The organism is Streptomyces sp. DT2A-34 (assembly GCF_030499515.1).
GTDB lineage: Bacteria > Actinomycetota > Actinomycetes > Streptomycetales > Streptomycetaceae > Streptomyces.
In genome coordinates this window covers 5949110-6005636 of record NZ_JASTWJ010000001.1, presented here as the reverse complement: position 1 = coordinate 6005636, position 56527 = coordinate 5949110, and the positions used below count along the sequence as shown (strand labels likewise).

General features: G+C 68.7%; 53 protein-coding genes, 1 tRNA gene and 1 riboswitch (2 of these 55 cut by a window edge). Of the genes, 15 read left to right on the top strand and 39 right to left on the bottom strand.

Annotation, left to right across the window (positions count from 1 at the left end; translation table 11 throughout):
- Window positions 1–107, bottom strand: partial view of a hypothetical protein gene (locus QQM39_RS26975; protein ID WP_302000133.1) — the start only. 220 nt of this gene lie to the left of the window's left edge; only the first 107 of its 327 coding nucleotides appear in the window; the start codon lies at window positions 105–107; its stop codon lies beyond the left edge, outside the window.
- A 673-nt stretch (window positions 108–780) separates the two neighbouring features.
- On the opposite strand from QQM39_RS26975, the gene QQM39_RS26970 reads away from it, so the two are divergent.
- A complete protein-coding gene (locus QQM39_RS26970) occupies window positions 781–1611 on the top strand; it encodes a helix-turn-helix transcriptional regulator (protein WP_302003736.1) in 831 nt (276 codons plus the stop codon).
- Window positions 1608–1817: a DUF397 domain-containing protein gene (locus QQM39_RS26965; protein ID WP_302000132.1), complete on the top strand. Its 210-nt coding sequence runs from the start codon at window positions 1608–1610 to the stop codon at window positions 1815–1817. The genes QQM39_RS26970 and QQM39_RS26965 overlap by 4 nt, the downstream gene beginning before the upstream one ends.
- Window positions 1818–1914: 97 nt before the next feature.
- On the opposite strand, the gene QQM39_RS26960 is transcribed toward QQM39_RS26965, so the two are convergent.
- Both QQM39_RS26960 and QQM39_RS26955 read right to left on the bottom strand, forming a co-directional pair.
- Entirely contained in the window at window positions 1915–2049 is a 135-nt protein-coding gene (locus tag QQM39_RS26960; RefSeq protein ID WP_302000131.1) for a hypothetical protein, read from the bottom strand.
- Window positions 2050–2066: 17 nt separating this feature from the next.
- A complete protein-coding gene (locus QQM39_RS26955; RefSeq protein ID WP_302000130.1) occupies window positions 2067–3461 on the bottom strand; it encodes a cystathionine beta-synthase in 1395 nt (464 codons plus the stop codon).
- A gap of 159 nt (window positions 3462–3620) precedes the next feature.
- On the opposite strand from QQM39_RS26955, the gene QQM39_RS26950 reads away from it, so the two are divergent.
- The 3 genes from QQM39_RS26950 (at window position 3621) to QQM39_RS26940 (ending at window position 7273) form a co-directional block, all read left to right on the top strand.
- Window positions 3621–4646 (top strand): SGNH/GDSL hydrolase family protein, encoded by a 1026-nt coding sequence (locus QQM39_RS26950; RefSeq protein WP_302000129.1) that lies wholly within the window; start codon window positions 3621–3623, stop codon window positions 4644–4646.
- 316 nt (window positions 4647–4962) lie between these two features.
- Window positions 4963–6183 carry an acetyl-CoA C-acetyltransferase gene (locus tag QQM39_RS26945; RefSeq protein WP_302000128.1) on the top strand — a complete coding sequence of 407 codons (1221 nt, stop codon included), beginning with the start codon at window positions 4963–4965 and terminating at the stop codon, window positions 6181–6183.
- A 307-nt stretch (window positions 6184–6490) separates the two neighbouring features.
- On the top strand, window positions 6491–7273 hold the full coding sequence (locus tag QQM39_RS26940; protein ID WP_302003735.1) for a hypothetical protein: 783 nt from the start codon (window positions 6491–6493) through the stop codon (window positions 7271–7273).
- Window positions 7274–7275: 2 nt separating this feature from the next.
- Here the strand turns inward: QQM39_RS26940 and QQM39_RS26935 are convergent, their stop codons facing one another.
- Entirely contained in the window at window positions 7276–7569 is a 294-nt protein-coding gene (locus tag QQM39_RS26935) for a hypothetical protein (RefSeq protein ID WP_302000127.1), read from the bottom strand.
- Between the two features lie 122 nt (window positions 7570–7691).
- Between QQM39_RS26935 and QQM39_RS26930 the strand changes: the two genes are divergently transcribed.
- A complete protein-coding gene (locus QQM39_RS26930) occupies window positions 7692–7922 on the top strand; it encodes a DUF4287 domain-containing protein (protein WP_030049879.1) in 231 nt (76 codons plus the stop codon).
- A 72-nt stretch (window positions 7923–7994) separates the two neighbouring features.
- Here QQM39_RS26930 and QQM39_RS26925 read toward each other — a convergent pair whose 3' ends face one another.
- The 3 genes from QQM39_RS26925 to QQM39_RS26915 form a co-directional block, all read right to left on the bottom strand.
- On the bottom strand, window positions 7995–8906 hold the full coding sequence (locus QQM39_RS26925; RefSeq protein ID WP_302000126.1) for a Bax inhibitor-1/YccA family protein: 912 nt from the start codon (window positions 8904–8906) through the stop codon (window positions 7995–7997).
- Window positions 8907–9121: 215 nt separating this feature from the next.
- Window positions 9122–10297: a 4-hydroxybenzoate 3-monooxygenase gene (locus QQM39_RS26920; protein WP_302000125.1), complete on the bottom strand. Its 1176-nt coding sequence runs from the start codon at window positions 10295–10297 to the stop codon at window positions 9122–9124.
- 115 nt (window positions 10298–10412) lie between these two features.
- A tRNA-Leu gene (locus QQM39_RS26915) sits at window positions 10413–10496 on the bottom strand.
- 393 nt (window positions 10497–10889) lie between these two features.
- On the opposite strand from QQM39_RS26915, the gene QQM39_RS26910 reads away from it, so the two are divergent.
- Together QQM39_RS26910 and QQM39_RS26905 are read left to right on the top strand one after the other, a co-directional pair.
- Window positions 10890–11690 carry an ABC transporter ATP-binding protein gene (locus tag QQM39_RS26910; protein WP_302000124.1) on the top strand — a complete coding sequence of 267 codons (801 nt, stop codon included), beginning with the start codon at window positions 10890–10892 and terminating at the stop codon, window positions 11688–11690.
- Window positions 11690–14224: an ABC transporter permease gene (locus tag QQM39_RS26905; RefSeq protein WP_302000123.1), complete on the top strand. Its 2535-nt coding sequence runs from the start codon at window positions 11690–11692 to the stop codon at window positions 14222–14224. The genes QQM39_RS26910 and QQM39_RS26905 overlap by 1 nt, the downstream gene beginning before the upstream one ends.
- Before the next feature lie 52 nt (window positions 14225–14276).
- Here QQM39_RS26905 and QQM39_RS26900 read toward each other — a convergent pair whose 3' ends face one another.
- Together QQM39_RS26900 and QQM39_RS26895 are read right to left on the bottom strand one after the other, a co-directional pair.
- Complete coding sequence (locus QQM39_RS26900) at window positions 14277–15575, bottom strand: class I SAM-dependent methyltransferase (protein WP_302000122.1); 1299 nt, start codon at window positions 15573–15575, stop codon at window positions 14277–14279.
- 185 nt (window positions 15576–15760) lie between these two features.
- Window positions 15761–17149 (bottom strand): NAD(P)/FAD-dependent oxidoreductase, encoded by a 1389-nt coding sequence (locus QQM39_RS26895; RefSeq protein ID WP_302000121.1) that lies wholly within the window; start codon window positions 17147–17149, stop codon window positions 15761–15763.
- A gap of 548 nt (window positions 17150–17697) precedes the next feature.
- Between QQM39_RS26895 and QQM39_RS26890 the strand changes: the two genes are divergently transcribed.
- The gene (locus QQM39_RS26890; RefSeq protein ID WP_302000120.1) at window positions 17698–17943 is read left to right on the top strand and encodes a hypothetical protein; all 246 of its coding nucleotides are present in this window, start codon (window positions 17698–17700) and stop codon (window positions 17941–17943) included.
- An 81-nt stretch (window positions 17944–18024) separates the two neighbouring features.
- Here the strand turns inward: QQM39_RS26890 and QQM39_RS26885 are convergent, their stop codons facing one another.
- The 18 genes from QQM39_RS26885 to QQM39_RS26800 form a co-directional block, all read right to left on the bottom strand.
- Entirely contained in the window at window positions 18025–18996 is a 972-nt protein-coding gene (locus QQM39_RS26885) for a Ppx/GppA phosphatase family protein (RefSeq protein ID WP_302000119.1), read from the bottom strand.
- 165 nt (window positions 18997–19161) lie between these two features.
- Window positions 19162–19680, bottom strand: coding sequence for a DUF501 domain-containing protein (locus QQM39_RS26880; protein WP_302000118.1), 519 nt, complete (start codon window positions 19678–19680; stop codon window positions 19162–19164).
- Between the two features lie 28 nt (window positions 19681–19708).
- A complete protein-coding gene (locus QQM39_RS26875; RefSeq protein ID WP_302000117.1) occupies window positions 19709–20185 on the bottom strand; it encodes a septum formation initiator family protein in 477 nt (158 codons plus the stop codon).
- Window positions 20186–20278: 93 nt separating this feature from the next.
- Window positions 20279–21559, bottom strand: coding sequence for a phosphopyruvate hydratase (eno, locus tag QQM39_RS26870; protein ID WP_302000116.1), 1281 nt, complete (start codon window positions 21557–21559; stop codon window positions 20279–20281).
- Between the two features lie 316 nt (window positions 21560–21875).
- Window positions 21876–22571, bottom strand: coding sequence for a transglycosylase family protein (locus tag QQM39_RS26865; RefSeq protein WP_302000115.1), 696 nt, complete (start codon window positions 22569–22571; stop codon window positions 21876–21878).
- A gap of 4 nt (window positions 22572–22575) precedes the next feature.
- Window positions 22576–22775: riboswitch (cyclic di-AMP (ydaO/yuaA leader) on the bottom strand.
- Window positions 22776–22980: 205 nt separating this feature from the next.
- Window positions 22981–24012, bottom strand: a complete 1032-nt coding sequence (locus QQM39_RS26860; protein WP_302000114.1) for a transglycosylase family protein — start codon at window positions 24010–24012, stop codon at window positions 22981–22983.
- A 167-nt stretch (window positions 24013–24179) separates the two neighbouring features.
- A complete protein-coding gene (locus tag QQM39_RS26855; protein ID WP_302000113.1) occupies window positions 24180–25460 on the bottom strand; it encodes a cytochrome P450 in 1281 nt (426 codons plus the stop codon).
- The gene (locus QQM39_RS26850; RefSeq protein WP_302000112.1) at window positions 25457–25987 is read right to left on the bottom strand and encodes a tetratricopeptide repeat protein; all 531 of its coding nucleotides are present in this window, start codon (window positions 25985–25987) and stop codon (window positions 25457–25459) included. The genes QQM39_RS26855 and QQM39_RS26850 overlap by 4 nt, the downstream gene beginning before the upstream one ends.
- Window positions 25903–27576 (bottom strand): hypothetical protein, encoded by a 1674-nt coding sequence (locus QQM39_RS26845; protein WP_302000111.1) that lies wholly within the window; start codon window positions 27574–27576, stop codon window positions 25903–25905. Before QQM39_RS26845 ends, QQM39_RS26850 begins: the two co-directional genes overlap by 85 nt.
- A 194-nt stretch (window positions 27577–27770) precedes the next feature.
- The gene (locus tag QQM39_RS26840; RefSeq protein WP_302000110.1) at window positions 27771–28748 is read right to left on the bottom strand and encodes a nucleoside triphosphate pyrophosphohydrolase; all 978 of its coding nucleotides are present in this window, start codon (window positions 28746–28748) and stop codon (window positions 27771–27773) included.
- A 141-nt stretch (window positions 28749–28889) separates the two neighbouring features.
- On the bottom strand, window positions 28890–29534 hold the full coding sequence (locus QQM39_RS26835) for a SurA N-terminal domain-containing protein (RefSeq protein WP_302000109.1): 645 nt from the start codon (window positions 29532–29534) through the stop codon (window positions 28890–28892).
- 424 nt (window positions 29535–29958) lie between these two features.
- Window positions 29959–30150 carry a hypothetical protein gene (locus QQM39_RS26830; protein ID WP_302000108.1) on the bottom strand — a complete coding sequence of 64 codons (192 nt, stop codon included), beginning with the start codon at window positions 30148–30150 and terminating at the stop codon, window positions 29959–29961.
- A gap of 523 nt (window positions 30151–30673) precedes the next feature.
- Window positions 30674–31243, bottom strand: coding sequence for a hypothetical protein (locus QQM39_RS26825; RefSeq protein WP_302000107.1), 570 nt, complete (start codon window positions 31241–31243; stop codon window positions 30674–30676).
- 137 nt (window positions 31244–31380) lie between these two features.
- Window positions 31381–31878, bottom strand: a complete 498-nt coding sequence (locus QQM39_RS26820) for a DUF4265 domain-containing protein (RefSeq protein WP_302000106.1) — start codon at window positions 31876–31878, stop codon at window positions 31381–31383.
- Window positions 31879–32402: 524 nt separating this feature from the next.
- Window positions 32403–32954, bottom strand: coding sequence for a hypothetical protein (locus QQM39_RS26815; protein ID WP_302000105.1), 552 nt, complete (start codon window positions 32952–32954; stop codon window positions 32403–32405).
- Between the two features lie 120 nt (window positions 32955–33074).
- Entirely contained in the window at window positions 33075–35345 is a 2271-nt protein-coding gene (locus QQM39_RS26810; RefSeq protein WP_302000104.1) for an RHS repeat-associated core domain-containing protein, read from the bottom strand.
- Window positions 35346–35407: 62 nt separating this feature from the next.
- Complete coding sequence (locus tag QQM39_RS26805) at window positions 35408–36205, bottom strand: ATP-binding protein (protein WP_302000103.1); 798 nt, start codon at window positions 36203–36205, stop codon at window positions 35408–35410.
- Window positions 36202–36417, bottom strand: a complete 216-nt coding sequence (locus QQM39_RS26800) for a hypothetical protein (protein WP_302000102.1) — start codon at window positions 36415–36417, stop codon at window positions 36202–36204. The genes QQM39_RS26805 and QQM39_RS26800 overlap by 4 nt, the downstream gene beginning before the upstream one ends.
- A 333-nt stretch (window positions 36418–36750) precedes the next feature.
- Between QQM39_RS26800 and QQM39_RS26795 the strand changes: the two genes are divergently transcribed.
- Window positions 36751–37623: a helix-turn-helix transcriptional regulator gene (locus QQM39_RS26795; RefSeq protein WP_302000101.1), complete on the top strand. Its 873-nt coding sequence runs from the start codon at window positions 36751–36753 to the stop codon at window positions 37621–37623.
- Window positions 37620–37847 carry a DUF397 domain-containing protein gene (locus QQM39_RS26790; RefSeq protein ID WP_302000100.1) on the top strand — a complete coding sequence of 76 codons (228 nt, stop codon included), beginning with the start codon at window positions 37620–37622 and terminating at the stop codon, window positions 37845–37847. The genes QQM39_RS26795 and QQM39_RS26790 overlap by 4 nt, the downstream gene beginning before the upstream one ends.
- Before the next feature lie 49 nt (window positions 37848–37896).
- Here QQM39_RS26790 and QQM39_RS26785 read toward each other — a convergent pair whose 3' ends face one another.
- From QQM39_RS26785 to QQM39_RS26745, 9 genes are all read right to left on the bottom strand, one after another.
- A complete protein-coding gene (locus tag QQM39_RS26785; protein WP_302000099.1) occupies window positions 37897–38670 on the bottom strand; it encodes a tetratricopeptide repeat protein in 774 nt (257 codons plus the stop codon).
- Between the two features lie 41 nt (window positions 38671–38711).
- Entirely contained in the window at window positions 38712–39035 is a 324-nt protein-coding gene (locus tag QQM39_RS26780; RefSeq protein WP_302000098.1) for a hypothetical protein, read from the bottom strand.
- A gap of 33 nt (window positions 39036–39068) precedes the next feature.
- Window positions 39069–39290 (bottom strand): hypothetical protein, encoded by a 222-nt coding sequence (locus QQM39_RS26775; RefSeq protein WP_302000097.1) that lies wholly within the window; start codon window positions 39288–39290, stop codon window positions 39069–39071.
- A gap of 231 nt (window positions 39291–39521) precedes the next feature.
- Window positions 39522–40055 carry an SMI1/KNR4 family protein gene (locus QQM39_RS26770; RefSeq protein ID WP_302000096.1) on the bottom strand — a complete coding sequence of 178 codons (534 nt, stop codon included), beginning with the start codon at window positions 40053–40055 and terminating at the stop codon, window positions 39522–39524.
- An 81-nt stretch (window positions 40056–40136) separates the two neighbouring features.
- Window positions 40137–41744, bottom strand: coding sequence for a DNRLRE domain-containing protein (locus tag QQM39_RS26765; protein WP_302000095.1), 1608 nt, complete (start codon window positions 41742–41744; stop codon window positions 40137–40139).
- Window positions 41745–41976: 232 nt separating this feature from the next.
- Window positions 41977–42615, bottom strand: a complete 639-nt coding sequence (locus tag QQM39_RS26760) for a BMP family ABC transporter substrate-binding protein (RefSeq protein ID WP_302000094.1) — start codon at window positions 42613–42615, stop codon at window positions 41977–41979.
- A complete protein-coding gene (locus tag QQM39_RS26755; RefSeq protein ID WP_302000093.1) occupies window positions 42612–42956 on the bottom strand; it encodes a hypothetical protein in 345 nt (114 codons plus the stop codon). The genes QQM39_RS26760 and QQM39_RS26755 overlap by 4 nt, the downstream gene beginning before the upstream one ends.
- Window positions 42957–43089: 133 nt before the next feature.
- Window positions 43090–43833: a GNAT family N-acetyltransferase gene (locus QQM39_RS26750; RefSeq protein ID WP_302000092.1), complete on the bottom strand. Its 744-nt coding sequence runs from the start codon at window positions 43831–43833 to the stop codon at window positions 43090–43092.
- Between the two features lie 135 nt (window positions 43834–43968).
- Window positions 43969–44736, bottom strand: a complete 768-nt coding sequence (locus QQM39_RS26745; protein ID WP_302003734.1) for an HNH endonuclease family protein — start codon at window positions 44734–44736, stop codon at window positions 43969–43971.
- Between the two features lie 192 nt (window positions 44737–44928).
- Between QQM39_RS26745 and QQM39_RS26740 the strand changes: the two genes are divergently transcribed.
- Together QQM39_RS26740 and QQM39_RS26735 are read left to right on the top strand one after the other, a co-directional pair.
- Window positions 44929–45129 (top strand): Rv0909 family putative TA system antitoxin, encoded by a 201-nt coding sequence (locus QQM39_RS26740; RefSeq protein ID WP_302000091.1) that lies wholly within the window; start codon window positions 44929–44931, stop codon window positions 45127–45129.
- Window positions 45130–45290: 161 nt separating this feature from the next.
- The gene (locus QQM39_RS26735) at window positions 45291–45686 is read left to right on the top strand and encodes an SgcJ/EcaC family oxidoreductase (protein ID WP_302000090.1); all 396 of its coding nucleotides are present in this window, start codon (window positions 45291–45293) and stop codon (window positions 45684–45686) included.
- A 9-nt stretch (window positions 45687–45695) separates the two neighbouring features.
- Here the strand turns inward: QQM39_RS26735 and mfd are convergent, their stop codons facing one another.
- The gene (mfd, locus tag QQM39_RS26730) at window positions 45696–49226 is read right to left on the bottom strand and encodes a transcription-repair coupling factor (RefSeq protein WP_302000089.1); all 3531 of its coding nucleotides are present in this window, start codon (window positions 49224–49226) and stop codon (window positions 45696–45698) included.
- A gap of 548 nt (window positions 49227–49774) precedes the next feature.
- Between mfd and QQM39_RS26725 the strand changes: the two genes are divergently transcribed.
- Window positions 49775–51247: a DUF2079 domain-containing protein gene (locus QQM39_RS26725; RefSeq protein WP_302000088.1), complete on the top strand. Its 1473-nt coding sequence runs from the start codon at window positions 49775–49777 to the stop codon at window positions 51245–51247.
- A 131-nt stretch (window positions 51248–51378) separates the two neighbouring features.
- Here the strand turns inward: QQM39_RS26725 and QQM39_RS26720 are convergent, their stop codons facing one another.
- Together QQM39_RS26720 and QQM39_RS26715 are read right to left on the bottom strand one after the other, a co-directional pair.
- Complete coding sequence (locus QQM39_RS26720; protein ID WP_302000087.1) at window positions 51379–53976, bottom strand: ABC transporter permease; 2598 nt, start codon at window positions 53974–53976, stop codon at window positions 51379–51381.
- The gene (locus QQM39_RS26715) at window positions 53973–54761 is read right to left on the bottom strand and encodes an ABC transporter ATP-binding protein (protein WP_302000086.1); all 789 of its coding nucleotides are present in this window, start codon (window positions 54759–54761) and stop codon (window positions 53973–53975) included. Before QQM39_RS26715 ends, QQM39_RS26720 begins: the two co-directional genes overlap by 4 nt.
- Before the next feature lie 422 nt (window positions 54762–55183).
- On the opposite strand from QQM39_RS26715, the gene QQM39_RS26710 reads away from it, so the two are divergent.
- Window positions 55184–56527: the 5' portion of an MFS transporter gene (locus QQM39_RS26710; protein WP_302000085.1), read on the top strand. 207 nt of this gene lie beyond the right edge of the window; the window shows 1344 of its 1551 coding nt (coding positions 1–1344); its start codon is at window positions 55184–55186; its stop codon lies off the right edge, out of view.

Here is a 56527-nt window from a genome sequence, read left to right as displayed (position 1 = left end):
CAGGACACGGAGACCGGCAACGGCCCCTCGCCCGGCAACCCGACTGCTAAGCCCAACGCCGCCGCACGCATCCCTGCGGGCACCTCCAGCGACGTGCCACACCTCATCGCGCACACCTCCTCTCGTTGCAATGTCGGCACTCGGGAAGACGGCACGGCGGGAACGCCCTGCGAGAAAACGCGATCACACCCGACGCCGGATCGCGGACGCCGCCGTACGCCGTCCACCAGTCGCCGCCCACGGGCTGCTCAGAGCCCTCAACCTGGCTGCCTTGCGCAGACTCGGAACGGGCACCGAGGCGCCCTTCCGGGGCCGTCATAACTTGGCCTCAGCCAGGCAGTCAGGATGTACGTAGGGACGGCCGGTAGCGATACCGAACGGGTGCACACGCTGTACCGGCTCCAAGCTCGCAAACGGCTTGTGACACCTGCGGCACTTCTCGCCCTTGGGCGCGTACGTCGAGTACTCGCCCTGCTGCGCGTCGGTGCCCACACTCAGGCCCGCACTCACAGCAACCGCCTCAGTCCAGCTTCAACTTCACGCAAGAGCAAAGCAGTTGGAGCCGCGTAGCCACTACGACGCACCCACCTGGGAGTGAGCCGCCAAAACTCCCGCCTAAGCCCTTCCCGCTCTGCCGCATCGCCAGCCCGGGGCAGAGCTGTCCCGCGATCGGACACGACCACTCCTCTCCGTAGTGCCGCCACTACCAAGCGGATTCAGCGTGACCTACAGTCGGGGGGTCTTCAACTTGCGCTTATTGAACGAAGAATTGGGTGGTGCCTGTTGAACCGAAAAGAGCTGGACCCCGAGAAGTCCCCGAACGCGAAGTTTGGGCATGTTCTGCGCGCATTGCGGGACGAGCGTGGTTGGACTCAGGACGAGCTGGCGGAGCGCATGGGGTGCTCCGGGACGCATATCTCAGCCGTAGAAACTGGCCGTCGCCCTCCAACTCCCCGATTTGCGGCAAGTGCTGACAGGGTGTTCGGTACCGGCGACAGGCTTCAGCGCCAGAGCCGCGCAGTCCGACACACGGCCCTGCTAGAGGGGTTCCCGGAGTACGTCACGCATGAGGCGCGAGCAGCAGAGGTCAGGCTCTACGAGGTCGGAGTCATCCCTGGCCTACTCCAGACACCGGAATATGCGGAGACGCTGGAGGCAGACGCGGTACGTCGGGATGCAATCACCCCCGAACAAGCCAGTGAGCGAGTCGAGTTGGTGACGGAGCGGCAAGCCACACTGGCTCGTTCCCCCGCGCCCTTGATCTTCGCAGTGCTTGACGAGAGTTGCGTCCTCCGGCCAATGGGTGATCCCTCGATCATGGACGCACAGTTCGCCCGGTTGCTGGAGTTCGCCGAGCTGCCTAACACCGTGCTTCAAATCGCCCCGTTCCGTATGGGGGCGCGTCGTCCGTTCAGCCTGCCCATTACGGTGCTGACGATGCCGGATCGCGGACTCATGTCGTACGCCGAGTCTGCCCACCGGGGGCACCTGGAGCGAGAAAGCAACTTCGTGCTGCCCATACTGGCGGCCTACCATCAGCTACAGGCCGAAGCCCTGTCGCAGGCAGCGTCTGTGGCCATGATCGAGCAGTTACGAAAGGGCACCCCGTGACCACCGAATCCCCCCGTTGGTTCAAGTCCTCATACAGTGGCAACGGCGGCCAGTGCATCGAGGTCGCCACAAACCTCGTCGCCTCACGCGGCGTGGTCCCCGTCCGTGACTCCAAGAACCCGAGCGGCCCTGTTCTGGACTTCGTCGCCGACGCGTTCTCGTCCTTCGTGGCGGGCGTCAAGGCCGGAGGGTCCGAAGCTCGCTGACCGTTTGGTTCTGTGCCGCTCTCTCTCACGCTAGGTGCGCCGAACGAGATCGACCCCCGAAGGCGGCTGCCTTCGGGGGTCGAGTGGCCTTCGGAGATCAGGTGGCCTGAGGACCTATCACGGTCCAGACCTCTGCCCATGAGTCCTCAGAGATGGTGGGCAGGAGCTTGCTCAGCTCTTGGGTAACCCACTCGTTGAGTTCCTGCGTGGTCTCAGTCTTCTCAGCAGCCATCTGCGCTCCTGTTCGGTCTACGTGGTCGGGTTCGCGAGGAAGGCCAGGACGTCCTGGCGGGTGACGATCCCGGTCGGCTTGCCGTCCACCAGGACCACTGCCGCAGCACGGCCTTCAAGAACAGCCATCAGTCGCTCAACCGGTTCGCCGGATCCGACGACCGGCAGAGGCTCCGACATGTACTTCCTCAACGGGGCATCAGCGGGGGCGTGATCGGTCACCAGTGCGTGGAGGAGCTCACGCTCTTCCACCGCTCCGATCACCTCTCCCGCCATCACATCGGGGTGACCCGCTCCAGGGGCAACCACCGGCATCTGTGACACCCCGTACTCGCGCAGCACGCTGATTGCCTCCCCAACGGTCTCCTCGGGGTGCATGTGCACGAAGCTTGGGATGCCCCCCTCTGTGCTTACCTTGTGCGTCAGGACCGCTCCGGCCGTCTGGCCGGTCGATGCCTCTTCGCTGAACCCATGTTGACCGATCCACTCGTCGTTGAAGATCTTGGAGAGGTACCCGCGCCCGCTGTCCGGCAGCAGCACCACCACGACGTCGTCCTCCCCGAGCCGCTCGGCGACCCGCAGCGCGGCCACGACGGCCATGCCGCACGAACCACCGACCAGCAGCCCTTCCTCGCGGGCCAGGCGGCGGGTCATCTGGAAGGAGTCCTTGTCGGACACGGCGACGATCTCGTCCGCGACGGTCCGGTCGTAGGCGGTCGGCCAGAAGTCCTCACCGACGCCCTCGACGAGGTACGGCCGCCCGGACCCGCCGGAGTACACCGAGCCCTCGGGGTCGGCGCCGATGACCTGCACCTTGCCGTCGCTGACGTCCTTCAGATAGCGACCGGTACCGGAAATGGTCCCCCCGGTCCCCACGCCCGCCACGAAGTGGGTGATCTTCCCCTCCGTCTGCTCCCACAGCTCGGGGCCGGTGGAGTGGTAGTGGGAGAGCGGGTTGTTGGGGTTGGAGTACTGGTCCGGCTTCCAGGCGCCCGGCGTCTCCCGCACCAGCCGGTCCGACACGTTGTAGTAGGAGTCCGGGTGCTCGGGATCGACGGCGGTCGGGCAGACGACAACCTCGGCGCCGTAGGCCCGCAGCACATTGATCTTGTCGGTGCTCACCTTGTCGGGGCACACGAAGATGCACTTGTAGCCCTTCTGCTGGGCCACGATGGCAAGACCGACGCCGGTGTTGCCGCTGGTCGGCTCCACAATGGTCCCGCCGGGCTTGAGCGCACCGCTCTCCTCCGCGGCCTCGATCATGCGCAGGGCGATGCGGTCCTTCACGGAGCCGCCCGGGTTGAAGTACTCCACCTTGGCCAGGACGGTCGCCCGGATGCCCTTGGTCACGTTGTTGAGCCTCAACAGCGGGGTGTTGCCGACGAGGCTGATCATCGAGTCGTGGAAATGCACCGTTGTCTCCGGATGCTGCAAAAGAAGTGGTCTTAGTGGTTCCGCCAGCCTATGGCCTGCACGGGGCCCATGACGGTCGTTCACTCCTCGTTGGGATTGGGCCACCGTCCGTGCGGGGCAAGCAGTGGGTGTACGGCTATGAGGAGGTGGCGGCGACGCATGACGAGCATGTCGAGGGCGCGGGTGGCCCGGCGGATCGCGGCGGGCGCGGCGTACGGCGGCGGCGGGATCGGTCTGGCCGGCGCGGCGGCCGTCGGTCTCCTGCTCGCCGAAGTGCGGCTGGCCAGGCGCCACGTGGGCAACGGCGCCGACAACCACGTGCCGAACGCCGACGGCCGGTACGGCCGCCTGTACGACAACCCCGGCGAACCGCCGCTGCGCCTGACGATCCTGGGTGACTCGACGGCCGCGGGCCAGGGCGTGCACCGGGCGGGCCAGACGCCGGGCGCGCTGCTCGCGTCCGGGCTGGCGGCGGTCGCGGAACGTCCGGTGCTGCTGCGCAACGTGGCCCTGCCGGGCGCCCGCTCGGACGACCTGGACCGCCAGGTGGCCCTGGTGCTCAGTGACCCCGCCCTGCTGCCCGACGTCTGCGTGATCATGATCGGCGCGAACGACGTCACCAACCGCATGCCGCCGACGCGCTCGGTCCGCCACCTGTCCGCTGCGGTACGGCGGCTGCGCACGGCCGGCGCGGAAGTGGTCGTCGGCACCTGCCCCGACCTGGGCACGATCGAACCGGTCCAGCAACCGCTGCGCTGGCTGGCCCGCCGGGCCTCACGCCAGCTGGCGGCCGCCCAGACGATCGGCGTCGTCGAACAGGGCGGCCGTACGGTGTCGCTGGGCGACCTGCTGGGTCCGGAATTCGCGGCGAACCCGCGGGAACTCTTCGGCCCCGACAACTACCACCCCTCGGCCGAGGGCTACGCCACCGCGGCGATGGCGGTCCTGCCGACGGTCTGCGCGGCCCTCGGCCTCTGGCCGGCCGAAGAGGAACGTCCCGATGTCACCCGTCGCGAGGGCTTCCTCCCGGTGGCCCGCGCGGCAGCCGAGGCCGCGTCGGAGGCGGGCACGGAGGTCACGGCAGCGATGCCGACGGGCCCGAAGGGCCCCTGGGCCCTCCTGAAGCGCCGGCGCCGCCGCCGCGTCCCGGAACCGGACAGGACCCCGGCGACACCGTCACCCTGACCCCCGGGAGGTTTTCGCCCGCTGAAAGATCCAGCCCCTCCGGCGTTTGAGGAGCGGGGGTCCAGGGGGCAGAGCCCCCTGGCGGGGTCGAAGGGGCGGAGCCCCTTCAGGATGGGACGGGGAGGGGCGGCGGGGGCGAGAAAAGCAAGCGCTTAGAAAATTGCGGCCAGGGTCACACCGCACTACCAGTGACCCTGGCCGTACGTACGGGTAACTTCCCTCACAGCCCTGCCCGACCCCCCGGTATGCCCACCCGTCGCCCGACCACCACCCCTCAACGAGGCGCTGCGCGCCACACCTTTCGACTGGAGCCGTGATGCCCGAAGCCGTGATCGTCTCGACCGCCCGCTCCCCCATCGGCCGCGCCTTCAAGGGCTCCCTGAAAGACCTGCGCCCCGACGACCTCACCGCCACGATCATCCAGGCGGCCCTCGCCAAGGTCCCCGAGCTGGACCCGCGCGACATCGACGACCTGATGCTCGGCTGCGGCCTCCCCGGCGGCGAGCAGGGCAACAACCTCGGCCGCATCGTCGCCGTACAGATGGGAATGGACCACCTCCCGGGCTGCACCATCACCCGCTACTGCTCCTCCTCCCTCCAGACCTCCCGCATGGCCCTGCACGCCATCAAGGCCGGCGAGGGCGACGTCTTCATCTCGGCCGGCGTGGAGATGGTCTCCAGCTACGCCAAGGGCAACTCCGACAGCCTCCCGGACACCCGCAACCCCCTCTTCGCCGAGGCCGAGGCCCGCACCGCCGAGGTCGCCCAGCAGGAGGGCACGACCTGGCACGACCCGCGCGAGGACGGCCTCCTCCCCGACCCGTACATCGCCATGGGCCAGACCGCCGAGAACCTCGCCCGGGTGAAGGGCATCACCCGCCAGGACATGGACGAGTTCGGCGTCCGCTCGCAGAACCTCGCCGAGGAAGCCATCAAGAACGGCTTCTGGGAGCGCGAGATCACCCCGGTCACGACCCCCGACGGCACGGTCGTCGCCAAGGACGACGGCCCCCGCCCGGGCGTCACCATGGAGGGCGTGGCGGGTCTGAAGCCGGTCTTCCGCCCCGACGGCCTGGTCACCGCCGCCAACTGCTGCCCGCTCAACGACGGCGCCGCAGCGGTCGTCATCATGAGCGACACCAAGGCCCGCGAGCTCGGCCTCACCCCGCTCGCCCGCATCGTCTCCACCGGCGTCTCCGGCCTCTCCCCCGAGATCATGGGCCTCGGCCCGGTCGAGGCGAGCAACCAGGCCCTGCGCCGCGCCGGCCTGACGATCGACGACATCGACCTGGTCGAGATCAACGAGGCGTTCGCCGCCCAGGTGATCCCCTCCTACCGCGACCTGGGGATCGACCTCGACAAGCTGAACGTCAACGGCGGCGCCATCGCCGTGGGCCACCCCTTCGGCATGACCGGCGCCCGCATCACCGGCACGCTCATCAACTCCCTCCAGTTCCACGACAAGCAGTTCGGCCTGGAGACGATGTGCGTCGGCGGCGGCCAGGGCATGGCGATGGTCATCGAGCGCCTGAGCTGAACCACCGATCCAGAGCCCCCAGGCAGTCCACTAGGTAGTCAACTCGCGACCCAGCGTGAGCCTTCGGCCCAGAACCCGGGAAACCCCAAGGTTCTGGGCCGTTTTGTGATCCAATCTCCCCCAGGATGTGACCTATCTCCCTCCACGGAGGGATTTACGCAGGTCAGAGCCGCTTCACCACTAAACACAGGCCCCAAAGTCCTGTCCGTTTCGTGACGTTACGCACTGACAGCTGGATAGTCCGCCCTTCAAGCTGATGTAGGAAGTCGGGGGTCGACTTTGAACCGGGAGTACGTCAGTGAGCGCCATGCCGATCGCTTTGCTGCTCACCACGGCCGCCACCGGCGCCGTGGGCGTCGCCGTCCTGCGCACCCTGATGGTGTTGCGCCGACAGGTCGCGGCCCTGCACACCGAGCTGGCACAGAACAACGCCGCCGCGGCCCGCGGCCTGGTCCCGCCGGCCCGCCTCTCCGCCGAGGCCGATGAGATACGCGCCGCGGTGGCCGAGGCACTCGCCGAGGAACGCGAGCGCGAGCTGGCCGAGGCGCGCGCCTTCTGGGCCGCCCAGGAGGCCCGTGACGCCTCCGACGCGCCCACGCTGCTGGGCCTGTCCGACAGCGAGCTGTTCCTGCCCCGCCAGGCCGATTTCGCGAGCCTGGAGCACCTGGAGCCGGTGAGCGAGACGACCACGGACGCCGACGAGTTCGCCGGGGAGTCCCCGGAGCTGGCCGCGGCCCGCCGCCGCCACCCCTCCCACCCGGACTTCGTCCCGGTCTCCTCACCCGTGGTGAACGACCATGAGCGTACGGTGTCCACCCTTGAGGAGTTGGCCGCCTCCGCCACCGAACTGACGGACGTCCGCCCGGGCCCGCTCGGCACCCTCGACGTCTACGTCTTCGCCGACGGCACGACGCTCTGCATGACCCCGGGCCACCGGGAGACCGCGGAACGCCTGGCGGCGGCCCTGCGCGCGGGCGAGACGCCGGTGCTGCTGGGCGGATCGGGAGTCTCGGGGGCGTACACCCTGACCTTCGCCTGCGGCGAGGAGAGCGTCTACGTCCTGGCGGACCGGGTCATAGCGTCCCTCTAGGGTCACACCCCCGCCCGCTTCTGCGCCTCCTCCACCAGTCTCACCGCGTCCTCGACCTCACCCTCGTTCGTGAGTACGAGGGCCAAGTCGTGCACGGCCACGGTGATTTGGTCGGCCGCGGCGAACATCCCGGCGTCCGGCATCTCCCGGGGCTCCGCCCCGGGCCGCTCCAGAACCTGCGCCCGCCGGGCCAACTCCCTGGCCAGCCGCAATGCTTCGCCGGCGCCGCCTCTCTGCAACCGGCTCTGAGGCGCGGCCCTCAAACGGTCGGCGAAGTGATCAACGGCACGAGTCAAGGGCGTCGTATCAACCACCCCACAAACCTACGCGTCGCACCACGACTGTTGCCAACAGGCGAACGCTCAGGCACGGTGACCTGAAGGACCGGCTTACATCCCCTTTGCGTCCGGAGGCGCCGATGTCCCACGTCCTCTCCGAGGAGACCCACCGCAACATGCTCGCCCGCATCCCCCACTGCACCGGTCGTGAAGTCTCCGACTGGCTCCGCACCGTAGAAGAAGGCCCGGCTCTGGTTCGCTTCGAGGAGAAAGTCAGCTGGCTGCGCCACGAATACGACCTCGCGTACGGCCACGCGAAGGCGATCGTCCATGAGTACGACCTGAGGAGGGCGGCGCGCAAATTCCTCTAGGCGCGCACAGACGACGAAGGGCCCCGGGAGAACCCGGGGCCCTTTGCACGACTACTGCGCAACCGTCGGCGACTAGTCGCTGCTGTTGAGGATCGCGATGATCCTCAGGAACTCCATGTAGATCCACACCAGCGTCAGCGTGAGGCCGAAGGCCGCCAGCCAGGCCTCCTCGCGCGGCGCGCCGTAGGCGAGCCCGTCCTCGACCTGCTTGAAGTCCAGGGCGAGGAAGCAGGCGCCGAGCAGGATGCCGATGACACCGAAGAGGATGCCGAGGGGGCCGCTGCGGAAGCCGAGGCCGTCACCGCCGCCGAAGACGGCGAACAGCAGGTTGACCGCCATCAGCAGGATGAAGCCGAGCGCGGCCGCCATCACGAAGCCGACGAAGCGGCGGTTGACGCGGATCCAGCCGGCCTTGTAGGCCACCAGCACCGCGGCGAAGACCGCCATCGTGCCGAGCACTGCCTGCATGGCCGCACCGCTGGCGATGCGGTTGTCGACGATGCTGGAGATCACGCCGAGGAACACGCCCTCGAACGCGGCGTACGTCAGGATCAGCGCGGGCGAGGCCTTGCGCTTGAAGGACTGGACGAACGCCAGGACCATGCCGATCAGCGCGGCGCCGATGCCGATGCCGTAGGACCGGCTGATGTTCGCGTCGTCGACGGGCAGCAGCGCCCAGGCGAGCGCGGCCGTGACGATCAGGACGCCGAGCGTGGTGCCGGTGCGCAGGATGACGTCGTCCATCGTCATCCGGCCGGTGGTGGCAGGGGCCTGCGGCGGTGCGCCGTGCTGCACGTCCTGCTGGGCGTACGGGTTCTGGGCGTAAGGGTTCTGCGCGTACGGGTTGCCGGCCTGCGGCTGGGCGTACGGGTTGGCCTGCGTGCCGACAGCGGCGCCCCCGGCCTGCGGCGCGGTGTTGAAGCCCGCGTGGCCGTTGTCGCGGCTGAACCCCCGTCGCGAGAAGACCGGGTTGCTGCTCCTCATTTCACTCCTCCATGGCCGCCGTGCGCGGCCTTGGCTCAAGAGTAATAGGTAGGCAAAGGATTGACCCTAGTGCTTGGGGAGGATCTTTCCCTCGTCGTGTTGCGCAACACGCTACGCGGCTGGGTGATTCCCGGCCACGGAGGGGCTCATTCATGACGAACCTGGTACGTGGCCGGAACCGGCCGGAGATCACTCCCCCGGCCCCACCCGTGCGCTCACCCGAACGGGAAGCCGGTGTATCCCTCGGCCAGGTCCGTCTCGGCCGCCCTCGACCCCGCGATCCGCTCCAGCCGTGCCAGCTGGAGCCGGTCCTCGAAGGGGGTGGCGTCGGGGGCGCGGTGCAGCAGCGTCGTCATGTCGTACGAGAACCGCTCGGCCTGCCAGACGCGGCGCAGACAGGTCTCGGAGTAGGCGTCGAGAAGCTCCGCCGAACCTGTCCGCCGCTCGTGGGTCAGTGCCCTCGCGAAGGTGACGACGTCCCCGACGGCCAGGTTCAGGCCCTTCGCGCCCGTCGGCGGCACGATGTGCGCCGCGTCACCGGCGAGGAAGAGACGGCCGTGGCGCATGGGCTCGTGGACGTAGGACCGCATGGGAGTGACGTTCTTCTGGGTGATGGGGCCGCGCTCCAGCCGCCAGTCGTCGGCGGTCTCGAAGCGGCGCTCCAGCTCCGCCCAGATCTCGTCGTCGCTCCACTCCTCGGCGTCCGTGCCATCCGGCACCTGGAGGTAGAGGCGGGAGACGGACGGCGAGCGCATGGACAGCAGGGCGAAGCCGCGGTCGTGGCGGGCGTAGACGAGCTCGTCGTGCGAGGGCGGTACGTCGGCGAGGATGCCGAGCCAGCCGAAGGGGTACGTCCGCTCGAAGACCTGGGTGAGCTCGGCGGGGACCGCCTTGCGGGACACGCCCCAGAAGCCGTCGCAGCCGACGACGTAGTCGCATTCGAGGACGTCCTCGACGCCCTCGTGCCGGAAGCGCACACGCGGGCTGTCGCTGTCCGCGCCCTCCACCGCCAGGGCCTCCGCCTCGAAGAGCAGCGGGCCGCCCTCCTTGAGCTGGAGGGCGATGAGGTCCTTGCAGACCTCGGTCTGGGCGTAGACCATCACCGACCGGCCGCCGGTGAGGGCGGGGAAGTCCACGCGGTGGCGCTTCTTGTCGAAGCGGAGCTCTATGCCGTCGTGGCGCAGGCCCTCGCGGTCCATGCGCTCCCCGGCACCGGCCGCGCGCAGGACGTCCACCGTGCCCTGCTCCAGGATTCCGGCGCGCTGGCGGTGCTCGACGTAGGCGCGGTCGCGGCTCTCCAGGACGACCGACTCGATGCCGACGTTGTGGAGCAGCCGGGCGAGGAGGAGGCCGGCGGGGCCTGCTCCGATGATGCCGACGGTGGTGCGCATCGCCGAACCTCTCTGTTCGCGTGGTGAAATTTCATTCACCAACTTTCGAACGGGAGTCTGCTCCCCTCGGCATGAGGTGTCAATGAATGCTGCAGTGATCGACGAACGTCGGAAGTGCCCAGAGCCGGACTTGAACCGGCACGCCCGCGAAGGGGCAGCGAGGTTTAAGCTCGCCGTGTCTGCATTCCACCATCTGGGCAGGCCGAGGGCTCCGCATCGAGGTCCCGAGCCTATCGGGATACATCCCCCGAACAGCGGACGGGCGGACTGATGTTGTCTTATTTTATTGACGTCTGAGGGTGCATCAGCCCACGGAACGCGCCATCCGCACTTGCCAACAGCCTTACGTGCGGCGGTCGGCGGCGCATACGGAATGACGGAATTTCACCGTCCAAACAAGGACGCTCCACCTGTTCCAGACGCGAACACCCGTCAGGGGCGGCCGTCATCCTCAGGTATGACGCGGCGGTGTCCGGTCCATCCGGAGTCTGTCTTCGGAACCAGAACAGCGACTGACTACACGGCGCTCTTCGGCCAGGACGATGGATGACGTCCCTTCGAACACACCGTCGTCCCTCAGGAGCGCCTTCTCGTGACCACCTCATCCATCGCCGACCGGGCCACCACCGTGGCCGCGCGTGCCACGGATCTGTCGAAGATCTACGGACAGGGCGAGACCCAGGTGGTCGCCCTGGACCGGGTCTCCGTCGACTTCCGGCAGGCCGAGTTCACCGCGATCATGGGCCCGTCCGGCTCGGGCAAGTCCACGCTGATGCACTGCGTGGCCGGCCTGGACACCTTCTCCTCCGGTTCGGTGCGCATCGGCGACACCGAGCTGGGCTCCCTGAAGGACAAGCAACTGACCAAGCTGCGCCGGGACAAGATCGGCTTCATCTTCCAGGCGTTCAACCTGCTGCCGACGTTGACGGCCCTGGAGAACATCACCCTCCCGATGGACATCGCGGGCCGCAAGGCTGACAAGCAGTGGCTGGATTCGGTCATCCGGATGGTGGGCCTGGCCGATCGTCTCAGCCACCGCCCCGCCCAGCTCTCCGGCGGCCAGCAGCAGCGCGTCGCCGTGGCCCGCGCGCTGGCCGCCAAGCCCGAGATCATCTTCGGCGACGAGCCGACCGGCAACCTCGACTCGCGCTCGGGCGCCGAGGTACTGGGCTTTCTGCGCAACTCCGTACGGGAGTTGGGGCAGACAGTGGTGATGGTGACTCACGACCCGGTGGCCGCGGCGTACGCGGACCGGGTGGTCTTCCTCGCGGACGGCCGGATCGTGGACGAGATGTACCGGCCGACCGCGGACAACGTGCTCGACTTCATGCGGCAATTTCCTGGGGGGAACCCCCAGACCCCCGAGTTCGACGCGAAGGGCCGCACCAGCTGATGTTCCGCACCGCCCTGCGCAACGTACTCGCGCACAAGGCCCGGCTGTTGATGACCGTGCTCGCCGTGATGCTCGGCGTCGCGTTCGTCTCCGGCACCCTGGTCTTCGCCGACACCCTCTCCAACGCCTTCCGCAACCAGTCGGCGAAGAGCTACGACAAGGTCGCCGTCGCCATCACCTCGCACGCCGACCCCGAGGACGCCAAGGAAGAGCCCGGCCTCTCCCGGAAGACCCTCGACAAGATCTCCGCCGTGGACGGCGTCGCCGGCGCGTACGGCCGCGTCGACGGCTTCGCCGGGGTCGCCGACCCCGACGGGAAGCTGATCGGCGTCGGCTGGTCCAACAAGGGCTCCAACTTCGCTCCCGGCAAGGACGGCAAGGACCCCGCCTACACGTTCACCGACGGCTCGGGCCCGGTGAAGGACGATGAGATCGCCTTGGACAAGGAGTCCGCGGCCAAGGGCGAGTACCAGGTCGGCGACCGGGTCCGGGTCGCCACGAACGGGCCGGTGAAGGAGTACACCCTCAGCGGTGTGTTCACCACCGAGGACGGCGCCGTGAACGCCGGCGGCAGCCTCGTCCTTTTCGACACCGCCATCGCCCAGAAGCAGTACCTCAAGCCGGGCTACTTCGCGAGCGCCACCGTCACCGCCGCCCCCGGCGCGTCCGACGCGAAGATCCTGGACGCGGTCGAGCCGCTGCTGCCGGAGACCGCCGACGCCCGGACCGGCCAGGCGCTCGCGGACGAGCAGGCCGAGCAGATCGAACAGGGTCTGGGCTCGCTCAGGCAGGTCCTGCTCGGCTTCGCGGGCATCGCGCTCTTCGTCGGGATCTTCCTGATCTCCAACACCTTCACGATGCTGGTCGCCCAGCGCACGAAGGAGATCGCCCTGATGCGCGCCGTCGGTGCGTCGCGCAGGCAGATCACCCGCTCGGTGCTCGCCGAGGCCGCGGTGGTGGGCCTGGTCGCCTCGGTGATCGGCTTCCTCCTCGGCGTCGGTCTCGCGGTCGGTCTGCGGTCCGCAATGGCCGCGTTCGGCATGAAGATTCCGGACGGCCCGCTGATCCTTTCGGCCACGCCGGTGCTCGCCGCGATCGCCGTCGGTGTGCTGATCACGATGTTCGCCGCCTGGCTGCCCGGCCGCCGGGCCGCGAAGATCCCGCCGGTGGCGGCCATGAGCAGCGTCCACGCGGTGGCGACCACCAAGTCGCTGGTGGTGCGCAACTCCATCGGCGCGGCCGTCACCGCCCTCGGCTCGGCCGGGATCGTGCTGGGTGCCTCGTCCGGTGGCGAAAGCGGCCGGATGTACATCGCGGGGGGCGCGTTCTTCGCGCTGATCGGCGTGATCATCCTGATCCCGCTGCTGTCGCGGCCCGTGATCGCGCTCGTCCGTCCGCTGCTCGTCGGCCCCTTCGGGGTGGCCGGCAAGCTGGCCGGCCAGAACGCGGTCCGCAACCCGCGCCGTACCGGCGCCACCGCCTCGGCGCTGGCGATCGGGCTGACGCTGGTGACCGGCCTGTCGGTGCTCGGTGCCACGGTCGGCACGGCCATCGACAAGATGACCACGGACAACATCAAGGCCGACTACATGGTCTCGATGGCGAACGGCGGGGGCCTCGACCAGTCCGCGCTGACGGCACTGGAGAAGGCCAAGGGCGTCTCGGCGGTCTCGCCGCAGCAGAGCGCCTACTTCCAGCTCGGTGACGAGGACTTCGTGTCCGCCTCGGCGGTCACGCCCGGCGACATCGAGCAGGTCCTGAACGTCGAGGTCGTCAGCGGCAACATCGCTTCGCTCGCCAAGGGCCAGATCGCGGTCGCCGAGAAGACGGCCAAGAGCAAGGGCTGGAAGCCCGGCGACAGCGTCCCCGTCACCTTCAACGACGAGAAGAAGGGCACCCTGACGGTCGGCGCCGTCTTCAAGGACAGCGAGTTCCTCTCCCCCGTCCTCGTCGACACCAAGGTCGTGAATCCGCACGAGGTACAGCCGTCCATCCAGCAGATCTTCGTGAAGGTCGACGGCGGCGACTCCGCGGCGAACGAGAAGGTCCTCGTCGACGCGCTGGGCGACAACCCCGCGATCACGGTCATGGACCAGCAGGACATCCGCAACGAGTTCGGCGGCGTCATCAACACGATGCTGAACATCATGTACGGCCTGCTGGCGATGGCCCTGATCATCGCGGTGCTGGGTGTCGTCAACACCCTCGCGATGTCGGTCTTCGAACGGCAGCAGGAGATCGGCATGCTGCGCGCGATCGGTCTCGACCGGCGCCGGGTGAAGCGGATGGTCCGGCTGGAGGCCGTGGTCATCTCGGTGTTCGGCGCGGTGGTCGGCATCGGTCTCGGCTCGTTCCTCGGCTGGGCGATCGGCGAGACCATCGCGGACCAGATCCCGGGCTACGCGCTGGTCGTGCCCTGGGACAGGATCGGGATCTTCCTGGTGCTGGCCGGTCTGGTGGGCGTCCTGGCCGCGCTGTGGCCGGCCCGCAACGCCGCGCGGCTGAACATGCTGAACGCGATCAAGGCGGAATAGCCGTACGAGTACCAGGGCCCCGTTCCCGGGAGGGAGCGGGGCCCTTGGCCTTTCAGCCCCAGGTACGGGCCCGCAACGGCATCCCCGAGTCCCCGGAGTCGGGTGTCCTGACGGCCAGCACCTGGTTGACCCCGATGCGGTTGCGTTCGAAGGCGAGCGCGCAGGCGGCCATGTACAGCTGCCAGACACGGGCGCGTCCCGGGCTGGTGAGCTCGACGGCCCGCGCCCAGTCGGCCTCCAGGTTGGCGACCCAGCGGCGCAGGGTCAGGGCGTAGTGCTCACGGATCGACTCCACGTCGCGCACCTCGAAACCGGCCCGCTCCAACTGGGCGACGGTGACGCCGATGGGCTGGAGCTCGCCGTCGGGGAAGACGTAGGAGTCGATGAACTCGTCGACCTGGTACGTGGATTCGTCCCGCTGCGGCCGCCGCCCGATCTGGTGGTTGAGCAGCCGCCCCCCGGGCTTCAGGAGCCGGTACAGCACATCGGCGTACTCCAGATACCGCTCGGCGCCGACGTGTTCGGCCATACCGACGGAGGAAATGGCGTCGTACGGGCCGTCGTCGACGTCCCGGTAGTCCTGGACGCGGATCTCCACCTTGTCGGTGAGCCCCTCGCCGGCGACGCGCTTGCGGGCGAACGCCGCCTGCTCCTGGGAGAGGGTGACACCGACGACGCTCACGCCGTACTCACGGGCCGCGTGCACGGCCATGGAGCCCCAGCCGCAGCCGACGTCCAGCAGCCGCAGACCGGGCCGGAGTCCGAGCTTGCGGCAGATGAGGTCGAGTTTGTCGTGCTGAGCGGCTTCGAGGGTGCCGTCCGGGGGCGGGGCGGACCAGTAGGCGCAGGAGTACACCATGGACGGGCCGAGGACGATCTCGTAGAAGTCGTTGCCGACGTCGTAGTGGTGGCTGATGGCGCGTCTGTCGGTGCGCTTGGTGTGCAGATGGCCGCGGGCCCGACGCACCTCCTCCGGCGGCGGCGCGGGCGGCAGCGGAAGTCCGCCGAGCTTGACGAGCCCGCGTACGGCGGCGCGCACTTCGGGGTCACGCAGGGACTCCACCAGCCCGCGGGCGTCCTCCCCCCGCTCCCACACCAGCCCCGCGAGCAGATCGAGGGCGGCGTACAGGTCCCCCTCGATGTCCAGGTCCCCCGCCACCCAGGCCCGGGCCAGGCCCAGTTCGCCCGGCTTCCACAGCAGTCGGCGCACCGCACGGCGATTGCGTACGACGAGAACCGGCGCCCCCGGCGGCCCCGCCTGCGAACCGTCCCAGGCGCGGATGCGCACCGGGAGCGGGACTCCCAGCACCTGTTCGAGAAGGCTCTTCAGCCGCGGCGCGGCGTCTGCCATGGCGCACACCTCCGTGATCGGATCCCGGAATGTCCAACACCACGTAAACACCTGAGGGCCCGGTGCGCAGTCCCCCACGCGCGTTACGGCTGGGCAAACAACCGTCACGGATCCCCGAACGCCGAAGGACCTCCCGCACCACGGATGGCGGGAGGTCCTTCGGTTGGTTCAGCGACCGGTTGGGGTCAGGAGGCCTTGGCCTTCTCGCCCTTGTCGGCCTTGCTCGCGGCGGCGACCGGCGCCGGCTTGGCGGCCTCGTAGAACTCCTCGCGCGGGTGCTCCATCGCGCCGAGGGAGACGACCTCGCGCTTGAGGAACATGCCGAGGGTCCAGTCGGCGAAGACGCGGACCTTGCGGTTCCAGGTCGGCATCGCCAGGCCGTGGTAGCCGCGGTGCATGTACCAGGCGAGACGGCCCTTGAGCTTGATCTTCATCTTGCCCATGACGATCATCGCCACGCCCTTGTGCAGGCCGAGGCCCGCCACCGCGCCCTTGTTGGCGTGCGAGTAGTCCTTCTGCGGGAAGCCCCGCATACCGGAGATCACGTTGTCGCCGAGGACGCGGGCCTGACGCAGGGCGTGCTGGGCGTTCGGCGGGCACCAGGCGTTCTCGTTGCCCGCCTTGCGGCCGACGAGGTCCGGGACCTGGGCGTTGTCGCCCGCGGCCCAGATGTAGTCGGTGCCCTTGACCTGGAGCGTCGTCTCGCAGTCGACGTGACCGCGGGGGCCGAGCGGCAGACCGAAGCGGCCGAGGGCCGGGTTCGGCTTGACGCCGGCCGTCCACACGATCGTGTTGGAGTCGACCTCGAGCCCGTTCTTCAGCACGACGTGGCCGTCGACGCAGGAGTCCATCGAGGTGGAGAGGTAGATCTCCACGCCGCGGCTCTCCAGGTGCTCCTTGCCGTAGGCGCCCAGCTTCGGGCCGACCTCGGGAAGGATCTTGTCGGCGGCGTCGACGAGGATGAACCGCATGTCCTCGCGGGAGACGTTGGTGTAGTACTTGGCCGCGTCACGGGCCATGTCCTCGACCTCGCCGATGGTCTCCGCGCCCGCGAAGCCACCGCCGATGAAGACGAAGGTGAGCGCCTTGCGGCGGATCTCCTCGTCGGTCGTGGAGTCGGCCTTGTCGAGCTGCTCGAGGACGTGGTTGCGCAGGCCGATGGCCTCCTCGATGCCCTTCATGCCGATGCCCTGCTCGGCGAGGCCGGGGATCGGGAAGGTGCGGGAGACCGCGCCCATCGCGATGACCAGGTAGTCGAAGGGCAGCTCGTACGCCTCGCCCACCAGCGGGGCGATCGTGGCGACCTTGCGGTCCTGGTCGATGGTGGTGACCCGGCCGGTGAGGACCTCCGCCTTCGGCAGCACGCGTCGCAGCGGGACGACGACGTGGCGCGGGGAGATGTTGCCGGCGGCGGTTTCGGGAAGGAAGGGCTGGTAGGTCATGTACGACCGGGGGTCGACGACCGTGACGGTCGCCTCGCCGTAGCGCATCTTCTTGAGAATGCGCCGAGCTGCGTACAGGCCTACGTACCCACCGCCTACTACGAGGATCCTGGGACGCTCCGTGGTGCTCATGCCATCGAGTATCCACCCGGTTCAGGGGGGTCGCTCGTGCGCCCCTTCACAAGCTCTTGCAGGGGCTGTGCTACCATCCCCGGCCCGCGTGACGCAGGTCATGGTCACGATCGGGAACCGCGATGCGCCGCACCCCGTTGTCAATGCCGCGTGAGCTGCCTCTCTGGCTTGCCGGGCCCCCTGTGAGCGGTCCGGAACGCCCTCCGGCGAAAGGCCCCGGGAGCACCCTTACACCGCCCATCTGAACATGTTCAAGGGCCTGTTCACCCCTCGGACGGGTCAACCGACACCGATCAGTGCTCCGACAGGGCAGAATTCCTTGTGAAGAACTTCACGAAGTTTCTTCGGCGGGTGCCTTCGAAGGATTCCCGGAGGGCCCGAAAGGCCCCCTCGGACGCGCTCATACGCTAGCCGACCTGCTCAACCGAAGGCTACCGATCGGTAGCAAACGAGACCCGGACCGCCCCGCGGGTGCGACCGGGGCCACCGTCACCCGGTCAGCCACGCTCGGCGAGCAAATCCGGCAGAAGCGCGCATAACGTGCAGCCATGATCACCTCACAGAAGGCCCTCACGCGGGCCACCTCGCGAATAGTCTCGGTCGGCGCGGCTCTGGGCATCGCTCTCGCATTGGGGGCGGCGACGGCCGCATCCGCTGCGGCAGCCCCGCCCGCCTCACAGGTCGCCGCAAGGGCCGCGGACGGCCACGGCCACGACCACGAGCACCACCACGACGGCCACCACCACCACGACGGCGGGGGCTGCAGCGGCCTCGTCGTCCTCCTCTGTAACTGACGGACAGCCCGCAAGGGCCGAGACAACGGCCCCGGTTCCTCACCAGGAGGTACCGGGGCCGTTCCCTGTCACCACCGCGGCTCAGTCGCCGCGCATACCCTCTTCCGCGGCTTCCGCCACCTTGAAGGCGATGCCGTCGAGGATGTCGTGCTCGCTGACGACGACCTCCTGCGCACCGATCCGCTCCATGATCGCGAGCAGCACCAGGGCGCCCGCCGCGATGACGTCGACTCGCCCCGGATGCATGGACGGTACGGCCGCGCGCTCGGCGTGGGTGGAGCGCAGCAGCCACTCGGTGATCTCCCGGACCCGGTCGTGGCTGATCCGGGAGTGATGGATGCGGGTCGAGTCGTACTCGGGCAGCTCCTGGGCGATCGCCGACACCGTGGTCACGGACCCGGCGAGCCCCACCAGCGTGCGCGCCGCACGCAACGGCACCGACTCCTCGGCGAGATCGAGGGCCGCCTCGATGTCGGCCCGCATCGCCGCGATCTGCTCCTCGGAGGGCGGGTCGGAGACGGCCCCGCCCCGCACCAGATGACGCTCGGTCATCCGCACACAGCCGATGTCCACGGAGCGCGCCGCGCGCACGTGCTCCTCCCCGACGACGAACTCGGTCGACCCGCCACCGATGTCCACCACCAGGTAGGGCTTGGGGAGGTGGTCGTGCTCGGCCAGCTCCTTCGTCGCCCCGGTGAAGGAGAACTCGGCCTCCTGGTCCCCGGTGATGACCTCGGGCTCGACGCCCAGGATGTCCACGACCCCGCGCACGAACTCGTCCCGGTTCTCCGCGTCCCGGGAGGCGGACGTGGCGACGAAGCGCAGCCGCTCGGCGCCGTGCTCCTTGATGACCGCCGCGTAGTCACGGCAGGCGGCGAAGGTGCGCTCCAGCGCCTCGGGGGCCAGCCGCCCGGTCCGGTCGACGCCCTGTCCGAGCCGCACGATGGTCATACGGCGGTCCAGGTCGACGAGTTCGCCGGTGGCGGGGTCCACATCGGCGACGAGAAGCCGGATGGAGTTCGTACCGCAGTCGATGGCGGCGACGCGGGTCATGGGGTGCCTTTCTTCTCAGCCCGTCTGGGGGTGCCCCCTCTGGGAGAGTTTGAGGACGAGGCCGTTCAGGGCCGAAGCGGGGGTTCAGGGGGCTGCAGCCCCCTGGCGGGGTCGAAGGGGCGGAGCCCCTTCAGGATGGGACGGGTAGGGGCGGCGGGGGCGAGATCACTCGGCGGAGACCACGCACGGCCCCTTCGCCCACCACTCGGGCAACATCGCGATCGCCTCGTCCCCCAGCGGATTGACACCGGGCCCGGCCGCCAACGAGTGCGCGACCAGCACATGCAGACACTTCACCCGGTCCGGCATCCCACCGGCACTGGGAAAGCCCTTCAGCTCCTCGATCTCGTCGCGGCGCCGAATGTAGTCCTCGTGCGCGGCGCGATACGCGGCGGCCAGCTCCGGATCGCTCTCCAGCCGAGCCGTCATCTCCTTCATCACGCCGTTCGCCTCCAGCGTGCCGATCGCCGACGACGCCTTGGGGCACGTCAGGTAGTACAGCGTCGGGAAGGGCGTGCCGTCGGGCAGCCGGGGAGCCGTCTCGACCACGTCCGGCTGCCCGCACGGGCACCGGTGAGCGATCGCGCGCAACCCGCGCGGCGGACGTCCGAGCTGCTGCTTGAAGGCCTCGACGTCCGCGTCGGTGGGATCGGTGCGCGGGGTGGGCGGCGGGGGCGTTTGCATGCCTGTCTTTCTATCGTTCTCGCTGGGCTCAGTGATCGGCGGCGTCGGCCTTGTCGACCCCGTCCCAGATGTTCGTGTACCAGGGCCGGTCGGCCGCGCCCAGGTGGGCCCGTGACTGCTTGGCCGCGTCCGGGTCGATCACGATGTAACCGGTCTCCCCGGGCATCACATAGTGCAGCCGCTGCCGGATCTGCTGCTCGGCGTAGGCGTCGTCCTGCCAGCGTGCCTTGACGTCGCGCAGCTGCTCGACCCGCCTGGCGGCCTCTTTCTTCTGCCGCTGCATGTCGGCGATGTCGGCGCGCTGGGAGACGTACTGCCTTATGGGGTAGGCGAGCGCCACGACCAGGGAGCACAGGACCAGCGCGAGCAGCGCGGCGCGTCCGGTGAGCCTGGAGCGCCGGGCCTGCCGCTTGGTCTGGGAGCGGTAGACGCGGGCCGCCGTCTGCTCTCCGAGCAACCGGATCCTGGTCGCGGTGGAGAACCGGTCCCGGTCCTTCACGGCCATGTCCCGCCTCCCGTTTCACACGCGTACGTCCCCGCACACGGTACGGGACCGAGTACGGGGACGTACGTACGACGCTGCCCTTAAAGGGCCCTGTCAGCCCTTGAAGCGCGGGAACGCGCTACGGCCGGCGTACACCGCGGCGTCGTCGAGGATCTCCTCGATGCGCAGCAGCTGGTTGTACTTGGCGACGCGCTCGGAACGGGCCGGGGCGCCGGTCTTGATCTGGCCGCAGTTGGTGGCGACGGCGAGGTCGGCGATGGTGACGTCCTCGGTCTCGCCGGAGCGGTGGGACATCATGCACTTGAAGCCGTTGCGCTGGGCGAGCTCGACGGCGTCCAGGGTCTCGGTCAGGGAGCCGATCTGGTTCACCTTCACCAGCAGGGCGTTGGCCGCGCCCTCCTCGATGCCGCGGGCGAGGCGCTCGGGGTTGGTGACGAAGAGGTCGTCGCCGACGAGCTGGACCTTGTCACCGAGCTTGTCGGTGATGGTCTTCCAGCCGTCCCAGTCGTCCTCGAACAGCGGGTCCTCGATGGAGACCAGCGGGTACGCCTCGACCAGCTCGGCGTAGTACTCGGTCATCTCGGCGGCGGAGCGCGCCTTGCCCTCGAAGAGGTAGGAGCCGTCCTTGTAGAACTCGGACGCGGCGACGTCGAGCGCGAGGGCGATCTGCTCGCCGGGGGTGTAGCCGGCTTCCTTGATGGCCTCGAGGATGAGGTCGAGGGCCTCGCGGTTGGAGCCGAGGTTCGGGGCGAAGCCGCCCTCGTCGCCGAGGCCGGTGGACAGGCCGCGGCCCTTCAGCACCTTCTTGAGGGTGTGGTAGACCTCGGTGCCCCAGCGCAGGGCCTCGGAGAAGGTCTCCGCACCGATCGGGGCGATCATGAACTCCTGGATGTCCACGTTGGAGTCGGCGTGCGAGCCGCCGTTCAGGATGTTCATCATCGGCACCGGCAGCAGGTGCGCGTTCGGGCCGCCCAGGTAGCGGAAGAGGGGGAGGTCGCTGGCCTCGGAGGCGGCGTGGGCGACGGCGAGCGAGACGCCGAGGATGGCGTTGGCGCCGAGGGAGCCCTTGTTGTCGGTGGCGTCCAGGTCGAACATGGCCTGGTCGATCAGGCGCTGCTCGGTGGCGTCGTAGCCGACGAGCTCCGGGCCGATCTGCTCGATGACGGCGAGGACGGCCTTCTCGACGCCCTTGCCGAGGTAGCGGTTCTGGTCGCCGTCGCGGAGCTCGATGGCCTCGAAGGCGCCGGTGGAGGCGCCGGACGGAACGGCGGCACGACCCGTGCTGCCGTCGTCGAGGCCGACCTCGACCTCGACGGTGGGGTTGCCTCGCGAGTCGAGGATTTCCCGGGCTACGACGACGTCGATGGACGGCACGAGCATCTCCTTCGTGGATGTGACGCTGGTAGTGCGGGGCTGTGAGCCTTGCGACTAGAGCCTAACCGCCTCGGGGACATCGGCAGCCGACCGACCGTCCCGTGGACAGGACCGAACCGTACCCATTGTTTCCTGCCGGAACAAAGGGGGAACAAAGGATGGGCGACATCCGGGGAAAGAAAAGCCCCGCCCCGGTGCGTACGGGGGAACACGCACCGGAGCGGGGAGCCCGTGGGGGACGGGGGTGACCCTCACGAGGTCTTCGCTATGAGGTCCACGGATGTGAGGGCCCTGTGGTTCAGCTGCCGCCCTCGTATTACTTCAGGTGCAGCTGCTGACCCGGGTAGATCAGGTTCGCGTCCTCGACGATGTCCTTGTTCAGCTGGAAGAGCTTCTCCCAGCCGCCCTTGACGTCGTGCTCCGCGGCGATCGAGCTGAGGGTGTCGCCCTTGACGACCTTGTACTCGCCGTCCCCCTTCTTGACCTTCTTGCCGGTCGGGGTGGTGACGGTCTTGGTGCTCTTCTTGGCGGCCGGACGCTCGCTGGAGCGGGAGGCCGACTGCTCCTCGGTGGAGCGGGTGGTGCTCTCGCTGCTCTGCGAGGAACCACTCGACGACGAGCCGGAGCCGTTGTAGGCGGCGCTCGACAGGCCGGTGCCGCAGTGCGGCCAGGCACCCTTGCCCTGGCCGGCGAGGACCTTCTCGGCGATCTCGATCTGCTGGGCCTTGCTGGCCTGGTCGGCGGTGGAGGCGTACGCCGTGCCGCCGTACGCGGCCCACGTGGAGGCGGAGAACTGCAGACCGCCGTAGTAGCCGTTGCCGGTGTTGATCGACCAGTTGCCGCCGGACTCGCACTGGGCGACGGCGTCCCACTCGGAGGCGGTGGCGGCGGAGGCGCTGCCGGCCGCCATCAGCGGGGCGGCCACGGCGGCGGCGCCGGTGACGCCGACGACGGCTATGGCGCGAGCGGCCTTGGACGGACGACGGTGCTTGCCCTTGCTGGAAAACAGCATGGAGAGATCCCCTCACCGACGCCTGCGAGGTGAGCTGTCGGGTTCGGGCCGGTTGAGTTGCCCGGCCGCGCACGTTCGCCTTTCGGCTCCCACTGCGCGGCTTCACCCCTAGCCGACTCCGGCCGTGCGGCCCCGAAGGGCCTCAACTGCCGGACCCGGCGCTTACCTTGGGTCCCCCGCTCCTGCCTACGGCGCTTGACGCGACGACTGTTCCCGTACGGCCGCTGGCAGGATTCGGCGTTGCGGCAGCCGGGGCTCGTGGTGACGAGCGGTCATGACCGTAGCCACGCGATTCGCGGAATTTCAAAGACGATCAGGGCTTCTGAGATCTATCTCTCACTGCATTCAAAGCGGACATTCAGTGCGAATCATGACGCGAACTCCGGCTGTTTTTCACCCCGTTCGCCCCCTATTCGGTGGGGACTTCCAGGGTCTGACCGGGGAAGATGTGGTTCGCGTCAGTACCGATGGCCCGCTTGTTCGCGTCGTACAGCGCGGACCATCCGCCGTCGAGGTCAAGGGAGTCGGCGATGGAGGCGAGAGTGTCGCCGGCGCGCACGGTGTACGAGGCATGGCGGCCGGAGGACTTGACGGCACTCTCGGTCGCCTCGCTCTCGTCGGCACTGGGGCCACGATGACGCCCGGAGCCGGTCGCCTCGGAGTCGATGGCTCCGGTGTCGACGAGGCTCCGGGAGCCCTCTCCCTGCTCCGAGTTGTCCCGATTGTCACCCTTGGACGTCTCTACGGGTGAGCCGTCGGGCGACTGCGAGGCGCCTGCGTCGGCGGACGTATCGGACTTCGAGGAGTTGTCCGTCATAGAGGATGAAGAGGGCGAAGAGGAGGAATCCTGGGACGATTCGGACGAGGTGTCGGGAGAGCCGCTCGGCGAGTTCGAGGAGTCGGAGGAATTCGAGGAGTCATCGGACGGGTTCGCCGCATCGGACGAGTCCGATGCGCCCGACGAACTCGACGAACTCGACGAATCGAGCAATCCGGACGATCCGGATACTTCGGAGGGCGAGTCCTCCGCGACGCCGGTGTCGAGGTCGAGGTCGACCGAACCGGACTTCTGAGTGAGCCCGTTGAGCACCGCACAGGTGCCCCAAGGACTGGTCCCCTGGTCCGCGAGGACGTCCTGGGCCACGGCGATCTGCTGGGAACGGCTCGCCAGGTTGGGACTGGAGGCGTAGTCGAGGCCGCCGTACTCCTCCCAGTCGTCCTGGGTCAGTTGCAGTCCGCCGTAACGTCCGTCGCCGCTGTCGGCGCTCCAGGAGCCGCCGCTCTCACAGTCGGCCACCTTGTCCCACACGGTGCCCTCGGCCGCGCTCGCGCCCGTGGCGCCGAGGAGCGGGATGGCGATGGCGGACCCGGTCACTCCGGCTGCGACGAGGAGCGCCGGAGCTTGACGGGGGCGACGGTGACGACCGTTCCCGGAGAGCATGCGGGGACCTTTCGCGAGACAACGGTGACTGCGGCGCGTGAAACCTGGGCGCCGTCATTGATCCGTGAACGTATAGGCAGACGATCACTTGTCACAAGTTAATGCCGCGCAGATCACGTGAAGATCACAGACTTAAGCGCGTGTCACGTTTGCGCCGGTGGACGTACTCACCCAACAGGGGTGAACTCCACCGGAAGCGTACGCAGTCCGCGCATGATGAGGCCGCCCCGCCATCGCAACTCGGCCGGACCCACCGCGAGTTGCAGATCCGGGAGGCGGGTGAGGAGCGTGGCGAGAGCGGTCTGGCCCTCCAGGCGGGCGAGCGGGGCGCCGAGGCAGTAGTGGATGCCGTGGCCGTAGCCGAGGTGCTGGTTGTCACGGCGGCCGAGGTCGAGGACGTCGGGGTCGGTGAACCGCTCCGGGTCACGGTCGGCGGCGGCCAGGACGACGAGGACGGGATCACCGGGTGCGATGTGCTGCCCGCCGATGGTGAGCGGTTCGGTGGCGAAGCGCCAGGTGGCGAGTTCGACGGGGCCGTCGTAGCGGAGGAGTTCCTCGATGCCGGTTTCGAGGAGGGCGGTCTCCTCGGCGGCGAGGGAGGTCTGGAGGCGGGCGCGCTGCTCGGGGTGGGTGAGCAGGGCGTAGGTGCCGTTGCCGATGAGGTTGACCGTCGTCTCGAAGCCGGCGAACAGCAGGATGAAAGCCATCGCCGCGGCCTCGTTCTCGGTGAGGTGCTCGCCGTGGTCGGAGGCGCGGATGAGGCCGGAGATGAGGTCCTCGCCGGGGGTGGGCGTGTCGGGGAGTGCCTCGCGCTTGCGGTGGATGAGGTCGGCGAGATAGCCGCGCATCTTCTTCACGGACCGTGCGACGCCGCCCCGGGGGCCGCCTTGATGCCGGATCATCATGCCCGCCCAGTCCCGGAAGTCGTCCTGGTCCTCGCGGGGGACGCCGAGCAGGTCGCAGATGGCGTAGATGGGCAGCGGGAAGGCGAACTCGTGGATCAGGTCGGCGCTCCCCTTCTGTGCGAACCCGTCGATGAGCCGGTCCGTGAGCTCCTGCACCCGGGGGGCGAACTCGGCGACGCGGCGAGGGGTGAAGGCCTTGGAGACGAGCCTGCGCAGGCGGGTGTGATCGGGCGGGTCGATGTTCAGCAGGTGCGTCATCAACTCGGCCTTGCGCTCACCCGGGATGCCGGTCTTGCCCTTGGCGTGGGCGGGTTCGTCGTGGTGGGCCGGGTTCTTGGAGAGGCGGGCGTCGGCGAGGGCCTGCTTGGCGTCGGTGTAGCGGGTGACCAGCCAGGCCTCCACGCCGCTGGGGAGGCGGGTGCTGTGCACGGGCGCGTGCTCGCGGAGCCAGGCGTAGGCCGGGTAGGGGTCGGTGGCGAACTCCCAGCTGAAGAGTTCGGGGGACTGGGGGGTGGGGCTCGGGGGGTGGGGCTGGTTGGTCACTCCTTGACGGTATCCGCAGGGGTGGTGGGGGTGTGGCCCGGTGGTGGGGGGAGAGATTCGGGGAGGCCTTCGGGGTCTACGGCGGCGGCTCGGCGGCGCCAGTCGGCTGCCTCTTCCTCCTTGCCCTGGGTCAGCAGCAGCTGGGCGATGTGCCGGGCCGCGAAGGGGTAGCCCTGCCGTTCTGCTGCGAGGTACCAAGACCTCGCTTCGGCGTACTGGCCCTCTTTCTCCAGCAGGGCGCCGAGATTGACCATGGCGGACCGGATCCCACCCTCTGCCGCCCGTCGGAAGAGAGCTTCGACCTCTGCCTCGTCGAATGACTCCGTGCCACTGAGGTGGATCGCGAGCGTGTTCGCCGCACGCGGATCACCCCAGTCGGAGGCGTAACGAAGCCAGGCCTCCGCCTCCGGCCGGCCCCACTGGCTGAACAACTTGCCGAGCTTCAGGGCGACTTCGGGATGCCCGGCCTCGGCGGCCCTGCGGTACCAGCGGACCGCCTCGTCGTCGCGCCCCGTGCCGAGCACCATGTCGCCCAGCTCATACGCCGCCTCGCCCTCACCAGCCTCGGCCGCCGTGCGCAGCCAGTGCTCGGCCCGGTCCCGCAACAGGCTGCCGAGCCTTGCCGCGGCTCTGGCGCTGCCCGCCTCGGCCGCCCGCTCCAGGTACGGGAGCGCACTGCCCGTCTCCCCCGGTCCTGCAGAATCGCCGCCAGTTCCACGGCCGCCCACGCGTCCCCCGCGTCCGCCGCCCGCCGCAGCCACTCCTCACGCTCGTCCCCCTCGGTACGCCGAGCGAACCCGAGCGCCACCGCCGCGTCCCCCGCCTCCACGCGGTCGTGCAACGCGGTGCGGGCCGCGTCCAGGACAGCCGGGAAGTGCAGCGCAGGGTCCGGCTCCCGGGCCGCGTCCAGCAGCGTCCACCACACCTCGTCCGGCACCGGCTCCAGATCGCCGCCCGATCTCAGCGCCTCCGAGACGAGCGCGCCGTACGCCCGCCAGGTGCCTTCCTCCTCGCCCGCCACGAGCAGCCCCGAAACCCCGAACATCGGCGCCGTCGCCCAGGCCAGGGCGTCCTCGAACGACTCCCGGTCCTCCGCCCGGTACAGCTCCTGGACCCTCCTGAGCAGCTCGGCCGGCACCGCTCCGGTGACCCCGCAGCGGGCGAGGTCGATCGCCGCCCGGACCAGTAACTGCCCACGTGGGTGCTCCAGTTGGGTTCCCACGCGACGCCATTCGTCGAACAGGTGATGTCCGACGGCGAAGTACGTGGCCAGGCCCTCCCGGCCGCTCCACATGTACGCCGGATACGCCCGCCGGTCGTCGAGCGCCGCCAGCCGCGCCAGCTCCGCCTCACTCCACTCGCGCCCGAGCTCCACCGTGCGGGCCGCGGCGACGACCCGGTCGCCCGGGGCGGTCCCGGCCCGGCGCCGGTAGTACCCGTCGGGGCTCATCGTCGCGAGCACGACGGCACCGAGATCGTTGAGCCGCCCCAGGAGCCGGAGGTCCAGGCCGCCCGCGCCGAGATGGCCGGTCAGCTCGTCCAGCCAGAGGACGTACTTGCCGGGGTTGCCCCGCAGGGTGGCCGCCAGCGGCCGGAGGTCCTCGCCCGGGTCCGGGGCGTACAGCCGGTACCCCTCCAGTGACCGCACGCCATGCCATGCGGTGTACGACTTGCCCACGCACGGTTCGCCCAGGATCAGCACAAGGCTGTTGCCGGCGAGTTGGGCGCGCAGCTCCTCGTCGCAGTCGCGCGGCACATACGGCGGCACGTCGGGCAGCCCGGGGACGGGCCGGGTCGGGCGTACGCCGAACTCCCGCGGCCCCACCTCACCCACCGGCCGCCACTGCGCCGGGGCGGGAACGGTGCCGTAGTGGTTGTACTGCACGCCCACGACACGGTGGTGGAACGTGGAATCGCGGAAGTCGACGTGGTCACCGGCCACGTGGTCACCGATGACGAGCTCGGCGGCACTAAGGATCACCTCACGGGCGTTGTCACCGGTCACGGGGGCGGCGTAGTCGGCCCCGATGGCCTTGAGGGCGGAGAACTCCTGGGGATGGTTTCTGCGCAGGACCACCAGCAGACTGACCCAGTCGCGGGCGTCCGCGCTGTCCATGGACGCCATCCCGGCCGTCCGGGCCCAGAGGTCCACCGCTCCGGGAACGCTCGACCGTTTCAGCGATTGCAAGACCTCCTGCGAAGTCTCCCGCGAGTCGACCATGGCGCGCGTCAGCGCGTCCCTCAGCTCCTCCAACGACTCCCTTGGCACACCGGCCCCCCGCCTCGCTCCCGCCCGTTGGCCCAACGGTACTAAGAGGACACCCCCTCAGCAGCCCGCACCGCATCCCGGTATGCCCGCGCGGCAACCCGTAGGGCCGCCTCCGGATCCACCCCGGCCGCCTCCGCCCGGACCGCCATCGCGAGCAGCTCGTACCCGATGCCCTCCCCCGACGGCAGCGGCACCTCCAGCCCCGCCGTGCGCACCCGGGACGCCAGCTTCGCCGCGAGGGCGAGGCCGGGCTGGCCGAGGGGTATGCCCTCCGTCACCGAGTTCCGCTGCTTCTCGACGGCCTTGGTGCGCAGCCAGTGCTCCTTGACCTCCTCGGGCGTCGTCGCCGTCTCGTCGCCGAAGACGTGCGGGTGGCGGTGGATGAGCTTGGTGACGATGCCGCCGGCCACGTCGTCGATGGAGAAGGGGGACTCCGGGTCCTCCTCGGCGATCCGCGCGTGGAAGACGACCTGCAACAGGACGTCGCCCAGTTCCTCGCGGAGCTCGTCGCGGTCGCCGTCCTCGATCGCCTCGACGAGTTCGTACGCCTCCTCGATGCCGTACTTCGCCAGGCCCTTGTGGGTCTGCTGGGAGGACCACGGGCACTCGGCGCGGATGCGGTCCATGACCTGGACGAGGTCGAGGAGGCGGGCGCCCGGGAGGTCGTAGGAGGCGGGGAGCAGCTCCAGCTCCGGCATCCGGACGCGGCCGCTGCCCGCCAGGCGGGCCAGGCCGTCCGTCAGGGCCGGCTCGCCCTCGCCCGTGGCCACGACCACGACCGTGCGGCCGCCGGCGCACGCGTCGATCAGTTCCTCGGCGGTCGGGGCGGCCTCGTCGACCGCTATCCCGGCCTCGCGCAGATACGGCAGCTGCGGATGCGCGCCGTCCGCGCACAGCACACGGTCGGCGCCGTGCAGCGCCTGCCACGCCGGCCAGGACAGCAGGCCGGGTGCGACACGGTGGCTGGTGGTGAGCAGGACGATGCGGCCGGGGGCGGCTTCGGGACTGGTTGCGTTCACGATCCGAACGTAACCCAAGCCACGCACAACCCCCTGAGTTATCCACAGGCGGGCGGCTCAGCCGTTGTCCACAAGCCGGGCTCAGCGCGGCCCCTCGTTGTCCACAAGCCGGGCGACCCCTGCTGCCGCCCCGCCACCCCGCTACGCCGTCTGCGGCGTCCCCGCCGCCGTCACCTCGCGCACCCACGGCGTTTTCGCGTCGGCCCGGCTGCTCTTCTGGACGTCCCAGGTGCCGTAGCGCGGGTTGAGGTCGATGTCGAGCTTCTTGGACGCCTCGGCCAGGGCGTTCCAGAAGGCCGGCTTGCCGGTGTCGGTGCCGAGCGCGGCGGCGAGTTTCTGGGCCTCGAGCTGGAGGCGGAGGTTTTCGTCGAGGCGCTCGGGGGCGATGCCGTACTGCTGGAGCCAGGCCGTTTCCAGCGCCTTGGCCCCGCCGACCTGCCCTTCCAGCTCGGAGCGCATCTTCTGGAGCTCCTTGCGGGTGACGGTCACTCCCGCGTCCTGCGCGGCGCGGTGCAGCACCTGGTCGAGGACGAGGTTGTGCAGCACGTCGCGCGGGAGGGTGCCCGACTTGGCGATGACCTGCGCGTACTGGGCGTCGTCCGGCACGGCCGTGCGCTGTGCCGCGCGCACCTCACTCACCCTGTTCTCCAGCTGCGCGACGGTGATCCGCTGGCCGCCGACCACGGCCGCCGCTCCCGGATGCGCATCGTTTCCGCAAGCGGTGAGCAAAGGCGCCGCGGCGATCGCGGCGGAGAGCAGGAGCGCGGTGCGACGGCGGCGGTGCAAGGAAACCTCCCGAGGAGATTGTGCGACGGTGCACAAAGTCTTGCGGTGATCGATGGTAGGCAGTCGGCAAGCTCTGGCCAACCCATTCGACCAACGATTCATCAGGACTTCGGGCACCGACGCCTCCCCGGCACGACCCGCACGGCCCACTCGGCCTGCTCGGCCCACTCGGCCCGTGACTGGGTTCGGGAACCGCCGTTCCGCCGGCGTCACATCCGCCGTGCCTCCCCCGCGAGCGGGTGGCCGATGCGGCGGCGGACGTCGTGGGCGAGCTGGGGGTCGCCGGAGACGTACTGGTTCTCGTAATACGGCACCAACGCGTTTGCCGGGTTCGTCGAAGGTCTGAAGGGCAGCTCGGGTGTCCTGAGTCGCTGAACCCTCGGACACGAACAGCCTGCGAAGGCATCTCTTCCGAAGTTGCCGATCACCTGTACTTCTGCACCGTCCCCACCATCGCCTCGGCCTCCCCAAGACAACCCGCCAGCTCCCCGGCACGGCGGATCTCCTCGTCGGTCAGGCCACGCGCGACGGTGATCGCCTCGTGGAGCCCGTCGGCATTTCCGGCGTTATCCCATAGGTCTTCTCCCAGCAATTCCTCATATTCACCGGCCACCACGGTGGCGGCCAGTCTCCCTTGCAGTTCGGCGGTGGGGTCTTCGGCGCGACGCGATCACGCTTCGAGCTGTTGCAGCGCCTGGATAGAGCTTGCCGCCTACCTCTCGTTGGAGTACGAATTCATCCAGTACGGGTCACACAGCTGCCCGCGCTGGAGCGAGAGCCATACCCGAGCGACTTAAGCAGTGGGCTGACCGTCTGGGCCGAGATCGCCCTCGATGCTCCGAAGCATGCCGAATGACCGTCGCCATCACCCTCCTACCGCTTGAAGACCACGCCACCGCACCGGGGGTTCCGTGCGCGCTCAGCCCGATGGCACGTACGGACTGCTGATCCCATCCCCCGATACCCACCCGCCTTCCGCCATCCGATATGTGGAAGCCGGGTACTGCCTGTCCCAGTTGCCAGGCACCCAGGCGAGAGTTTCGGAAAAACCGCAGCGGCATCATCGGCGATCGCCTTCTCGACACACCGACACGAAAAAAGCCAAGGCCGCGACCCCTGAGGAGTCGCGGCCCCAACTGTTAACGCAAGGCCGAATTCAGAGCCGAGACGTACTGGATGCCAACTTCGCGCGAATCCTCAATGAATTCACGGAAACTAGAATTGTCGCGCCCCGTGAGGCTGCTCTGTTTCTCCCGAAGGCTTCGCTCGAGTCCACTGAAGTGCTTGGGACGACCGAGGTCGACTCCGCTTTTCTCGAGCTGCCAGTCGACATGTCCGGCGAACCGGTCAACCCACTCAGCCAGCGGAACCGGCGCATCATCGGGGAGATCGCCTGTGGCCATTCGGCAGTGCAACTCGATGAGTTCCGCAGCCTTGAACGGATAGTAGGTGCTCCCCATTGGCTCCTCGTCGAACAGATCCAGTAGCTCCCCCAGGGAATCCTGAACTTCTTCGACCTCGTCGATCCCCACAGGGACGCTCAGGTCCTCCATGGCGGACAGGCGTTCGGCGAGCTCCTGCGAGCTGGGATGATCGAGCACAGCGTCATCCCACTCCGAAGAGATCCCGGCCCGGATGATCGGAGCGAACCTCGTGATCGCGATTCGCACGAGCTGGATTCTTACTGCTTGATCACTCGGGATCGTCATGTGACCTCATTTTCGGGGCAGGAAAGTGACGACCGTCGGCCTCAGCGGAATTGGAATCTTGCGACTCTGTCGAGCATGTAGTTAATGCACCATCCAGACGAATGGAAGGAGAAAGAATCTTCGGTTGACGCTGTACTCTACATTCGCGCCGTCTGGAACGGCTTCATTTCGCTCCATTCCCAGAACAGCTTCCCCGCTGCGCGCTGTTCACTCATCAGCGCCACCAAAGGACTTGGATCCCTGTCTCCCGGAATGTCAACGGCCACATGCCGGTCACCACTCCACTCCCGGACGAAGCCCTCACCCTGAGCCAGTGAGTTCACTCGATCTGCGAGAGCTGCCACCTCCGTGCGAGTAAGGCCCGGCACAATCAAGGCACGCAATGTCCGGTGGCCGCCGGAAGAGACAACCTCAGTCAGCATGTCGTCCTCGTCGATCCGCACGACGTCAAACAACGAAAGTCCGTAGATGCGGAACGGAATGCATTGCATGACGAAAAGACCATCGTCGCGATGGCCGAGCCAGATCTGCTCCAACTGATCTGGGAAGCCGAAAGGTTCGAGGTCCCCCATGGCGATGCGCTGCCGTTCGGACAGGATCGCAGGGCCATCGTGAACGATGTAGGTCTTGGTCAAAAAATCACTCCTGAGGCTCTCTGTCAGCATAAGCGGACCAGGCACCCAGCGGGACGCCGGGGTGCCTGGCCGTATGGCTGGACCATTAGACCTTGCAGGGACTTATCCCATAGGTCTTCTCCCAGCCATTCCTCATATTCACCGTCCACCACGGTGACGGCCAGTCCCCCCTGCAGTTCGACGGCGGGGTCTTCGACGCGACGCGATCACGCTTCGAGCTGTTGCACTGCCTGCATGCAGCTTGCCGCCTACCTCTCGTTGGAGTGCGGATTCATCCAGTACGCATAGTTCCTTTCCCCGCCCGAAGGCCTGCGCCAGCCTCGCCAGGGCTCCGGACAACCCACCGCCCTGGCCGCTACGGCATGTTCGGCATCTCACCGCGTTGATGCCATGGTTTTTGACACAGTCCCGCCGCTCGACAATCGCCATTTTCCAACCATCGCGGAAATACTAGCGTAAGGCGGAATTCAGAGCCGAGACGTACTGGCGCTCAGCAAAGAGACCGACGAAGAGCATCTCAGGCTTCACCTTGCCAGTACGGCAGTGAAACGGTGCCTGCTGATTTCGGCGCAGCCTGCCCTCAACGCACCGGCATCGAGGGCCCGGCCGACCTCAGGAATTGACTGGCGCTGCCAGTCATACTCCTCCTGATAAAAATTAGACCCGGCCACATTCTGTTCCAATTCACCCATCGCTGTCAGAACAGCGTGCCCACAACGCTCGGCATCTGCAACACTCTCGGAACCGACACAGATGGTTGCATACCGCAGAGCAAGGACACTGTAAAAGGCGTAGATGTCGCCGACGGCGATGTGACCTGTCTCCGCCGGTTGCATCTCAGGAAAGCTTTCAAGCCGTTCCACCCTCTCGGGAAAATCGTCAAGTGTGTCATCAAGATCCCACAGGCGCTGCAGCGTATCGACGAAGAGATCCACGTCCACTCCACGCTCTGGAGCACCCGCCCGAAGGCCGGTGAAGATCTGCGCCATGCGTTCCACGCAACCAGCAGCATAGATCCGGACAACGTCACCGCTACCTGCTTGAAGGGCCGCCACGACACCCGCTTCGACCAACATCGATCCTCCAGTCAGTTCACCGAACCCCGCGCTACATCGCGAAGGGCAGTTTAAGCACTGCGGGGGTGCCCTATAGGAAGGGCACCCCCGGTTCCTCACAACTGCTGTGTGCGATCGGGACTACCGATGCTCAAAGCTTCTCTGCCGCGTTGTCGTCTTGCCGTTTCCTGGACAGACCTTTCCTCTCATCGCCCCACCGAACTCCCTGATCCAGGGGAGGCATCTGTCGCGACATACATTCCTGGACGTCCCACCGGCGATGAGGCTGTAATCGTTCGCCTGCATGTACAGGAAGATGTTCTGTTCGGCATCTGTTCCTCGGATGTTCGGTACACGCATCTCAGGGACACCGTCCAGCGAACTCTCCCTCGTCCGCAGCGGAACCGACATCTGGGCTGGAGTGAATCCGTCACCACTCGCGCCAACCAGGTCGATCGGACCGTGCGGCGTCTGCGCCCGAACTACAGCAACGGTGCTGACATTCTTCTTGATGAATTCGTCGGGTTCAGCGTCCCAGATCTCACGTGCCCGGTCACTGAACTGGCAGTTGTGGACGGGTACCGACGTATCACCCGCCAGCACATGGTAGGTGTGCAGGCCGTCGATGCTCAGGTCGTAGGTGACGCGCTGCGCCGTGTACGACGTGACCTTGAGGATCTTGGTCGGGGCACCGTCCCCGTTCTGGAGCTTGTGGCCTGCCTTGAGGTCGCCGGCCTGGGTCCAGGCGTTGCGGGAGACCTCGTAGAACTGGTGGTGCTTGGTGGTCTGGATCGTCTTGGGACCGGCCTTGGTGTCGACGATCACGTCGACGTAGTGGCGGTCGGTCTTGGTGACGATCACCGCCTTGACGCGGTGCTTCTCCTTCTTCTTCTTGCCGGGCTCAGCCGTCAGAACGTAGTCGCCGACCTTGACCTCGGAGATCGGCTTGACCGTGCCGTTGGCCATCAGCACACCGGTCAGGCCGGTGAAGCTGTGCGGAGTGGTGCTGCAAGTCTTCGCCTTGGGCCCGTACTTGCTGACCGCCGCCCCGAACACACCACCGGTAACGGCCCCGACAGCCGACGCCTTGGCGGCGCCGCTCGCGCTGCACCCCTCCTCGCTGGCCGCGCAGGAGACGCCGTATCCGACCGCGCCCTCCGCGGCGCCGCCCGCGGCGCCCATCGCCGCGCCCTGCGTGACCTTGCCGCCGACCCCGGCGAGCAGGCGGCCCACCGCGCCGGAGGCCGCTCCGCCGGCCGCGCCGCCCAGGGCACCGGTGGCGGCGCCGATGGCGACCGCGCCCAGGAAGCCCCCGACGGACTTGGGACCGTCGCTCATCAGGTAGCCCACGCCATTGGCCGCCGCGCCCGCGAGCGCCGCGCAGCCGATCACACCGGCACCGGCCGTGGCCGCCGTACAGCCGGCGAACACCACCACACCCACCGCCACCGACGCGATGGTCGCGGCGTGCTGCTTGACGAAGTTGGCTGAGGCCTTCGCCGCCTTCTTGACGGCTCTGCCTATCTTCTTGACCGCCTTCTTGGCCGCCTTGACCGCCTTCTTCGCCACATGTTTGACGGCCTTGGCGACCTTGCGCACCGTCTTCTTGACGTGATGGACGACCTTATGGGCGACGCGTTTGACGCGTTTGTAGGTGCGTTTGACGTATCTCTTGACCTTCTTGACGCTGTCCGCCACATAGCGGACGGTCTTGCGGACCGTGCGATACACCTTGCGGGAGACCTTCTTGACCGCCCGCTTGACCTTCTTCACCGCCTTGCGGACCGCCTTCGCCGCCCGCTTGACCGTGTGCTTGGTCTTCTTCCAGGCCGACTTCGCGACCTTCTTGACCTTCTTCGTGACCTTCTTGACGGCCTTCTTGATGAACTCGAACCAGTGGCCAGTCGGGTCCACACCCGTCATCGGGTTCTGGTTGGCGTAGGCGTACTGGTTGGCGTTCACCGACGACGGCAGCGGGTCGTTGGACACCGTGTCCCGGCTGTTGAACTGGCCGGTCTGCGGCGAGTACCAGCGCGCCGCCATGTTCACCTTGGCCGTGGCCGGGTCCGTCCAACCGGACTGATAGCCCAGGTTGCCCAGCATCCCCGCCGACGTCGCCGCCTTGCCGAACGGCGTGTACGTCGTCGACCCGGTCAGCGCCTCACCCGTGTCCGTGAACTGGGCCACCACGTCGTCGTGGATGTCCGTCAGCACCTGCACCGACGACGCGCCCGACTTCACGCCCACCAGCGAACCGTCCACGTTGCGGCTGTAGACGGCAGAACCGTCCGAGGCCACCTCGTTCCCGGCACCGCTATACAGGAAAGCGAAGACCTCCGCGCCCTGCTCGTCCTTGGCGCTCAGGACACGATCCAGACCGTCGTAGACGTACGTCCGATCGCCCTCACTCATCACACGGTTGAAGGCATCCGCCTTCATCGGGGTCTGCGTCCCGCCCTCATCCGTGACCGAACTCAGCGTTGGGCAGGCTCTCGCGGCTCGGCGTCGAGTTCGGCCCAGACTGTCAGGCCGTTGCCAGTCCGCCGGCTTCCCCACCGAGCGGAAAGCGCCTCGGTGATCAGCAGTCCGCGTCCGTGTTCCTGGTCCGGTCCCGGCGGTCGGGTCGGTGCGCAGGCCGCGGGGGTGTTGATTGCGCCCTCGTCGGTCACAGTGACGGTGACCCTCCCAGCGGTGAGGGCGCAGGTGACTGTGATGGTGCGGCTGTCGCTGTGCTCCAGGGCGTTGGCGACCAGCTCGCCGACGATCGTTTCCAGGTCGTCCGCCGCGCTGGAGGCCAGACCCCAGGATCGGACGGTGTCGCGCACGTAGCGCCGGGCGGAGCGTGCGGAGGCGAGGTCGCGGCCGGGGAAGGTCAGTGACCCGAACCCGTGGGGCTCGGCCGAGCTGTGCGCGAGGACATCGTGGATGGGCCCCGCGGGTGGCAGTACTGCGGGAGGTCCGTCTGGGAAGGCTCTGGGCTCCGCGCGTACTGGGCCGAGGCGGGCGCCCCGAGACCTGGCAATGAGCAGCACGTCGGTGAGCGCATCGGCCAGTTGCCCCGCCAGTCGGCCGAATTCGCCCGCCTTGGGCTCTCGCGCCGAGAGCACGTCTCGTGTACGGCCCAGAAGCCGGTCCGCGAGCCCGAGTTGCACGGCCTCGATCCGGTCGGCGATCCGGGAGGCCGTGCCGTCGCCGTCGGTGAGGAGGAGGCAGGGCTGGCCGTGGGCACCAGTCCAGGGCAGGAGTCGTACACGGGTGTCCTCGCCGTTCATGACGCGGCCCCCAGGCAGGCGTGGATGTCGCGGGTGTCGAGGTCGACGCCGTACGTGGCACACCAGAGGATGTCGCGGCGCAAGCGCTGTAGCCGGACCTTCTCCTCACTTTCGTACGCGGCAAGGTAAGGGCGGACGAGGGCAGTGGTGGCGCCGTCGATGGGTTCGTACCAGAGGCGAACGGTGGGAGCGAGGGCGGGGCGAGGCAGCATGCGTCGTTTGAACGGCGGGGTAGACGAAGACCGCGCCACCAACGGCTGACCTGCACGGTGACATCCAGAGGCAGTGGTGATTCTCCGCAGCCAACGAGCCGCTCGCTCCAGGTACTTGATCACGTCCTCAACTCCTAAGGATCGATCAGCGGGACGAGGGAAGCCTGTCATGGGATTCCCACAGAAGAGACACCCATGAGGGGAGTTCACTAATGTGGGTGACGGACTTCGGATCCATGTCCGGTGCGCTGAAGCGACCCATACAGTCAGCGCCGTTGGGGCAGGGAAGCGGGTCGAAACGGTTGGCTCCACGGCACGGAAGGAATCGGCGACATGACCGCTACGCAGACGGGGCCGGCCGGACGCATGCAGATCGCCCGAGGGTTGATCTCACTGCGGGAGCGACGGGGGCTGACACAGACTCAAGTAGCCGAAAAGGCAGGCGTCAGCACGACGACCGTCAGTCGGTACGAGACGTGGCAGGACCGCGCCCGCATTCGATGGGCCACGGTCAAGGCCCTGGCTGACGCCTGCGAGGCGACGACCGAGGAACGTGAAGCCCTCGTGGCCATCGCCAAGTCACAGGCCGACGGCTGGTGGGTCGGCAACAGAGCGGTACCGCAGTGGATGGACCCCCTCGTCTCCTTCGAGTACGCAGCCGCGTACGAGCACGTGTTCGCGAACTCGGTGATTCCCGGCCTCCTTCAGACGAAGGAGTACGCCCTCGCCGTCCATCAGGCGCGTGAAGTGCGCAGCTCCAACGAGGAGATCGAGCGCATGGTGGAAGCGCGCATCCTGCGCCAGGGCATCCTGGAGCGAGACCCGGCACTGCATCTGTGGGTGATCCTGGACGAGGCGGTCCTGCGTCGGCCAGTGGGGGACCCCGAGATCATGGCCCGGCAGCTCACGCATCTCCAAGAGGTGGCCAAGAGCCCCAGCGTGGACATCCAGATCCTGCCATTCAGCGCAGGGGCTCACGCCGCTGGGGCCGGGCACTTTGTGGTCATCGGGCGGGACGACGAGCGAGAACCCTTGAATTCCATGGCGGTTGTGTACATCGAGATGCGCCGCCGTGGGCTATATCTCGACGACGCAGAGGACGTGAGTGCCTATAAGTTGACCTTCGACTACCTTCGTTCGCAGGCCCTACACACGACCGCCTCGTCGCGGCTGATCACCAGAGCACGACAGGAGCTGTCCTCATGACCGACATAGCAACCCCCTTGGCCAAGCTGCCAGCTGCGACGTGGTTCAAGAGCAGCTACAGCGGCGGCGAGGGCAACGAGTGCGTCGAGGTGGCCTGCGTCCTGACGAGGGTGGGCATACGCGACTCCAAGGTCTCCGGCCAAAGGGGGTTCACCGTGAGCGCCGACGCGTTTGCCGGGTTCGTCGAAGGTCTGAAGTGCAGCTCGGGTGGCCTGAGTCGCTGAACCCTCGGACACGAATATCCCGCGAGGGCATCTCTTCCGAAGTTGCCGATCACCGGTACTTCTGTACCGTCCCCACCATCGCCTCGGCCTCCCCAGGACAACCCGCCAGCTCCCCGGCACGGCGGATCTCCTCGTCGGTCATGCCGCGCGCGACGGCGATCGCCTCGTGGAGCCCGTCGGCGTTTCCGGCGTGGATCATCTTGAAGAACCACTTCAGGGCCTCGATGCTGTCCGGGCGTCCGGCGGTACCGTCCCGGTACCAGCAGGCAGCGACGTACATCGCCCCGTCATGACCCGACTCGGCGGCGTTCACATAACTGCGCAGCGCCTCGGCGTCCTGGTCCATCGCCGCGAGCAGGTCACCGAGGACGACATACGCGTCGTCGATACCACCCTCCGCAGCGGATCGCAGAAGCGCGGCAACGGCATGAGGGTCACGCTTCCCCCACCACAGCTGCGCCAGATTGAACTGAGCGTGAGCGTCCCCGTCGTCGGCAGCCTCCTTGAAGAGCCGCTCGGCCTCCGTGAGGTTCTGCGGGACTCCCAGTCCGTTCGCGTAGAGATGCCCCAGGCTTCGCTTTCCCATGGCACTGTCCCGCTCAGCGGTCTTCTTGAACCAGAAAGCAGCATCGGAGGGATTCTCCGCGAATTCAAGGAGAACCCCTCCGAGTACATTCTGGGCAGCCATGTCGCCAGATTCTGCCGCCGCCGTGAGCGACGGCAGAATCTCGCCGAGCTGGTCACCTGCGTCTGAATCTCCGTTTTGGGCAGACTCCAGGAGAGCCAGAGCGGTTGCCGCGATACCAGAGAGTTCGTCTGTCACCCGAGCATGGTATCGCCTGCTCCTCCTGCCGCACGAGGTGGTCAGTCATCTTCGTATGGCAACACCTCTCTCTTTCCACCGGGATGAAAGACGTTGAGGCCATTCGGATCGGCATCCCGTTTCACCTGGTTGTCATGGGTCGCGAGTCTGCCGAAGAAATCGACACAGTCATCGCACGTCTCCCGGGAAACTGTGTGGAGTCCGTCGGGATTGATGAGCTCTGCCTGTTTCTCCGCATGGGAGTTGTAGTAGCGACCTGGCTGTCCCACGTCGAGACCGTGCGTCCGGATGGGCATTCCCATCCCCGCGCGCTTGGCCGCCACATCGTCAACGTTGACCTTCTCGAAGGCCCTGGTCTTGCGCATCGACCAACCGGAGAGAGTGAACTTTCCACCTGATTACGCCAGGGTCTTCGTATTGCGGAAATTCGGCCACTTCATCGAGCCGGGAGAGGTCGCCGCACTGATCGGGCAGGCCTCGCCGTCGTCGTTGTGGACGAGGACGACGTCACTCTCACCGGCCGCCACGTGGTAGGTGTGCAGACCCTCGATGCTCAGGTCGTACGTGACGCGCTGTGCCGTGTACGCCCTGCCGTCGAGGATGTTGGGTCGGGGCACCATCCCCGTTCTGGAGCTTATGGCCCGCCTTGCGGTCGCCGGCCTGGGGCCAGGCGTTGCGGCTGACCTCGTAGAACTGCTGGTGCTTCAGCTGACCCACACGCCCGAAAGGAGGAGAGCCCCGGGGCCTGACCAAAGAGCCGAAAACGGCCCGCCGGTTGCACCGACGAGCCGCCCCAGTAACTGCACCCTCGACAAGAGGGCGCAGTTACCGGCTCCCGAGACCTGGCGAATTCACGCCAGGTCGTTCGCCTCTTTGAGGTTGTGGGCGATCATCCCTCGAAAGAAGTCCGAAAAGGTCCGGTATCTTTCGATTTCCGCACCGGCCAGCCAGATCACCGGGCCCGAGCAAGGCAGATCTTTCTCCCACGGCATGACGAGGATGTCGATGTCCGTCCGTGAAGCACCAATGGGGATCAGCGGGGCGCGAGACGCTCCTCGCTCGATCTCCACCTCATCCTCGATCACCCGCACCAGTTCCTCAGCCTCGGCGTAGGCGGCAGAACCGAAGTCTGCCGTCCCGAAGAGGTCGATGTCCTGGAGGATGGCAGGCCATCCGTCCGCATGCCGCAGGAAATCGGCGTACTCGGGGTCCAGCGGACAGTGGGTCACCGCAGAGATCTCCGCGATCCGCTGGGGTGTGGCCGGAGGCCGGGGTGGCTCATGGCGCCAGAGCCCGTCGCGGTCACTGTCTGCCAACCTTTGCTTGGCGGTGACCATGTCCGCCAAGAGCGCCGACCAATCAGTCACCATCGCCACCTCTCTCATCGACCAGTACGAACTTCTTCGGCCTGCATCCCACGGGACAGCGCTGTCCCTGGGCGGAAAGGCTACTGTTCACCCGCTTGGTCATATCGATCCAGGTCGGCGGCTTTCCGTGGCCCAGCCACATCGCGTCGGGCGCATGCCCGGCAACCCCGGAGTAAGGGGTTCCGGCCGCCGCCGCACGGCGTCCTCGGAGTGGAACTTCTTCCAGTGCAGGGCGTCGCCGGTCGGCGCGGCCAGCGCCAGGCCGTAGTTGGCCCCGCCGGTGGCGACCTGGGTGAACCACGAGGTCGACAGCGTCACCGGCATCTTCACACCTACGCCGGTGCTGCCGCTGGTGTTGGTGCACGAGGAGCCGGGGGCCACCGTGGCGGAGCCGATGGAGGAGCCGTACGCCGGACCGGGGTACGTGGTGGTCGTCGACGGCGACCACGACTGGGTCACCGGGTACACGGAGAAGGGCGTGGCGGTGCACGTCGAGGACCACAGCGCCCAGACGTTGAGGGTGGCCGCGGAGACCTTCTGGCCGGAGATCGTCGAGCCCAGTGAGGAGAACTGCAGGAAGGAGTTCGCCTTGGTGGTGCCCGAGTCGTACGAACCGACCTTGATCTGGTTCTCGGCGGAGCGGTCGGCGCTGTAGTCGTTCTGCACGTAAGTCGCCTCGCTCGCGGCGAGGACCGTCGTGGGGTCGACGGTGACCGGGTAGACCCGCTTCGGGTCGTCCAGCCAGTCGCGGTCGGCGGTCATCCGCAGCGCCGGTTCGCCGTCCACCGTGGTCAGCTCGTAGGAGACCCGCGGGGAGCGGACGCCCTCGCCGGAGCGCCGGTCGATGCGGGAGTCCTCCATGTAGCCGTGCGGGATGGTGGCGGTCACCTTGCCGTCGGCGTCGGTGAACTCCACGTCCCCGTCCTTGGCGACGCGCGGCGTCAGGCCCTTCGCCTCCAGCGGGAAGACCCAGGAGCCGGCCGCGTCCGGCGAGTGCAGGACGAGGTTCTCCTTGAAGCCGTCGGCGATCGGGACGAGTTGCACGTCCGTCTCCGGCAGCACGTCGGCGTAGACGAGGGTGCCGTCCTCGGCCTCGGCCGCCGTGGCCTCGCGCGCGCCGCGCAGCGCGTACGACAGGGTCCGGCCGGCTCCGAAGTCGACGGAGGCCAGCTGCTCGTCGGCGGCGTTCGCGGCGAACGCGACGTCGAGGGAGTTGGCCTTCTGCTCGAACCGGCCGCCCTTGTCCTCGACCAGGCTGGTGTCGATGGGCTTCCAGGTGCCGTCGGCCGCCTTGAAGTTGGCGCGGCCGTTGTAGTGGCGGATCGTGGTGGAGCCGTCCGCGTTGACGTAGTAGTCCGACGTGGCCGTGGACTTCTTGGCGTCGCGCTTGCTGGTGTCGGCGTCGAAGCTCTTCCCGCCGCCCGGGGCCGCGCCGGTCGTGGCCTTCTCGGTCCCGTCGACGGGGCGCTCGTACGCATCGAGCTGCCCCTTGCCCTTGCCGGGCTTACGACCGACACCGCGGTCGGCGCTGGTGGCCGCGGTCGAGGCGCGGTGGCTCTTGCCGCGAGCGGTGCCGCCCTCCTGGTCCGGGGTGTCCGCCGAGGGGGACTCGGAGGCCCATTCCCACAGACCGGACAGCGACAGCTCGGGCATTTTCACCGCCGGCAGCGTGGCCCCGGCGGCCGCCGCCGTCTCGGTGGTGAGCATGAACGAGAACGAGACAAGGACAGAAAGTGCCGTAGCCCTCGCTCTGCGCCTGCCGGCACGACCCGGCGGGAACAAGCGAGGGCCGTGGACCCAGCGAACGCGCATGGGCAAGCCTTTACTTGAGAAGCTTACAAAGCTTCGAAAGCTTGCACTTTGGGGTCACATAAGTGCCACATAAAGTCGACGCCGTTAGCTGATCTTTATCGGTCGGACCCCACCATCTGCCTGTACGTCACCTTTCGGCCATCCGCACAGCCTGCCGGATCGATTCCGCCACCGTCTCCTTGACGCTTCCGCCAGGCTTCGCGACGGTGACGTTTCCGGCGTGGACCGCCTTCGTGCCCGACGTGCCGTCCACCACGACGAAGCGCACATCGGGGTTCTTCCCGGCGGCGGCCCGCGTGACCTGAACCTGCGAGGTGCCGACCGCCAGGACGACTTCGCACTGACGCTGGATCAGACTGTTGAAGAACGGCCGGACGTTGTCCACCGACTGCGGCCCCGTGACCGGCACGTAGTTGACCCGGGCCCGGGTCTCCAGGGACGCCTTCCGCATCCCCTCCCACACGGAAGCGGCAGGCGTGCCCGGCGCGATGCCCTTCTCTCCCGTCAGCAGGCACGCGTCAACCTCCGTGTACTGGCGCGCACGCGGATCAGGGGGCCCGTCCTGCCCGCCGGTGAGAAACCACGCGCCCAGCACCCCGAGCACGACGACGACAGCCGCACCGCCCGCGGCCCAGCCCCTGCGGCCCCGCAGCGCACCCGCCGTCGCGGCCATCACACGGGCGACGGCGGCCTTGCGCGCGGGCTTGCCGGCCGGCCCCTTCTTGCTGTCGCGTTTGTTCCCGCGCCAGGTACGCCGGAGTTTCATCGCGGCCGGCTCTCGGACGATCTGCGCAGCAGGCAGTGCAGGGTGGCACCGACCGTGGCGACGAACAGCAGCAGCACATCGGCGGCGTACTGCAGGCCATGGGTCTCCACCGGGGTGAGCAGCGCCTGGGCCACCCACGCCACGTTGACCGCGGTGAAGACCACCGCCGCCAGCCAGTCGGCGCGCGTACCCCGCCGGACGGCCAACACCAGCGACGGCACCGCCGCCAGCATCCCCAGCGTCAGCACCGGTACGGCCGCCAGTGCCGTCCTGGGGAGCAGCCCGGGCACGGTGCCGGCCCCCGATCGAGCCGCAGTCGCGGCACCAACGTTGTGCTTCACGGCGGTTTACCTCTGCTTCTCGGGAGCGTGCGCATATATGCACGAGATAAGGACGGGCGGCCGTAGAGTACATCCCCCGCCTGACCGCATCAGTCCTGGGGCCCAGCGAGGCAGGGCCGAGTCGGCGGTCTGCTCACAGCGGGTGCCGCATCCACACGTTGGGCTCGACATACACCGCGTGGTCCCGCTCCGGCTCGCACCGCACCGGCACCAGCGCGCCGGGCACCTCGACGTCGCCCGCGGTGTCGAAGGGCAGGCCGGTCCAGCGGCGCCACTGCTCCAGTGAGCCGGCGACGGTCATGGAGGCCGGGGCGATGGAGTCGATGGTGGCGCCGGCGCGGGCGTGGACGCGCAGCCACGGGTCGTGGGGCAGGCCGTCGGGGCGTACGCGACGGGCGTACTCCTCGATGGGGGGGCGCGGTTCGAGGTGCTTGGCGTTGGGGCGGACCGGGGCGACGACCTCGCGGAAGCCGTGGGCCCGGGCGTTGTCGCGCATCGCGGAGAGCATCCTGGCGGACAGGCCGCTGCCCCGGGCGTGCGGGGCGATGACGACGGAGATGGCGCTGACCGTGTCGGGCGGGGTGCCGCGGCGCAGGTCGGCGAAGGCCCACACCAGCACCTCGTCCCAGCCTCGCGCGGGCAGTCGGCCACGGCCCTCGGCGGCGAGGGCGAAGGGCACGCTGTAGGCGTGGGCGACGACCTCACCCCGCTCGTCCTCGGCGAACAGCACGTACTGCGGGAGTTCGCGGGGGATCCGGCCGTAGTGGGCGTCACCCACGAGGTCCTGAACCGCGAACTCCGGCCAGGTGTCCGCCATGTCGACGACCCGCTCAAGCATCTCGGGGCGTTCGGCGAGGCTCGATACCTTCCACTCCATGCCGGTCACCGTAGGCTCGGGCGGCCGCGCCGGATAGCCGTTTTCTGACCCACCGGCAGGCACCGGGTCCGCCGCCGGGCGCCACGTCTCCGCCAGGCACCGCCACCGCCGGATCAGCTCTCCCCACGCGCCGGATCACCCGGCACACTGCCGCAACATCATCTCCTTGTCGGCAGCCGTCACGGGAAGTTCGTACTTCAGCGACACCTGGGCGAAGCGCACCGCGTACGAGCAGCGGATCCGCTTGTTCGGGGGCAGCCAGGACGCGGGGCCGGAGTCGCCCTTGGAGCCGTTGGTGGGGCCGTCGACCGGTATGAGGTTGAGGGGGTCGTTGGCGATGTCCTGGCGTTTGCCCTTCGGCCAGCGGGAGGCGCCCATCTGCCAGTCGTACGACAACGGCATGACGTGGTCGATCTGTACGGTCGTGGCGCGGGACTTGGCCCAGTCGATCGTCCGGCCCGTGTACGGGTCGCGCAGGGTCATGGAGGTCACGACGCAGTCCGAGCCGGAGCGGAAGCGGAGGTCCTCGCCGTCGCGCTGGAGGAGGTCGTTGCGGGTGTCGCAGCCGTTGCGGGCGAACGGGATGCCGCCCGGGGCCGAGTCCATCCAGGCGTAGCCGAACTCGTCGCGGTCGTAGCCCGTCTTCGGGCCGCGGCCCTTCGTCGCCACCTTCTCGATGAGGGCCCGCGCCTCGGCCCGGTCGGCGTCCGAGGTGAGGGGCGCGAGCCCCGGCTTGGTGCCGTCGGGATTGTCCAGGGGGCTCACGGCGCGGCCGGAACCCGTGGCCGGGACGGAGCCGGTGGGCTCGCTGTCCACGGGTAGGTCGACGTTCTCGCACCCCGCCAGTGCCAGCACCATGCCGAGCATCGCCGCGGCGCTCGCCGCCCCGCCCCTCAGACGCATCACGATGCGCCCCTCCCTTTGTCGCCCGCTCCGCCCCGCACAGGCGGTTTTCCCTGGTACGCCGTCGGGCACACGGTAGCGGCCCGGCGCACGGCGGCATCCAAGAGGTCCAGACCACAACGGACCAAAGCGCGCATACCTCGCAACTCGGGCGTATCGTCGGTGGTGAGTCGCCCCTGGAAGGAGCTCTGGATGGGCATCTTCGACAGGTTCAAGAACCGCCACGGGCAGGACAAGTCCGGCAACATGTCCGACGCCGCGGAACGGAAGGTCAACGAGAGGACGGGCAACAAGCACGAGAGCCAGGTCGACGACGCACAGCAGCGGATGGAACGCGACCTCGGCAGGGACCGCGACCTCGGCAGGGACCGCGACAGGCCCGATCAGCCGTAAGCCGGAGCCTCACGGAGGGCCACGGAGGGCCACTCGACCCGAGAGCAGAGGCCGCCCGCGGAGACCATCTCCCGCGGGCGGCTTCGCACTGGCTCGGCAACGCCCCGAAGCCCCGGGCAGCCCTTGACCTCAAGTCCGGTTGAGGTCCCAGAGTGATCCGCATGACCACCGAAACCACGGACATCAAGGCCATCGAGCAGGTCGTCGCCACCGTCGAACGCACCCAGCGCGCCAAGGACGCCGACGGCTTCCTCGCCCTCTTCCACCCCGACGCCCTGTGGACGACCGGCCACGGCAAGGTCCTCATCGGCCTCGACGCGATCGCCGAGTTCACCCGCGCCGTGCTGCCCACCGCGACCTGGGACGGCGAGGTCACCTACGAGGTGGTGCACACGCGGTTCCTACGTCCCGACGTGGCGGCCGTCAAGGTCCGGCAGGTCTACCACTCCCCGAACGGCGACACGGAGGGCGCCCCGCTGTACGTCATGACCCGCCAGGACGACGGCAGGTGGCTGCTGCACGCCTGCCAGAACACCGAGGTGCGGGGCGAGCGGTAGCCGCCTCGGTCAGGACCCCAGAATCGACGCCAGGAACTCCCCGACCCACCCCAGCAACTCCCGCCCGACGAGCGGCTTCCCGCCCACCTTCGCGGTCTTCGGACGCGGCACCAGCACCTGGTGCGCCGCCGGCTTGATGACGGTGCCCGGGTACAGGCGCTTGAGCCTGAGCTCCTGCGATTCCCGCAACTCCACCGGCGCGAAGCGGATGTTGTTGCCCTGCAGGACGATCTCGCCGACGCCGCACGCGCGTGCCAGCATGCGCAGGCCCGCCACCAGCAGGAGGTTCTCGACCGGCTCCGGCAACTTGCCGTAGCGGTCGACGAGTTCCTCGCGTACGGCCTTGATGTCCTCCTCCGTGTTGGCGGAGGCGATGGAGCGGTAGGCCTGCAACCGGAGCCGCTCGCCGGGCGCGTAGTCGTGCGGGACGTGCGCGTCGACGGGGAGTTCGATCTTGACCTCGAGCGGCGGCTCCTCCTCGACGCCGCCCTCCAGGGACGCCCGGTAGTCCGCGACCGCCTCGCCGACCATACGGACGTACAGGTCGAAGCCGACGCCCGCGATGTGGCCGGACTGCTCGCCGCCCAGCAGATTGCCGGCCCCTCGGATCTCCAGGTCCTTCATCGCCACGTACATGCCCGCGCCCATCTCCGTGTGCTGGGCGATGGTCGCCAGACGCTCGTGGGCCGTCTCCGTGAGGGGCTTCTCCGGGGGGTACAGGAAGTAGGCGTAGCCGCGCTCCCTGCCTCGCCCGACCCGGCCGCGCAGCTGGTGCAGCTGCGACAGGCCGAAGTTGTCGCCGCGCTCCACGATCAGGGTGTTGGCGTTGGAGATGTCGATGCCGGACTCGACGATCGTCGTCGAGACCAGGACGTCGAACTTCTTCTCCCAGAAGTCGACGACGACCTGCTCCAGCGCCTGCTCCGACATCTGGCCGTGGGCGGTGGCGATACGCGCCTCGGGGACGATCTCGCGCAGGCGCGCGGCCGCCCGGTCGATCGACTCGACCCGGTTGTGGATGTAGAAGACCTGGCCCTCGCGCAGCAGTTCACGGCGGATCGCGGCGCCGATCTGCTTCTCCTCGTACGGGCCGACGAAGGTCAGGACCGGGTGCCGCTCCTCGGGCGGGGTGGTGATCGTCGACATCTCGCGGATGCCGGTGACCGCCATCTCCAGGGTTCTGGGGATCGGGGTCGCGGACATCGTCAGGACGTCGACGTTGGCGCGCAGCTTCTTCAGCTGTTCCTTGTGCTCGACGCCGAAGCGCTGCTCCTCGTCGACGATGACCAGGCCCAGGTCCTTGAACTTGGTCTCCGACGAGAACAGCCGGTGGGTGCCGATGACGATGTCCACCGAGCCGTCCTTCAGGCCCTCCAGGACCGCCTTCGCCTCGGTGTCGGTCTGGAAGCGGGACAGCGCCCGGGTGTTCACCGGGAACTGCGAGTAGCGCTCGGAGAACGTCCCGAAGTGCTGCTGCACCAGCAGGGTCGTCGGCACCAGCACCGCCACCTGCTTGCCGTCCTGTACGGCCTTGAAGGCGGCCCGGACCGCGATCTCCGTCTTGCCGTAGCCGACGTCGCCGCAGATCAGGCGGTCCATCGGGACCGACTTCTCCATGTCCTCCTTGACCTCGGCGATCGTCGTCAGCTGGTCCGGCGTCTCCACGTACGGGAAGGCGTCCTCCAGCTCGCGCTGCCAGGGGGTGTCCGAGCCGAAGGCGTGCCCCGGCGCCGCCATGCGCGCGCTGTACAGCTTGATCAGGTCGGCCGCGATCTCCTTGACCGCCTTCTTCGCGCGCGCCTTGGTCTTCGTCCAGTCGGCGCCGCCCAGGCGGTGCAGGGTGGGGGCCTCGCCACCGACGTACTTGGTGATCTGCTCCAGCTGGTCGGTGGGGATGTACAGGCGGTCGCCGGGCTGGCCGCGCTTGGCGGGGGCGTACTCGACGACGAGGTACTCGCGCGTGGCGCCCTGGACGGTGCGCTGCACCATCTCGATGTAGCGGCCGACGCCGTGCTGCTCGTGGACGATGTAGTCGCCCGTCTCCAGGGTGAGCGGGTCGATGGTCTTGCGGCGGCGGGCCGGCATGCGGGCGCCGTCCTTGCCGGCCGCTTTCTGCCCGGACAGGTCGGTCTCGGTCAGCACGGCCAGCTTGAGCACGGGGTCCACGAAGCCGTAGTCGATCGAGCCGCAGGCGACATGGACGACCGCCGGGGCGATCTCCCCCAGGTCCGCCTCCAGACGCGCCGCCACGCCCTCGCCGCCGAGGACCTCGACCGTGCGGGCCGCCGGGCCGTGCGCCTCGGTCACGAAGACCGTGCGCCAGCCTTCGGCGAGCCAGCCCTTGGTGTCGGCGAGGGCCTTCGCGGTGTCGCCGCGGTACGACTCGGGGGCGTGCATCCCCAGCTTGAGGGTGTCGGCGTCGAGTTCGTCGTCGGCCGCGAACGGCGACACCGACCACCACATCATGTCCAGCTCGCGCGCCCGGTCCCGGACGTCCGCGATGGACCACAGGGAGGCCGCGCCGACGTCGATGGGCGCCTCGCCGCCGCCGGCCGTGGCGGCCCAGGACGCCTGCAGGAACTCCTGCGACGTGGCTACGAGGTCGGCGGCACGCGTGCGTACCCGTTCCGGGTCGCATACGACGGCCATGGCGCCCTTGGGCAGGACGTCGAGGAGCAGCTCCATGTCGTCGACGAGGACGGGGGCGAGGGACTCCATGCCCTCGACGGCGATGCCCTCGGCGATCTTGCCGAGCAGTTCGCCGAGCTCGGGGTGCTGCTCGGCGAGGGCACGCGCGCGTGCGCGGACGTCGTCGGTGAGGAGGAGTTCGCGGCAGGGCGGGGCCCACAGGCCGTGTTCGGCGACTTCGAGGGAGCGCTGGTCGGCGACCTTGAAGTAGCGGATCTCCTCGACGTCGTCGCCCCAGAACTCGATGCGCAGGGGGTGCTCTTCGGTGGGCGGGAAGACGTCCAGGATGCCGCCTCGTACGGCGAACTCGCCGCGCTTCTCGACGAGTTCCACGCGCGCGTACGCGGCGGCGGCGAGGGCTTCGACGATCTCGTTGAGGTCGGCGGTCTCGCCGGTCCGCAGGGCCACCGGTTCCAGGTCGCCGAGGCCCTTGACCTGCGGCTGGAGGACCGAGCGGACGGGGGATACGACGACGGAGACCGGGCCCGTCTCGGGGTCGTCGGGGCGGGGGTGGGCGAGGCGGCGCAGGACCGCGAGGCGGCGGCCGACGGTGTCGCTGCGGGGGCTGAGGCGCTCGTGCGGGAGGGTCTCCCAGGACGGGTACTCCACGACGCCCTCCGGGGGGAGGAGGGAGCGCAGGGCTGCCGCCAGGTCCTCGGCCTCGCGGCCCGTCGCCGTCACCGCGAGGACCGGGCGGTCGGTCTCGCGGGCCAGGGCGGCGATCGCGAACGGGCGGGCCGCCGGGGGGCCGACCAGGTCGACGTGCATGCGGTTGCCGTCTGCGGCCGCCGTGATCGCTTCCGCGAGGGCGGTGTCCTTGACTACGGCGTCGAGCAGACCGTGCAGGCTCATTCGGGGGCGCTTTCGTCCGGGGTGGGCAACACGAAGGGCCCGACGCGTGTGACGGGCCGGGGGCCTCCAGCGTACGTCGCTGCGGGGGCGCGTGCCGGGCCTGTGGATAACGTCCGTTCTCTGGTGGCCGGCGTGGCTGTGGGGCTCGGGCCTTTTTCGCCCCCGCCGCCCCTACCCGTCCCATCCTTGAGGGGCTCCGCCCCTTCGACCCCGGTCCCTGGGGGCCTGCGGCCCCCAGACCCCCGCTTCGGCCCTGAACGGGCCTCGTCCTCAAACGCCGGACGGGCTGAATGACGCGGGGCCGGCCTCAAGAGGTGCAGCCCCCTGCGGGTGGGCGGGAGCCAGGGACGGCACGGCCTCGCCCTCAAACCCCGGACCGGACGGATGACGCGGGCCGGCCTCAAGGAGTGAAGCCCCCTGCGGGTGGGCGGGAGCCAGGGACGGCGTGGCCTCGTCCTCAAACCCCGGACCGGACGGAGTGCCTCGACCGGCGCCGGAAAGTGCGGGTGGCCACAGGCCCTGAACACCGCACCGCGTAAGGTCCCCCCATGCCCACCCCCGCCACCTCCGCGACGCCGAACACGTCCTCGGATCCCCACATACCGGAGCCCGCCGGGCGCACCGAAGGGGACGCGCAGCCCGATCCCGGTCGGCGGGATCCCTGGCTGCTCGCCGCCGTGCTCTTCGTCGGGTACGCGATCGTGTCCGTCGGCCGTTACCGGCATCTGGGGCAGCGGTCGTGGGATCTCGGGATCTTCGAGCAGGTCATCCGGTCGTACGCGCATCTTCAGGCGCCGATCGCCGACCTCAAGGGGCCCGGGTTCAACATCCTGGGCGATCACTTCAGCCCGGTGACGGCCCTGCTCGCGCCGTTCTACCGGGTGTTTCCCTCCCCGGTGACCCTCCTCGTCGCGCAGGCCGCGCTGTTCGCCCTGTCCGCCGTCCCCGTCACCCGGGCCGCGGCCCGGCTGCTGGGGCGGCCGCGGGGGCTTGCGATCGGGCTGGCGTACGGGCTGTCGTGGGGGCTTCAGCAGGCCGTCGACTTCGACTTCCACGAGATCTGCTTCGCCGTACCGCTCATCGCGTTCAGCCTCGAAGCGCTGCTCGCACGGCGTTGGCGGGCCGCTCTGCTCTGGGCGATCGCGCTCGTCCTGGTGAAGGAGGATCTGGGGTTCACCCTCACGGCCATCGCGCTGGTCGTCGCCTGGCGGGCCCGCCAGGACTCGCCGCGCGCGTCCCGGTACGCGATCGGCGTCGCCGTCTTCGGCGTGGTGGCCGTCGCGGTCACCCTCCTGCTGGTCATACCGAGCTTCAACTCCGCCGGCACCTACGACTACTGGAACAAGGTGAGCGAGTCGTCGGGCGGCGGCGGGCCCTTCGACGGCCTCGACACCAAGCTCCGTACGCTGTGCTGGCTCCTCATACCGACCACCGGACTGCTCGCCCTGCGGTCCCCCATCCTGCTCGTCGCCCTGCCCACCATCGGCTGGCGTTTCGTCTCCTCCTACCCGCAGTACTGGGGGACGGATTGGCACTACAACGCCGTTCTGATGCCCATCGTCGCCCTCGCGCTCGTCGACGCCCTCGACACCGCCCGGCACAGCACGCGCGCGTGGCTGCGGTCGTACGTCCATCACCTGCCCGCCGCCGTCGCGGCCGCCTCGCTCGCGCTGACCACCTCACTGCCGCTCGCCGCGCTGACCGAGAGCGAGATCTACCGCAAGCCCGCGCGCGTGACGGCCATCGAGCGGCTTCTCGCCCAAGTGCCCGACAACGCCTCCGTCGAGGCGAACATCGCTCCGATCAGCCGGCTCACCTCGCGCTGCCGGGTCTTCTGGGTCAGCACCGCGCGCGGTATCAACCCCGACTTCATCGCCCTCGACAACTCGCGCAAGCGCTATCGCGACGTCGAGGCCTACGCCGAGACCCTGCACCCCGACGCCCGGTACACCGTCAAGGGCACCGCCTACGGCGTCGTACTGCTGGAGCGGCGGAGCGGGCCGGGGCAGAGCGGGCAATGACCGTGGGCCCGGTCCGGAGGGTGAAACCTCCGGACCGGGCCCGTCTCCCCCGCAACCCCCGTGTGCGGTGGCTATGCGATCGACTACTCGGCCGACTACTCGACCGGCTACTCGGTCGGCTACTCGGTCGGCTACTCGGTCGCGATCGCGTTCAGGACGTTCATCCGGCCCGCCCTGAACGCCGGCACCAGTGCCGCGAACAGGCCCACGAAGGCCGAGCCGATGAAGACCCCGATGATCGTCGGCCACGGGATGTCGAGGACGTTCAGGCCCTCCAGAGCCAGGAGCTTCTGCGCGGTCGCGCCCCAGCCCATCCCGAGTCCGAGGCCCAGCAGGGCGCCGAACAGGGCGATCACCACCGACTCCATGCGGATCATGCGGCGCAGCTGGCGGCGGGAGAGGCCGATGGCGCGCATCAGGCCGATCTCGCGGGTGCGTTCCACCACCGACAGGGCCAGGGTGTTCACCACGCCCAGGACCGCCACGATGATCGCCAGGGCGAGCAGGCCGTAGACCATGTTCAGGAGCTGGCCCATCTGGTCCTTGAGCTCCTGCTTGTAGTCGGTCTGGTCGCGGACCGGGTACTGCGGGTAGTCGTGCAGCGACTTCTTCAGGGCCGCGTACGCCGCCTCCTCCTGGCCGTCCTTCGCCTTGCCGAGCAGCATCTCGGTCTGCGGGATCCGGTCGGCGGGGAGGTACTCGCGCAGCGTCTCGATGCTGATGTAGCGGGCGCCCTGGTCGAAGGAGGTGTCGTCGTCCGTGATGGCCGCGACCTTCAGCTTCGCCGTCTCGCCGCCCTCGAAGGCGACGGTGATGGTGTCGCCGACGTGCACGCCGTGCTCGGTGGCGTAGTCGGAGCCGACCGACATGGCGTCCTTGCCGTAGGCGGCGGACAGGGTGCCCTCCGTGGTCGTACGGCGAAGGTCCTCGGCGTACGTCGGGTCGGCGGCGGTGAGCCCGCTGTCGTCGGTCTTGCCGTCCGGCGAGGTCAGTGTGGCGTCAATCTGCTTGTTGCGGGTGACGTGGGCGAGGCCCGGCGTCTGCTGCATCGCCTTCTCGGCCTGCGGCACGATCTCCTGCCGCTCGCTCAGGACGATGAAGTCCGCGCCCACCGACTTGTCCAGCTCGCTCGTCGCCGAGGCGACGAGCGAGGAGCCGACCACCGACAGGCAGGCCACCAGGGCGAGGCCGATCATCAGGGCGGCGCCCGTGGCGCCGGTACGGCGCGGGTTGCGCAGGGCGTTGCGCTCGGCCATGCGGCCCACGGGTCCGAAGGCGCGCAGCAGCACCGCGCTGATCACCCGGACCACCCCGCCGGCGAGCAGCGGGCCGATGACCACGAAGCCGATCAGGGTCAGCACCACGCCGCCGCCCAGCATCAGCGCACCGTCGCTCGCCTTGTCGGCGGTGGCGGCGGCGTAGAGGGCGAAGGCGCCCGCGCCGGTCAGGACCAGCCCGATCAGGCCGCGCACCCAGCCGGCCTTGCCGTCGGCCGGGGTACCGGCGTCGCGCAGGGCCGCCATCGGGGAGACCTTGCCGGCGCGGCGGGCCGGGAGGTACGCGGCGAGGACCGTGACCACGACACCCAGGATCAGGCCGACCACGGGGGTCGTCATCTTCACCGTCAGGTCGTCGGTGGAGAGGTTCATGCCGGCCATCGACATGAGCTTCATCAGGCCGATCGCGATGCCGACACCGGCGCCCACACCGAGCACGGACCCGACGAAGCCCAACAGCAGCGCCTCCACCAGCACCGACCGGTTGACCTGCCGGCGCGAGGAGCCGATCGCCCGCATCAGGCCGATCTCGCGGGTGCGCTGGGCGACCAGCATGGAAAAGGTGTTGATGATCAGGAAGATGCCGACGAGGACGGCGATCCCGGCGAAGCCGAGCATGGCGTACTTCATGACGTTCATGAACTCGCCGACGTCCTTGCGGTTCTCGTCGGCGTTCTCCTTGGCCGTCTGGATCTTGTATGCGCCGGACGCGCCGGACGTGCCGGACGCACCGTTCAGGGCCTCGGCGACGTTCCGCTTGAGTTGCGCGTCGCTCACGCCGGCCGCCGCGGTGACGGAGACCTGTGTGAAGCGGCCGGTGGCGCCGAGCAGGGTGCGCTGGGCGGTGGCGGTGTCGAAGTAGACGACGGCCGCGCCCGGGTTGGTGACCTTCCAGGAGGCGATGCCGGCGATCCGCGCGCGGATGTCGCCGGTGGCGGCGATGGTGCGCAGTTCGTCGCCGAGCTTCAGGTCGTGCTTGTCGGCGGTGTCCGCGTCGACCATGACCTCGGTGGGCCCGCGCGGGGCGTGCCCGGAGGTGATCTCCATGGACCTCAGGTCGTTGGCCGTCCAGTTGCCGGCGAACGTGGGCGCGCCCGTGCTGGAACCCATGTTCTCGTTCTCGGAGTTGACGACGGTCACGCTCGTCGAGGCGACCGCGCCCTCCGCCTTCTTCACACCGTCGACGGCGGCGATCTGCTCGACGGTGGAGGCGGGCAGCGAGCTGGGCCGGCCCGTTCCGCCGCCGTCGTCCTCGTCCTTGGCGTCCTTGGGGCTGACGGTGACGTCGGAGGAGGTGACGGCGAAGAGCTTGTCGAAGGTGGTGTTCATCGTGTCGGTGAACACCAGCGTCCCGCACACGAAGGCGACGGACAGGAGCACCGCCACGGCCGACAGCGCCATGCGCCCCTTGTGCGCGAAGAAGTTGCGCAGCGAGGTCTTCACGACGGTCATGACGTGCGCCCCCGGGCGTCGAAGTCCTTCATACGGTCCAGGACGGCGTCGGCGGTCGGCTTGTACATCTCGTCGACGATGCGCCCGTCGGCGAGGTACAGCACCCGGTCCGCGTACGAGGCGGCGACGGGGTCGTGCGTGACCATCACGATGGTCTGCCCGAGCTCGTCGACGGACCGCCGCAGGAAGCCGAGCACCTCGGCACCGGCGCGCGAGTCGAGGTTTCCGGTCGGCTCGTCACCGAAGATGATCTCCGGCCGCGCGGCCAGGGCACGGGCGACGGCGACACGCTGCTGCTGGCCGCCGGAGAGCTGGGTGGGCCGGTGCTTGAGCCGGTCGGAGAGTCCCACCGTGTCGACCACGCGCCCGAGCCACTGCCGGTCCGGCTTACGGCCCGCTATGTCCATGGGCAGCGTGATGTTCTCCAGGGCGTTGAGCGTCGGCAGCAGGTTGAACGCCTGGAAGATGAAGCCGATCCGGTCCCGGCGCAGCTGCGTGAGCTTCTTGTCCTTCAGCCCGGTGATCTCGGTCTCGTCGAGATGGATCTGGCCGCCGGTGACGGTGTCGAGCCCGGCGAGGCAGTGCATCAAGGTGGACTTGCCGGACCCCGAGGGGCCCATGATCGCGGTGAACTGGCCCCGTGCGATGTCCACGTCGACATGGTCGAGGGCGACGACACGGGTCTCCCCCGACCCGTACGCCTTGACGACCTGCCGCGCCCGCGCGGCAACGGCCGTACGCCCTCCAGTGCCCCCGTGCCTGGGAATGGTTACAGCCGATGTCACGGTATGTCTCCTAAGTCGGTTGTGGATGGACGCACGAGTCCTCAGCCGGTACGTCGAGAACTGGTACGTCGTCGAGTCTGGCTCCGGGGAGGGGTCCGGCGCGCTGGTGCCGAGCCCCGTCTTGTGCGGGGGAAAACCCCACCCCCGCCGGTTCGGTCAGCCGCCCCCCAGCGGCGTAAAGCCAGATTAAGGACGGCCCCCGCCACCTCTCGTCCTCCGGCGGTACCACCCCTCCCCGAGACCTGGTGCGGAGGTACCCCTAGGGGCAGTCCACCCTTCGGGGGAGCGCGCCTCAGGGTCGCCTCCACCCTCGGACGCACCCAGGCTCCACCCTCCCGCGACGTCAGGGTCAAGTGGGAAGCTGTTCGGCGGCATATAGGTGCAAGGGGAACGCATGGGGAATGCGCCAGGAGAGGAACCCGGTGGGCAGTACGAGACCCGCGACACGCGACACCGCACAGCGCACCGGAACCGAGAAACGCGGGGCCGTGGTCGCGGCCCTGATGCTCGCGATGGCGCTGGCCGCGCTCGACGCCACCATCGTCTCCACGGCCGTACCGCAGATCGTCGGCGACCTCGGCGGCTTCTCGGTCTTCTCCTGGCTGTTCTCCGGATATCTGCTAGCCGTGACCGTGACCCTCCCGGTCTACGGCAAGCTCTCCGACACCTTCGGCCGCAAGCCGGTGCTGATCGCGGGCGCGGCGCTGTTCCTGCTGGGGTCGCTGCTGTGCGCGGTGGCCTGGAACATGGCGGCGCTGATCGCGTTCCGGATCGTGCAGGGCCTGGGCGGCGGGGCCCTGCAGGGCACGGTCCAGACGCTGGCCGCCGACCTGTACCCGCTGGAGGAACGCCCGAAGATCCAGTCCAAGTTGTCCACGGTGTGGGCGGTGTCGGCGGTGGCCGGCCCGGGGCTGGGCGGGGTCCTGGCGGCGTACGCGGACTGGCGCTGGATCTTCCTGATCAACCTGCCGATCGGGGCGGTGGCGTTGTGGCTGATCGTGCGGTACCTGCACGAGCCGGAGCGCGAGCGCGGGACGACGGGCACGCGCGCGCGTGTCGACTGGGCGGGCGCGTTGGCGGTGTTCGCGTGCGGGGGTGTGCTGCTGACGGCGCTGGTGCAGGGCGGGGTGGCGTGGCCGTGGCTGTCGGGGCCGTCGATCGCCTTGTTCGGTACGGGACTTGCGCTGGCGGCGGTCGTGGTGTGGGTGGAGCGCCGGGCGGCCGAGCCGATCATCCCGGGCTGGGTGTGGCGGCGCCGGACGATCGCGGCGGTGAACCTGGCGTTGGGCGCGCTGGGGTTGCTGATGGTGGCGCCGACGGTGTTCCTGCCCACCTATGCCCAGTCGGTCCTCGGCCTGGCCCCGGTGGCGGCCGGATTCGTGCTGTCGGTCTGGACGTTGAGCTGGCCGGTGTCGGCGGCGTTCAGTCAGCACGTGTACCGCAGGATCGGCTTCCGGAACACGGCGATGCTGGGGATCGGATCGGCGTCACTGATCCTGCTGGCGTTCCTGTTCCTGCCGTATCCCGGGGAGGCCTGGCAGCCGGCGCTGCTGATGCTGTTGCTGGGGGCGGCGCTGGGCCTGTTCCAACTGCCGCTGATCGTGGGCGTGCAGTCGACGGTCGGGTGGTCGGAGCGGGGTACGACGACGGCGTCCGTCCTCTTCTGCCGGCAGACGGGCCAGACGGTGGGCGCGGCTCTCTTCGGCGCGGTGGCGAACGGGGTACTGGCGTCGCGACTGGGCGGTGCGAGCGACCTGGACTCGGTG

Excerpts from the sequence above, each read along its gene's own strand:
- QQM39_RS26960 (WP_302000131.1), bottom strand. The coding sequence starts at position 2,049 with ATGGCTGCTGAGAAGACTGAGACCACGCAGGAACTCAACGAGTGGGTT.
- QQM39_RS26950 (WP_302000129.1), top strand. The coding sequence starts at position 3,621 with ATGACGAGCATGTCGAGGGCGCGGGTGGCCCGGCGGATCGCGGCGGGC.
- QQM39_RS26945 (WP_302000128.1), top strand. The coding sequence starts at position 4,963 with ATGCCCGAAGCCGTGATCGTCTCGACCGCCCGCTCCCCCATCGGCCGC.
- QQM39_RS26940 (WP_302003735.1), top strand. The coding sequence starts at position 6,491 with ATGCCGATCGCTTTGCTGCTCACCACGGCCGCCACCGGCGCCGTGGGC.
- QQM39_RS26930 (WP_030049879.1), top strand. The coding sequence starts at position 7,692 with ATGTCCCACGTCCTCTCCGAGGAGACCCACCGCAACATGCTCGCCCGC.
- QQM39_RS26925 (WP_302000126.1), bottom strand. The coding sequence starts at position 8,906 with ATGAGGAGCAGCAACCCGGTCTTCTCGCGACGGGGGTTCAGCCGCGAC.
- QQM39_RS26920 (WP_302000125.1), bottom strand. The coding sequence starts at position 10,297 with ATGCGCACCACCGTCGGCATCATCGGAGCAGGCCCCGCCGGCCTCCTC.
- QQM39_RS26905 (WP_302000123.1), top strand. The coding sequence starts at position 11,690 with ATGTTCCGCACCGCCCTGCGCAACGTACTCGCGCACAAGGCCCGGCTG.
- QQM39_RS26900 (WP_302000122.1), bottom strand. The coding sequence starts at position 15,575 with ATGGCAGACGCCGCGCCGCGGCTGAAGAGCCTTCTCGAACAGGTGCTG.
- QQM39_RS26895 (WP_302000121.1), bottom strand. The coding sequence starts at position 17,149 with ATGAGCACCACGGAGCGTCCCAGGATCCTCGTAGTAGGCGGTGGGTAC.
- QQM39_RS26890 (WP_302000120.1), top strand. The coding sequence starts at position 17,698 with ATGATCACCTCACAGAAGGCCCTCACGCGGGCCACCTCGCGAATAGTC.
- QQM39_RS26885 (WP_302000119.1), bottom strand. The coding sequence starts at position 18,996 with ATGACCCGCGTCGCCGCCATCGACTGCGGTACGAACTCCATCCGGCTT.
- QQM39_RS26880 (WP_302000118.1), bottom strand. The coding sequence starts at position 19,680 with ATGCAAACGCCCCCGCCGCCCACCCCGCGCACCGATCCCACCGACGCG.
- QQM39_RS26875 (WP_302000117.1), bottom strand. The coding sequence starts at position 20,185 with ATGGCCGTGAAGGACCGGGACCGGTTCTCCACCGCGACCAGGATCCGG.
- QQM39_RS26865 (WP_302000115.1), bottom strand. The coding sequence starts at position 22,571 with ATGCTGTTTTCCAGCAAGGGCAAGCACCGTCGTCCGTCCAAGGCCGCT.
- QQM39_RS26860 (WP_302000114.1), bottom strand. The coding sequence starts at position 24,012 with ATGCTCTCCGGGAACGGTCGTCACCGTCGCCCCCGTCAAGCTCCGGCG.
- QQM39_RS26850 (WP_302000112.1), bottom strand. The coding sequence starts at position 25,987 with ATGGTGCTCGGCACGGGGCGCGACGACGAGGCGGTCCGCTGGTACCGC.
- QQM39_RS26845 (WP_302000111.1), bottom strand. The coding sequence starts at position 27,576 with ATGGACAGCGCGGACGCCCGCGACTGGGTCAGTCTGCTGGTGGTCCTG.
- QQM39_RS26825 (WP_302000107.1), bottom strand. The coding sequence starts at position 31,243 with ATGACGATCCCGAGTGATCAAGCAGTAAGAATCCAGCTCGTGCGAATC.
- QQM39_RS26815 (WP_302000105.1), bottom strand. The coding sequence starts at position 32,954 with ATGTTGGTCGAAGCGGGTGTCGTGGCGGCCCTTCAAGCAGGTAGCGGT.
- QQM39_RS26810 (WP_302000104.1), bottom strand. The coding sequence starts at position 35,345 with ATGAGTGAGGGCGATCGGACGTACGTCTACGACGGTCTGGATCGTGTC.
- QQM39_RS26805 (WP_302000103.1), bottom strand. The coding sequence starts at position 36,205 with ATGAACGGCGAGGACACCCGTGTACGACTCCTGCCCTGGACTGGTGCC.
- QQM39_RS26800 (WP_302000102.1), bottom strand. The coding sequence starts at position 36,417 with ATGCTGCCTCGCCCCGCCCTCGCTCCCACCGTTCGCCTCTGGTACGAA.
- QQM39_RS26795 (WP_302000101.1), top strand. The coding sequence starts at position 36,751 with ATGACCGCTACGCAGACGGGGCCGGCCGGACGCATGCAGATCGCCCGA.
- QQM39_RS26790 (WP_302000100.1), top strand. The coding sequence starts at position 37,620 with ATGACCGACATAGCAACCCCCTTGGCCAAGCTGCCAGCTGCGACGTGG.
- QQM39_RS26780 (WP_302000098.1), bottom strand. The coding sequence starts at position 39,035 with ATGCGCAAGACCAGGGCCTTCGAGAAGGTCAACGTTGACGATGTGGCG.
- QQM39_RS26775 (WP_302000097.1), bottom strand. The coding sequence starts at position 39,290 with ATGGTGCCCCGACCCAACATCCTCGACGGCAGGGCGTACACGGCACAG.
- QQM39_RS26770 (WP_302000096.1), bottom strand. The coding sequence starts at position 40,055 with ATGAGAGAGGTGGCGATGGTGACTGATTGGTCGGCGCTCTTGGCGGAC.
- QQM39_RS26765 (WP_302000095.1), bottom strand. The coding sequence starts at position 41,744 with ATGCTCACCACCGAGACGGCGGCGGCCGCCGGGGCCACGCTGCCGGCG.
- QQM39_RS26760 (WP_302000094.1), bottom strand. The coding sequence starts at position 42,615 with ATGAAACTCCGGCGTACCTGGCGCGGGAACAAACGCGACAGCAAGAAG.
- QQM39_RS26750 (WP_302000092.1), bottom strand. The coding sequence starts at position 43,833 with ATGGAGTGGAAGGTATCGAGCCTCGCCGAACGCCCCGAGATGCTTGAG.
- QQM39_RS26745 (WP_302003734.1), bottom strand. The coding sequence starts at position 44,736 with ATGCGTCTGAGGGGCGGGGCGGCGAGCGCCGCGGCGATGCTCGGCATG.
- QQM39_RS26740 (WP_302000091.1), top strand. The coding sequence starts at position 44,929 with ATGGGCATCTTCGACAGGTTCAAGAACCGCCACGGGCAGGACAAGTCC.
- QQM39_RS26735 (WP_302000090.1), top strand. The coding sequence starts at position 45,291 with ATGACCACCGAAACCACGGACATCAAGGCCATCGAGCAGGTCGTCGCC.
- mfd (WP_302000089.1), bottom strand. The coding sequence starts at position 49,226 with ATGAGCCTGCACGGTCTGCTCGACGCCGTAGTCAAGGACACCGCCCTC.
- QQM39_RS26725 (WP_302000088.1), top strand. The coding sequence starts at position 49,775 with ATGCCCACCCCCGCCACCTCCGCGACGCCGAACACGTCCTCGGATCCC.
- QQM39_RS26720 (WP_302000087.1), bottom strand. The coding sequence starts at position 53,976 with ATGACCGTCGTGAAGACCTCGCTGCGCAACTTCTTCGCGCACAAGGGG.